37 protein-coding genes, 1 tRNA gene and 1 pseudogene (1 of these 39 only partly in view) are annotated in these 44,335 nt (G+C 39.4%); 13 read left to right on the plus strand and 26 right to left on the minus strand.

Annotation, left to right across the window (positions count from 1 at the left end):
• From glyA to pyrB, 5 genes are all read right to left on the minus strand, one after another.
• Positions 1 to 1,262: the 5' portion of a serine hydroxymethyltransferase gene (gene glyA / locus QX565_RS06010; RefSeq protein WP_221651088.1), read on the minus strand. 19 nt of this gene lie to the left of the window's left edge; only the first 1,262 of its 1,281 coding nucleotides appear in the window; its start codon is at positions 1,260 to 1,262; its stop codon lies beyond the left edge, outside the window.
• A 103-nt stretch (positions 1,263 to 1,365) separates the two neighbouring features.
• Complete coding sequence (locus QX565_RS06015) at positions 1,366 to 2,064, minus strand: porin family protein (protein WP_255586202.1); 699 nt, start codon at positions 2,062 to 2,064, stop codon at positions 1,366 to 1,368.
• 93 nt (positions 2,065 to 2,157) lie between these two features.
• Positions 2,158 to 2,730, minus strand: a complete 573-nt coding sequence (locus QX565_RS06020) for a flavin reductase family protein (RefSeq protein WP_289291877.1) — start codon at positions 2,728 to 2,730, stop codon at positions 2,158 to 2,160.
• Between the two features lie 135 nt (positions 2,731 to 2,865).
• Entirely contained in the window at positions 2,866 to 3,330 is a 465-nt protein-coding gene (pyrI, locus tag QX565_RS06025) for an aspartate carbamoyltransferase regulatory subunit (RefSeq protein ID WP_221651091.1), read from the minus strand.
• A gap of 17 nt (positions 3,331 to 3,347) precedes the next feature.
• Complete coding sequence (gene pyrB / locus QX565_RS06030) at positions 3,348 to 4,274, minus strand: aspartate carbamoyltransferase (RefSeq protein ID WP_221651092.1); 927 nt, start codon at positions 4,272 to 4,274, stop codon at positions 3,348 to 3,350.
• Positions 4,275 to 4,835: 561 nt separating this feature from the next.
• On the opposite strand from pyrB, the gene QX565_RS06035 reads away from it, so the two are divergent.
• From QX565_RS06035 to QX565_RS06055, 5 genes and pseudogenes are all read left to right on the plus strand, one after another.
• Complete coding sequence (locus QX565_RS06035) at positions 4,836 to 7,172, plus strand: transglycosylase domain-containing protein (protein ID WP_289291879.1); 2,337 nt, start codon at positions 4,836 to 4,838, stop codon at positions 7,170 to 7,172.
• Positions 7,156 to 7,533: pseudogene (locus tag QX565_RS06040) on the plus strand (2-amino-4-hydroxy-6-hydroxymethyldihydropteridine diphosphokinase); the annotation flags it as partial. The gene QX565_RS06035 and the pseudogene QX565_RS06040, both read left to right, overlap by 17 nt.
• A gap of 36 nt (positions 7,534 to 7,569) precedes the next feature.
• A complete protein-coding gene (gene kdsB, locus QX565_RS06045) occupies positions 7,570 to 8,322 on the plus strand; it encodes a 3-deoxy-manno-octulosonate cytidylyltransferase (RefSeq protein WP_255586203.1) in 753 nt (250 codons plus the stop codon).
• A 15-nt stretch (positions 8,323 to 8,337) separates the two neighbouring features.
• Positions 8,338 to 9,624, plus strand: coding sequence for a M16 family metallopeptidase (locus QX565_RS06050; RefSeq protein ID WP_221651095.1), 1,287 nt, complete (start codon positions 8,338 to 8,340; stop codon positions 9,622 to 9,624).
• Positions 9,625 to 9,713: 89 nt separating this feature from the next.
• Entirely contained in the window at positions 9,714 to 10,865 is a 1,152-nt protein-coding gene (locus tag QX565_RS06055; protein WP_221651096.1) for an MORN repeat-containing protein, read from the plus strand.
• Between the two features lie 202 nt (positions 10,866 to 11,067).
• Here QX565_RS06055 and QX565_RS06060 read toward each other — a convergent pair whose 3' ends face one another.
• Positions 11,068 to 12,006, minus strand: a complete 939-nt coding sequence (locus QX565_RS06060; protein WP_221651097.1) for a ribose-phosphate pyrophosphokinase — start codon at positions 12,004 to 12,006, stop codon at positions 11,068 to 11,070.
• A gap of 229 nt (positions 12,007 to 12,235) precedes the next feature.
• On the opposite strand from QX565_RS06060, the gene QX565_RS06065 reads away from it, so the two are divergent.
• The 5 genes from QX565_RS06065 (at position 12,236) to QX565_RS06085 (ending at position 20,385) form a co-directional block, all read left to right on the plus strand.
• Complete coding sequence (locus QX565_RS06065) at positions 12,236 to 16,549, plus strand: DUF5113 domain-containing protein (protein ID WP_289291882.1); 4,314 nt, start codon at positions 12,236 to 12,238, stop codon at positions 16,547 to 16,549.
• 67 nt (positions 16,550 to 16,616) lie between these two features.
• The gene (locus tag QX565_RS06070) at positions 16,617 to 17,345 is read left to right on the plus strand and encodes a DUF5932 domain-containing protein (protein ID WP_002560350.1); all 729 of its coding nucleotides are present in this window, start codon (positions 16,617 to 16,619) and stop codon (positions 17,343 to 17,345) included.
• On the plus strand, positions 17,335 to 18,792 hold the full coding sequence (locus tag QX565_RS06075) for an AbgT family transporter (protein WP_221651099.1): 1,458 nt from the start codon (positions 17,335 to 17,337) through the stop codon (positions 18,790 to 18,792). Before QX565_RS06070 ends, QX565_RS06075 begins: the two co-directional genes overlap by 11 nt.
• Before the next feature lie 89 nt (positions 18,793 to 18,881).
• Positions 18,882 to 18,955: transfer RNA gene (locus QX565_RS06080), tRNA-Arg, on the plus strand.
• 695 nt (positions 18,956 to 19,650) lie between these two features.
• On the plus strand, positions 19,651 to 20,385 hold the full coding sequence (locus tag QX565_RS06085) for a tetratricopeptide repeat protein (RefSeq protein WP_289291886.1): 735 nt from the start codon (positions 19,651 to 19,653) through the stop codon (positions 20,383 to 20,385).
• Between the two features lie 77 nt (positions 20,386 to 20,462).
• Here the strand turns inward: QX565_RS06085 and QX565_RS06090 are convergent, their stop codons facing one another.
• From QX565_RS06090 to QX565_RS06185, 20 genes are all read right to left on the minus strand, one after another.
• On the minus strand, positions 20,463 to 22,472 hold the full coding sequence (locus QX565_RS06090) for an alpha amylase C-terminal domain-containing protein (RefSeq protein WP_221651101.1): 2,010 nt from the start codon (positions 22,470 to 22,472) through the stop codon (positions 20,463 to 20,465).
• A gap of 16 nt (positions 22,473 to 22,488) precedes the next feature.
• Positions 22,489 to 22,935: a NanQ anomerase/TabA/YiaL family protein gene (locus QX565_RS06095; RefSeq protein ID WP_221651102.1), complete on the minus strand. Its 447-nt coding sequence runs from the start codon at positions 22,933 to 22,935 to the stop codon at positions 22,489 to 22,491.
• 35 nt (positions 22,936 to 22,970) lie between these two features.
• Positions 22,971 to 23,636, minus strand: coding sequence for a DUF2461 domain-containing protein (locus tag QX565_RS06100; RefSeq protein WP_289291920.1), 666 nt, complete (start codon positions 23,634 to 23,636; stop codon positions 22,971 to 22,973).
• A gap of 276 nt (positions 23,637 to 23,912) precedes the next feature.
• On the minus strand, positions 23,913 to 24,506 hold the full coding sequence (locus tag QX565_RS06105; RefSeq protein ID WP_221651103.1) for an aminotransferase class IV family protein: 594 nt from the start codon (positions 24,504 to 24,506) through the stop codon (positions 23,913 to 23,915).
• On the minus strand, positions 24,490 to 25,473 hold the full coding sequence (locus tag QX565_RS06110) for an aminodeoxychorismate synthase component I (RefSeq protein ID WP_221651104.1): 984 nt from the start codon (positions 25,471 to 25,473) through the stop codon (positions 24,490 to 24,492). Before QX565_RS06110 ends, QX565_RS06105 begins: the two co-directional genes overlap by 17 nt.
• A 135-nt stretch (positions 25,474 to 25,608) precedes the next feature.
• Entirely contained in the window at positions 25,609 to 27,306 is a 1,698-nt protein-coding gene (locus tag QX565_RS06115) for an alpha-amylase family protein (protein ID WP_289291890.1), read from the minus strand.
• A 12-nt stretch (positions 27,307 to 27,318) separates the two neighbouring features.
• Entirely contained in the window at positions 27,319 to 28,377 is a 1,059-nt protein-coding gene (locus tag QX565_RS06120) for a Gfo/Idh/MocA family oxidoreductase (RefSeq protein WP_289291892.1), read from the minus strand.
• Positions 28,368 to 29,177 carry a patatin-like phospholipase family protein gene (locus QX565_RS06125; RefSeq protein ID WP_002560317.1) on the minus strand — a complete coding sequence of 270 codons (810 nt, stop codon included), beginning with the start codon at positions 29,175 to 29,177 and terminating at the stop codon, positions 28,368 to 28,370. The genes QX565_RS06120 and QX565_RS06125 overlap by 10 nt, the downstream gene beginning before the upstream one ends.
• 160 nt (positions 29,178 to 29,337) lie before the next feature.
• Positions 29,338 to 30,867 carry a 4Fe-4S binding protein gene (locus tag QX565_RS06130; RefSeq protein ID WP_289291895.1) on the minus strand — a complete coding sequence of 510 codons (1,530 nt, stop codon included), beginning with the start codon at positions 30,865 to 30,867 and terminating at the stop codon, positions 29,338 to 29,340.
• 4 nt (positions 30,868 to 30,871) lie between these two features.
• Positions 30,872 to 31,801, minus strand: coding sequence for a DUF362 domain-containing protein (locus tag QX565_RS06135; RefSeq protein ID WP_221651108.1), 930 nt, complete (start codon positions 31,799 to 31,801; stop codon positions 30,872 to 30,874).
• An 85-nt stretch (positions 31,802 to 31,886) separates the two neighbouring features.
• Positions 31,887 to 32,282 carry a phosphoribosyltransferase gene (locus QX565_RS06140; RefSeq protein ID WP_289291898.1) on the minus strand — a complete coding sequence of 132 codons (396 nt, stop codon included), beginning with the start codon at positions 32,280 to 32,282 and terminating at the stop codon, positions 31,887 to 31,889.
• A 4-nt stretch (positions 32,283 to 32,286) separates the two neighbouring features.
• Positions 32,287 to 32,796, minus strand: a complete 510-nt coding sequence (locus QX565_RS06145; protein WP_221651110.1) for an ECF transporter S component — start codon at positions 32,794 to 32,796, stop codon at positions 32,287 to 32,289.
• 69 nt (positions 32,797 to 32,865) lie between these two features.
• Positions 32,866 to 33,987 carry a DUF362 domain-containing protein gene (locus QX565_RS06150; RefSeq protein WP_289291900.1) on the minus strand — a complete coding sequence of 374 codons (1,122 nt, stop codon included), beginning with the start codon at positions 33,985 to 33,987 and terminating at the stop codon, positions 32,866 to 32,868.
• A gap of 175 nt (positions 33,988 to 34,162) precedes the next feature.
• Positions 34,163 to 34,579 carry a DUF3788 family protein gene (locus QX565_RS06155; RefSeq protein ID WP_221651112.1) on the minus strand — a complete coding sequence of 139 codons (417 nt, stop codon included), beginning with the start codon at positions 34,577 to 34,579 and terminating at the stop codon, positions 34,163 to 34,165.
• A 439-nt stretch (positions 34,580 to 35,018) separates the two neighbouring features.
• Positions 35,019 to 36,554, minus strand: coding sequence for an ATP-binding protein (locus tag QX565_RS06160; protein ID WP_289291902.1), 1,536 nt, complete (start codon positions 36,552 to 36,554; stop codon positions 35,019 to 35,021).
• Between the two features lie 172 nt (positions 36,555 to 36,726).
• The gene (locus QX565_RS06165; RefSeq protein WP_289291903.1) at positions 36,727 to 37,398 is read right to left on the minus strand and encodes a SanA/YdcF family protein; all 672 of its coding nucleotides are present in this window, start codon (positions 37,396 to 37,398) and stop codon (positions 36,727 to 36,729) included.
• Positions 37,398 to 38,597, minus strand: a complete 1,200-nt coding sequence (locus tag QX565_RS06170; protein WP_289291905.1) for an MFS transporter — start codon at positions 38,595 to 38,597, stop codon at positions 37,398 to 37,400. Before QX565_RS06170 ends, QX565_RS06165 begins: the two co-directional genes overlap by 1 nt.
• A gap of 104 nt (positions 38,598 to 38,701) precedes the next feature.
• On the minus strand, positions 38,702 to 39,550 hold the full coding sequence (locus QX565_RS06175) for a 23S rRNA (adenine(2030)-N(6))-methyltransferase RlmJ (protein WP_289291908.1): 849 nt from the start codon (positions 39,548 to 39,550) through the stop codon (positions 38,702 to 38,704).
• Positions 39,551 to 39,566: 16 nt separating this feature from the next.
• Positions 39,567 to 40,016, minus strand: coding sequence for a GNAT family N-acetyltransferase (locus QX565_RS06180; RefSeq protein ID WP_221651117.1), 450 nt, complete (start codon positions 40,014 to 40,016; stop codon positions 39,567 to 39,569).
• Between the two features lie 15 nt (positions 40,017 to 40,031).
• Entirely contained in the window at positions 40,032 to 40,745 is a 714-nt protein-coding gene (locus tag QX565_RS06185; RefSeq protein ID WP_221651118.1) for a DUF169 domain-containing protein, read from the minus strand.
• A 248-nt stretch (positions 40,746 to 40,993) separates the two neighbouring features.
• Between QX565_RS06185 and QX565_RS06190 the strand changes: the two genes are divergently transcribed.
• The 3 genes from QX565_RS06190 to QX565_RS06200 all read left to right on the plus strand — a co-directional run bounded on the left by QX565_RS06190 (position 40,994) and on the right by QX565_RS06200 (position 43,996).
• Positions 40,994 to 42,496, plus strand: a complete 1,503-nt coding sequence (locus QX565_RS06190; protein WP_289291911.1) for a glutamine synthetase family protein — start codon at positions 40,994 to 40,996, stop codon at positions 42,494 to 42,496.
• A gap of 136 nt (positions 42,497 to 42,632) precedes the next feature.
• On the plus strand, positions 42,633 to 43,349 hold the full coding sequence (locus tag QX565_RS06195; protein ID WP_221651120.1) for a DUF4396 domain-containing protein: 717 nt from the start codon (positions 42,633 to 42,635) through the stop codon (positions 43,347 to 43,349).
• Between the two features lie 77 nt (positions 43,350 to 43,426).
• Positions 43,427 to 43,996: a Crp/Fnr family transcriptional regulator gene (locus QX565_RS06200; RefSeq protein ID WP_289291912.1), complete on the plus strand. Its 570-nt coding sequence runs from the start codon at positions 43,427 to 43,429 to the stop codon at positions 43,994 to 43,996.
• Positions 43,997 to 44,335: the final 339 nt, after the last annotated feature.

Below are 44,335 nucleotides of genomic sequence, written 5' to 3' on the forward strand. Positions count from 1 at the left end.
TATTTCTCCATCGTTTTGTTGACACGTGCACGAATCTGTGCTATTACTTCTTCATTATCAACATTAGAGAGTACTGTTTCAATCATTTCAGCAATTTCCAGCATTAAATCTTCCTTTGCGCCACGAGTAGTGATGGCAGGAGTACCCAAACGTATACCAGAGGTCTGGAATGCAGAACGGCTATCAAACGGTACCATGTTTTTATTTACTGTAATATCAGCAGCTACCAATGCTTTCTCTGCTACCTTACCTGTCAAATCAGGGTATTTTGAGCGCAGGTCTACTAGCATTGAGTGATTATCTGTACCGCCGGATACGATTGTAAAACCACGTTCAATCAGTGCCTGAGCCAGCACAGCTGCATTTTTCTGTACTTGTTTCTGATACTCTTTATATTCTGGTTGCAAGCATTCGCCAAAAGCAACGGCTTTGGCTGCAATAACATGTTCCAACGGACCACCCTGAATTCCGGGGAATACAGCTGAATCCAGTAACTGAGACATCATTTTGATTTCTCCCTTCGGAGTAGTCTTACCCCATGGATTAGGGAAGTCTTTACCCATCATGATAACGCCTCCGCGTGGACCACGCAATGTTTTATGTGTTGTTGATGTGACGATGTGTGCATATTTCAGAGGATTATCCAGCAGGCCGGCAGCAATAAGTCCGGCAGGGTGTGCCATATCTATCATAAGGATAGCACCCACCTTATCTGCTATTTCACGCATACGTTTGTAATCCCATTCACGAGAGTATGCCGAGCCACCACCGATAATCATTTTGGGACGTTCGCGCAAAGCTACTTCTTCCATTTGATCGTAATCAACGCGGCCTGTCTCTTTATTAAGATTGTATTCACATGGAGTATAGATAAGACCGGAAGTATTGACTAATGAACCGTGAGAAAGGTGTCCGCCATGTGCCAGATTTAATCCCATAAATTTATCTCCCGGATTTAATACGGCAAGGAATACAGCCGCATTTGCCTGAGCTCCTGAGTGAGGCTGTACATTCGCCCATTCAGCACCGAAGATTTCTTTCAAGCGGTCGATAGCTATTTGTTCGCTTTGGTCTACCACTTCACATCCCCCATAATAACGTTTACCGGGATACCCTTCCGCGTATTTATTGGTAAGGCAGGAACCCATTGCTTCCATCACCTGGTCACTCACGAAGTTTTCTGATGCTATCAGCTCAATACCTTTAAGCTGACGTTGATGCTCTTTTTCGATAATATCGAAAATTAAATCGTCTCTTTTCATTCTGTATTGTATAAAAATAAGTTTCTTATTGGAGATTCTTTATTAAGCGCACAAATTTATGGAAAAAGAATGATAATCCGACAAAAAAAAGCAGATTTATCTATTAAAATATCACTCCAAGTGAGAAACTGAGTACCTGATCGCGCCGATGAAAGGTAATATTACTTACTCCGGTACTTCCATCGGAATTGATATTGTCGTATGTTACCGATTTTGAAATGTTGTGTACGCCCTGTTCATACCGGAAATCGAAGAATATACGGGAAATATTGACACCAACACCGATAACGGCACTCAGGTTGAATGGGTACAAACGTTCATGTATTCCTTTCTGATCGAAATTCTCAAAAGTGATTTCATTTTTCTTTCCCCAGATATAACGAAGTTTGGGTCCAAAGAAAATAGACATACCATAGGGACCTTCTTTCACTACATTGTATCCATAGAGCATTGGGAAATCAATGCTATGGATCATAGAGGTGACCGAAGCATAATCCGGCTCAATGTCCGGATGATGTGATCCCAGCTTATCGAACGTTATTTCACATTTACTGACATTGTAGGATATTTCCGGTTGAATGAAATGCTTTTTCATGTTGATACGCATGAAAAGTGCACCAAAGTAACCAAGTTTATAGTTGTTCTGAATCTCATCAATGGTTACATCTTTAATCTTAAAATCTGATACCAGAAACATGGAAGCGTTAAAGCCTGCTTTTACCCCGATATTGAATCTTCTATGATTGGGACGGTCTGTTTTATTCTGTGTGTTTTCTTGCGCAAAGGCAGGCAATGTACCCATAAGGGCACATACCAGTATTACCACCACTTTGCGGTTCCAACATCCACGCCATAATCTATATCTAATCCCTTTCATAATTCATAAATCAATTCTTCAATCCTTCCTCTTCTTTTCTACACTCCAGCCGAACTTTCCTATTTTATTCCCCAGTTCGTAGTATCCACCGTGAACATACACCAGTGGATTGGCTTCTGCCAGTTCCAGTTTTCCGGTTTCCGGGTTTAGGTGACCTTCGTCAGCACGTACATTTACTACGTCGGCGATAAACATATCGTGTGATCCTAACGATACGATTTCTTTTACTCTGCATTCAATACAAAGTGGTGATTCCTCAATAAGCGGAGCATTGACTACGGTACATTTACCCGGTGTTAATTTCATCTCCTCAAACTTATGATACTCTTTCCCTGAACGTACTCCACACCAGTCTGTAGGGAATGCCATATCTGCCGTTGTGAGATTAATCACAAATTCCATGTTTCTCTTTATAATAGAATAGGAGTGACGTTCCGGACGTATGGATATATAACACATGGGCGGGTTCGTACAAATCGTTCCCGTCCATGCCACCGTAATTATATTATATTCGCTTTCATTGTTTCCGCAACTCACCATGACGGCTGGCAGCGGATAAATCATTGTTCCAGGTTTCCAGTCAACACGCATAAAATTAAACATTTACGGTTAGACAATTAAAGTAGATTTGCGATTAGATTATTTACGATTGAAGAATACCATTTACTGTCAATCTATACATAAAGAGTTATTTCAATCGTAAATAGTAAATTGTCTAATCGTAAATTATTTGGTTATTGTAAATTCTTCTCTCCGTTGTTCCTTTTCGCAATAATGGCATTTCACTACACAGTTGTCTTTATCCACTACATGAAAAAGTGTGGGCATTGGCTCATTATTTGTGATACATTTAGGGTTGGCGCATTTTATAATTCCCTTCAGGTCGTCCGGCATGCGTACCTCCTTCTTTTCTACAACTTCATAATCACGGATAATGTTCAACTTCACATGTGGAGCCACTACTGAAATGCGGTTAATTTCTTCATCACAAAAAAACTTATCAGCTATTTTGATAATACCTTTTCGTCCCAGTTTTTGACTTTCAAGGTTAAAGCCGATAGTAATGTTATTCTTCATGTGTTCCAGTCCAAGTAACCGCACGATGGTAAACAGTTTTTCGCTGGGTATATGGTCGATGACAGTCCCGTTCCGAAGGGCGGCCACTTGCAGGGCTTGTTTATTTTCGTTCATATTTTTGGTCATTAACTCTATTTTATATCTTCCAATGTTATTCCTAATACATCACACAGAATGGCTTCACGAGCATACAAACCGTTTTGTGCCTGTTGAAAGTAATAGGCCTTCGGGCTTTCGTCCACATCATAAGCTATTTCATTGACACGAGGTAGCGGATGAAGAATACGCAGATTAGGCCGTGTGTTCTCCAGCATCTGGGCGCGTAAGATATATACGTTTTTCACACGTTCGTATTCCATCAAATCGGTGAAGCGTTCGCGTTGTACCCGAGTCATATAAAGGATATCGGCTTCAGCAATCGTTTCTTCGGTAAAATCAGTATGTTCTACATATTTTATATTATGCTCTTTACAATATATTTTATATTCTTCCGGCATTTTCAGTTCATCGGGAGCTATGAAATGGAAAGTTGGGTTGAAGTGGCGCATGGCCATAAGTAGTGAGTGAACGGTACGGCCGTATTTAAGATCGCCTACAAGATAGATATTTAGATTCTCGAGTGTACCTTGCGTTTTGTAGATTGAGTAAAGATCGAGCATTGTCTGCGATGGATGCTGATTGGCTCCGTCTCCGGCATTCACGATAGGTACCGTTGTTATCTCGCTTGCATAACGGGCAGCTCCTTCCAAATAATGACGCATTACGATAATATCGGCATAATTACTTACCATTTTAATCGTATCTTTCAGCGTTTCGCCTTTGGATGAGCTGGTCGCTTTCGGATCACTAAACCCAATAACACGTGCGCCAAGGCGATTGGCAGCTGTTTCAAAACTAAGTCGGGTACGGGTAGATGGTTCAAAGAACAGGGTGGCTACCACTTTATTTTCAAGTAGCCGGCGGTTGGGATTTTGTTCAAACTGCTTCGCCATTTCAAGCATATAAAGTATTTTTTCTTTTGAATGCTCGGCAATGGTTACTAAACTTCTGTTTTCCATTCTGTTATCTTTAATATTGATAGAACTTGTTTTCAGACTGTAAAGGTAGTGAGAAAATGCGGTATCTGCAATTATAAAATGGAAAATTGAAAGCTGAAAATTACCATGCGGCGTGATAGTACAGCTGATTTTCAATTTTGAACCTTTAATTTTAGTACCCACCCCGGCTACAGTCGCATTTAAACCGAGTGAGTCTGTCCAGAAACGATCTAAACCAAGAATGACTAAAAACGGTGTTTACGGTATCACAGTGGCCTACGCAGTTCATAGACCTTCTGTTGTGATTTGCAAAAAGTGCGCTGTAAATAAGTCAAATAGATTAAAGAAACTACTATTATAGAAAAGGAAATTGAAATAACATCTGATTACCGGACAGCAAAATGCCAGTTATAGTTTGTCGATTTTATAGTTACAATAAGTCCACATTTCTTAGGAGAACCATGCAGGCTATTAGTTATTTTTTGCTTTTCAATAACTTTGATTTGAATTGAAATTTGTACGTTCTCTGAATAATAACTATCTTTGCAACTTAATAAACTGATAATTTCGTAACAGAACGCAATGATAAAAAAAATAATAAAAGCCCTCTGGATATTCCTCGTTGTAGTAGTACTGTTTTGTGTGGGTATTTTTGCTTCCATATCGTATGGTTGGATAGGTTATATGCCTCCGGTGGAAGAGCTCGAAAATCCGGAATATAAATTTGCAGCCGAGATATTTTCCGAAGACGGAAAAGTACTCGGAACTTTTTCATTAAACCAGAATAATCGTGTTTACAGCAGTTATGCTGATTTATCTCCCAATATCATTAATGCTTTGATTGCCACCGAAGATGTCCGCTTTGCTCAACATTCGGGTATTGACGTAAAAGCTCTCTCCAGAGCCATCGTAAAACGTGGTATCCTGATGCAGAAAAGTGCAGGTGGGGGAAGTACACTTTCTCAGCAACTTGCTAAACAGTTGTTTACTGAAAATGTAGCAAGTAATACACTTCAGCGCCTTCTTCAAAAACCGATTGAATGGGTAATTGCTGTGAAGCTGGAACGCTACTATACAAAAGAAGAAATTCTGACGATGTATCTTAATAAATTTGACTTCTTGAATAATGCAGTAGGTATAAAAACTGCAGCTCACACTTATTTCGGTTGCGAACCCAAAGATCTGAAAACAGAAGAAGCCGCCATGTTGGTAGGTATGTGCCAGAATCCTTCACTCTACAATCCGGTATCCCGCAATTCCAAGATAAGGACAAACGCTTTGGGACGTCGCAATGTAGTTCTTGGTCAAATGGAAAAAGCAGGATACATTACCGAAGCAGAACGTGATTCCTTGCAGGCGCTTCCGTTAACGCTGACTTACAATCGCGTAGGGCATAATGAAGGTCTTGCAACTTATTTCCGTGAATATCTGCGTGGAGTACTGACTGCCAAAAAACCGGATAAAAGCGATTATCGTGGTTGGCAAATGCAGAAATTTTATGAGGATTCACTTTCATGGGAAACCGATCCTCTTTATGGGTGGTGTGCAAAGAATAAAAAGAAGGATGGTTCAAATTACAATGTCTATACCGATGGTTTAAAAATTTATACGACCATCGATTCGCGCATGCAACGTTATGCCGAAGAATCTGTAGAAGAACATATGAAAGATTTACAGGCACAATTCTTCAAAGAAAAAAAAGGTCGTAAAAAAGCACCATACAGCAATATGCTGACTCAACAGCAGATTGACGAAATCCTTGAAAGAGCTGTGAAGCAAACAGATCGTTACCGGGCAATGAAAAAAGACGGGGCTTCGGAGGCTGAAATCAAGAAGGCATTCAATACACCGGAGGAAATGTCTGTATTCAGTTGGGCAGGTGAAAAAGATACCATCATGACACCGATGGATTCTATTAAATACTATAAGCATTTTCTACGTACAGGGTTTATGTCAATGAATCCGTTCAACGGACATGTAAAAGCATATGTGGGAGGACCCAACTATAACTATTTCAAGTATGACATGGCTATGGTAGGACGCCGCCAGGTGGGATCTACAATAAAGCCCTATCTCTATACGCTCGCCATGGAAAACGGGTACTCTCCTTGTGACGAAACCCGGCACGTAGAGCAGACGCTAATGGATGAAAACGGTATCCCCTGGACTCCCCGTAATAGTACCAAAAAACGTTATGGAGAACTTGTAACTTTGAAATGGGGATTGGCTAATTCAAGCAATTGGGTATCGGCATATCTGATGGGAAAACTGAATCCGTATGCGTTGGTGCGGTTGATACATAGTTTCGGAGTTCGTAACAAAGACATAATGCCAACTGTATCGCTTTGCCTCGGTCCGTGTGAAATTTCGGTAGGAGAGATGGTGAGTGCTTATACGGCATTTGCCAATAAGGGTATCCGTGTGGCACCTCTGTTTGTTACCCGCATCGAAGATAATGAAGGTAACGTACTTGCAACGTTTGCTCCGCAAATGGATGAAGTGATCAGTGCGTCGAGCGCCTATAAAATGTTGGTCATGCTCCGTGCGGTAATCAACGAGGGTACCGGTGGACGTGTTCGCAGCCGATATGGTATTACAGCCGATATGGGTGGTAAAACAGGTACTACAAATGCTAATTCTGATGGTTGGTTTATGGGCTTTATTCCTTCACTTGTATCCGGTTGTTGGGTCGGAGGCGAAGAACGTGATATTCATTTTGATACGATGACCTACGGACAAGGAGCTTCTTTGGCATTGCCTATCTGGGGAAAATATATGAAAAAGGTATTTGACGATAAGACACTGGGATATGATCCGTCAGAGCATTTCCAGTTGCCCGAAGGATTTGATCCTTGTGCCGGATCGGAGGTTAGCTCAGAAGACTCTGGAGAGCTTGGACTGGATGATCTTTTTAATTAAAAATTCTGCATTGAAAAGTTGTCTTATCTGTATTGGAAGTAACTATGACCGGAAGGAGAACCTCCTTCTGGCACGCCAAAGACTACAGGCTCTGTTTCCTACTGTTCGTTTTGCAACAGAGGAGGAAACAGAGCCGTTGCATTTGAGGAGTTCCGCATTGTTTTCCAATCAAGTGGCGGAGTTTATTACCGGACTTGAGGAGGTGTGTGTAGTAGATAAATTGAAAGCCATTGAACATGAAGCTGGTCGCCGTCCGGGTGATAAAGCAAAAGAGAAAATCTGTCTGGATATAGACTTATTGATGTACAACGGCAAGATACTGAAGCCAGAAGATATGGAACGAGAATATGTTCGGAAGGGATTAAAAGAGTTAGATTACTGTTTAGATTTAAATGATATGAAATTTATAGGAATAATACCTGCCCGCTATGCTTCTACGCGTTTTCCTGCAAAGCCATTGGCTATCCTTGGAGGGAAAACCGTGATACAGCGTGTATACGAACAAGTGGCAGGAATTCTTGACGATGCCTACGTGGCAACAGACGATGTACGTATTGAAGCTGCGGTAAAAGCTTTCGGTGGTAAAGTTGTCATGACATCTGTAGAACATAAAAGTGGCACGGATCGCTGTTATGAAGCTGCGACTAAAATTGGTGGTAACTTTGATGTCGTAGTCAATATACAAGGTGACGAACCATTTATTCAGCCATCACAATTGCAGGCTATAAAAGCTTGTTTTGAGGATATAACGACTCAAATTGCTACATTAGTCAAACCATTTGATACCAATGATGCTTTTGAAACACTGGAAAATGCAAATTCGCCTAAAGTAGTAGTAAACAAGAACTGGAATGCATTGTATTTCAGTCGTTCTATAATTCCATATCTACGTGGTGTGGAAAAATCCGAATGGCTCCAAAGTCATACCTATTATAAACATATCGGACTTTATGCCTATCGCACCGAAGTATTGAAAGAGATTACTTCGCTTCCGCAGTCTTCTCTAGAGCTAGCCGAATCGTTGGAACAACTCCGTTGGCTGGAGAATGGTTATACAATCAAGGTAGGAGTCAGTGAAGTAGAAACAATTGGTATTGATACTCCTCAGGATCTCGTACGGGCAGAGGAATTTCTGAAAAATAGAAAATGATTTTATATCGCAGCCATGGATAGAACGATACAACCCGAGATCCGGGACTTGGAAAATTTAATTGTTACCCTCCCGATGCGGACTACGTTGTCCAATGGTATTCCTCTGGCGGTAATCAAGGCAGGGGAACAGGAAGTAGTGCGTATGGATATCCTCTTTGCCGGAGGACGATGGCAACAGACTCAGAAATTACAGGCTCTTTTCACGAATCGGATGCTTCGTGAAGGATCATGTAAATATACCGCTTCGGATATTGCAGAGAAACTGGATTATTATGGTGCGTGGCTGGAACTCTCCAGTTCATCAGAATATGCATATATTACGCTGTATTCATTAAACAAGTATTTTGCTGAAACAATTGAGGTTCTGGAATCTATAATAAAAGAACCTCTTTTTCCCGAAAAAGAACTAAACACAGTACTCGATGTAAACATACAGCAATATCTTGTTAATTCTTCCAAAGTTGATTTTCTGGCTCAGCGAAGTTTGCTCACTGCGCTTTATGGAAGCGAACATCCCTGTGGCCGTTTGACAGAAGAGGAAGATTACCGCCTGATTACTCCTGATGTACTTCGTGAATTTTATAATGAATATTATCATTCCGGTAATTGCTCTATTTTCCTGTCCGGTAAAGTAACAGACGACGTTATTCGCAAGGTAGAGTCTGCTTTCGGTAATACTCCTTTTGGTAACTATCGGTATCCTTTGGTGAAAAAAGAATATACTTTTACCACTATGGCCGATAAAAGAATATTTGTAGAACGAGATGACGCATTGCAGAGTGCCATAAAACTGGGTACTACAACCATTGAACGTACGCATCCTGACTATCTGAAACTACGTGTATTGATGACCCTTTTCGGAGGTTATTTTGGCAGCAGGTTGATGTCTAATATACGCGAGGATAAGGGATATACTTATGGTATTTCAGCAGGTACCCTGTTTTATCCCGGAAGCGGCATGATTCTGATTAGTACGGAAGCCGATAACGAATATGTAGAACCTTTAATCAGAGAGGTCTATCATGAGATCGACAGACTTCGGGTTGAACCTGTTCCTGTGAGCGAACTGACAATGGTACGCAACTATATGCTGGGAGAAATGTGCCGTAATTATGAGTCTCCTTTCTCGCTGGCAGATGCATGGATGTTCATCTATACTTCAAAGTTGGATGATGCTTATTTTGCCCGCTCATTGCAGGCTGTAAAAGAAGTTACACCGGAAGAAATTAAAGAATTGGCTAATCGTTATTTGTGCAAAGAGACATTAAAAGAGGTCATCGCAGGTAAAAAGTTGTCATAAAAAGGCGATGATAACTGTGTGTTTTGCCTGAGAAATTGTATCTTTGTCACATCGCTAATCGTAATTCGTAACTTGTAATTTGTAAATTAATGAAATATCTATATACTGCACTCATATTGGTTTTTCTTTCCCAGGAAGGAGCCGTAGCACAAAATAAAGGTGGCTTTTTCGGAAAAATCAAGGATACTTTTTCCACTGAAATCAAAATAGGAAACTATACATTTAAAGACGGATCCGTGTATACCGGAGAAATGAAAGGTCGTAAACCAAATGGTAAAGGAAAGACTGTTTTTAAGAATGGAGACACATACGAAGGGGAATATGTAAAAGGAAAACGTGAAGGCTTCGGAATATATACTTTTCCGGATGGAGAAAAATATGAAGGGCAGTGGTTCCAAGATCAGCAGCACGGAAAAGGCATTTTCTACTTTATGAATAACAACCGTTATGACGGTATGTGGTTTCAGGACTATCAGCATGGGCAGGGTACAATGTATTACCATAATGGAGATATCTATGAAGGTAACTGGGCTAATGATAAACGTGAGGGCCAGGGTACATATACATGGAGAGACGGTTCGAAATATGTAGGTAACTGGAAGAATGACAAAAAAGACGGTAAAGGTGTGCTGGCATGGAACAATGGCTGCAAATATGATGGTGAATGGAAAAATGATGTCCGAGAGGGTAAAGGAACTTTTGAATATACCAACGGAGAAAAATATGTAGGTGACTGGATGGATGATCTGCAACATGGACAAGGTATTTTCTATCTGGGAGAAGATCGCTATGAAGGTTCATATGTACAAGGTGAACGTACTGGAGCAGGTATCTATTACCATGCAAATGGTGATAAGTATGTAGGAAATTTCAAGAATGGTATGCAGGATGGTGAGGGTACATTTACATGGGCAAACGGAGCCGTATACAAAGGGCATTGGAAAGAAAACAAAAGAAACGGACGTGGTAAGTATACTTGGAGTAATGGTGATACATACGATGGAGAGTGGAAGAATAATCAACCCAATGGAGAAGGAATATTAATTCTGACCAATGGTACAAAGTATAAAGGCGGATTTGTAAATGGTCTTGAAGAAGGTAAAGGTATCCAGGAAGATAAAGACGGACACCGTTACGAAGGATTCTTCAAGCAAGGAAAGAAGCACGGGCCGTTTGTTGAAACAGATGGTAATGGCAAAGTTATTCGTAAAGGGAGCTATAAATTCGGAAGATTGGAGTAGGGAGCTCCCGTACGGAAAAGATACTTTTTTTAGTTGAAACGCAGATTAACGCAAATTTTCGCAAAGAATTAATTCAAATGGTAGAACTCTTGATCTACAAAAATCTACGTTAATTTGCACTTTAAAATGGGCTTTACAAAAAGTGGCGACACAATCTTTATTATTTGTGCCGCCACTTTTTTATTTATCAGGATCGTTTGTCTTAGATAATGTATTGTGAACTGATTGATTCGTTACTAACGACACGTCTGATCGTTTCAGCAAACATGTCTGCAATACTTAACTGTTTAACTTTAGCGCACTTCTTCGAATAAGGGATACTATCGGTAAATACCATTTCAGTGAGATTTGATTCCTGCACACGGAAAGAAGCAGGATCTGACATAACACAATGGCTTGCAATAGCACGAACAGATTTTGCACCGGCTTCTACCATGATGTTGGCAGCCTTAGTGATCGTACCTGCTGTATCTACGATATCATCAATTAAAACAACATTTTTATCTTTCACATCACCAATAATCTGCATAGAGGCAACCTCATTAGCTTTTTCACGTGATTTATTGCAAAGTACCAAAGGTACACCGAGGTATTTTGAAAATGTACTTGCACGTTTTGAGCCGCCTACGTCAGGAGTAGCGATAACCAGATTCTCCAGATGTAGTGACTGAATGTAGGGAAGGAATACTGCCGAAGCATACAAATGGTCAACCGGAATGTTAAAGAATCCCTGAATCTGGTCAGCATGAAGGTCCATTGTGATCAGACGGTCAATACCTGCTACTGCAAGTAAATCGGCTACCAGTTTTGCACCGATAGAAACACGAGGTTTGTCTTTTCTGTCCTGACGTGCCCAGCCAAAATATGGAACAACAGCAACCACGCTCTTCGCAGATGCTCGTTTTGCTGCATCAATCATCAGCAGAAGTTCCATTAAATTGTCAGAGTTTGGGAAAGTGGATTGAACCAAGAATACATGTGAACCACGGATTGACTCTTCATAAGAAACAGCAAATTCACCATCTGCAAAATGGGTGATATTCATGTTTCCCAGAGGACAATTGAGGCTAGCGCAGATTTTCTCTGCCAGGTATCTCGAATTGGTTCCCGAGAATACCATAAAGGGTGCTTTTTCGCTCATTTTATAATAGTTGTTACCTATTTGTTAATTTGCCCGCAAAGGTATGAAATCTCCCGACAATCTAAAAGACTTATTGTAGAAAAAATATTTTTTCATTCCTATTCACGGGAAATATTTGTAGATTTGCGAGATTAAATAATGTACCCATTAAATAATATGCCAATCGGCTGCACTATTTAACATACCGCAGGTAATTGGCATATCGGTACATTGAACAATTATTGAAACGATGAACCGTCACCTGCCTTTGTATATACTGTGCATGCTGTTGCTTACAGCACTCTTTTCGTGTGTCGGTACAGCACCGACTAAAGAGGTACGATTTATCGACTCTTTGAATCGAAGAGCGTATGCTTATCGTTACAAAAATCTGGATTCTTCCTATCATCCTGCATTAGAAGCCTATCAAAAATCCCGCCTTTATAATCAGGGGAAAGCAGAGGCCTGCAATAATTTGGGATTTTGTGCATTCATGAAAATGGATTTTGAACGTGCCGAAGGGTTACACAAAGAAGTATACGGACTTACCAAAAATGAATTGGAATTACTTATTGCAGATGTAGGGCTGATGAAGATCTATCAGCGGGCGGGTATGAATAAAGAATATTACGATTATCGTAACAGCGCTATCCGGCGAATGAAACGTATTCGTGAAGACAGCAATGTTTTTGCAGACAAGCATGAGACACTACGGTTGAATTATGCCTTCACAGAGTTCTTTATAGTATCTGCCGTTTATTACTATTATCTTCAGCAACGTCCCGAAGCAATGGAAGCACTGGATAAGATTCCGCAAGACGAAGCTTTGAATGAGGATACCAATCAATATCTTTACTTTCATTATATCAAAGGATCGGCTTCTTTGTGTGAAGGTGATACACCGGACGAACGGAAATTACATGAATATGACGAACTCTATACTACCTGGAGACTGGCTTCCCGCGAAGGTTATCTTTATTTTGTCGGGAACAGTATGCAGGGATTGGCTAACCTGCTGATACCTAAAGGAGATTTTGACTTGATTGTTTCAAGACGTTCACATTCATTGAAGCAATTGGGCATACCAATTGACTCTTTGCTACCTTTAAGATTGGGAGAAAAAGCATTGCAAACCTTCAGAGAATACGATGACCTGTATCAAATTGCCGGTGCTTATGTCTCTATCGGAAAATATCTCAATGCTCATGGTTTGTATTCTGACGCACTCGATTCTCTGGGCAAAGCATTGGAATGCGTAAATTATCACCATCTTTTGTATTATCATCATGCAGCCGATACATTAGACAAATTACAGTCTTTTGTCGGTGCTGATACCATTTTTACCGAAATGACGTGGATAGGACAAGAGAGGGTCAAAACTGTACCCGAATGGATATCCCGTATTCGTGAGCAGTTGAGTGTTTCTTATGCAGGTTTGGGCATGAAGTCGGAATCTGACTATAACCGCAATATCTATCTGGATATATTAAATGATACCCGTCAGGACAAAGAGCTGGAAAGTCGTTATGCCTATCTGGAAGCAGAGTCCAAACAGCTGAATATCGTACTTTTCTTTGTTACAGTAGGTTTGTTGCTGGTAATCGTTTTATTCTGGATTTTCAATAAACGTTCCAAAATAAAAAATCGCATTTACACAGAACGGTTGCAACAGACGCTGGTTCTTTGCCGGGATATTACGGCTTCTATTCCGATGAATATACCTCTTATCCAGCAAGGCATTGACCGGCTATTCGGATCGGACCGGATCACTTTGGAAGTTACTGAAGAGGGAAAGACAAACTTCGTCCACAATCATCGGCTGAGTCGTGATGAGCAGGCATTAGTACATATATTGATACCCTACGTTGAGTGGGCTATGGATAATGAGCAGGCCATTGCTTTACTCAGTGACGAGCGTAACCAGCTGGAAAAACAACGTTATGTCTATGAACAGCATATTGCTGCCAACAAACGTCAGAATCTGATAAAAAAGTCGTGTCTTGCTATTGTGAATGGTATCAATCCTTATATAGACCGCATACTCAACGAGGTGCACAAACTCACGGAAAAAGGTTTCATGAAAGACCCGCGAATCAAAAAAGAAAAATACCAATATATTGACGAATTAGTAACCACGATCAATGAATATAATGATATTCTTGCCTTGTGGATTAAGATGAAACAGGGTACATTGAGTCTGAATATAGAAATTTTCAGTTTAAATGAGCTTTTTGAACTTTTGGGAAAAGGACGCAGAGCCTTCGAAATGAAGGATCAAACACTCGAAATAGAACCCACCCAAGCATTGGTAAAGGCGGACAGGGCGTTGACCTTGTTTATGATAAATACACTGGCCGAAAATGCCCGTAAATATACTCCCGAAGGGGGGAAGATACATATTTATGCCTGCCAGACCGAAGAATACGTTGAAATATCGGTGGAAGATAACGGACGCGGACTTTCTGCCGAAGATGTGGCGCGTATTATTGGCGAAAAAGTATATGATTCACGTGCTATCGGAATGAAAGATACGGAGGATACGGAAGTGCTGCGACAGAATAAGGGAAGTGGTTTCGGACTGATGAACTGCAAAGGCATTATTGAGAAGTATCGTAAAACGAATGATTTGTTCCGGGTATGTCTGTTCAGCGTTGAAAGCGAACCGGGAAAGGGGAGTCGTTTCTATTTCCGCCTTCCGCCAGGAGTACGAAAGGTAATGGGAATTTTGTTCTGTTTGCTATTGCCTTCGTGTCTGTTCTCTTCTTGTATGAAAGAGGCCGAACTGGCATATGTTGTTTCTCCGATGGATTCTTTAACTTTGGCAGCAGATTCCAATTATGACCAATTGCTTGACGAAGCATCAGACTATGCCAACGCAGCCTATTTTGCTAATGTAGATGGCTATTATGAAGCAGCCCTGCAATATGCAGACTCCGCTATTATGGTACTGAACAGGCATTATAAGAAATATGCCCGCCGGCCGTACCGGTATATGAAACTGATTGGTGAAGGTACTCCGGCAGAACTGACCTGGTGGAATGAAATGTTCGATTCGGATTTTCATGCAATACTGGATATAAGAAACGAAGCAGCCGTTGCTTTTCTTGCGTTAAAACAGTTGGATGGATATAACTATAATAATGCAGCATTTACAGCCCTTTATAAGTTGCAAAGTGAGGATCAGTCATTAGAGGGCTACTGTCGCCAATTGGAACGTTCTACAACGAACAAAATAGTAGGTATTATTCTTTGCATCCTTTTACTGGTAATTTCTCTGGCAGGCTATTATCTTATATATATACGCAAACGCCTACTCAACCGTTTGAATTTGGAACAGGTGCTTGAGATAAACAAAAAAGTTTTTGCATCTTCACTTATACGTTCACAGGAGTCGACCGAAGCTTTGCAGCGCGAAGAGGATACGTTGAAAGAGATTCCACAACGACTCGTTGACGAAGCATTTGATTCTATTAACGAACTACTGACAATTGACCGGCTCAGCCTTGCCGTGTATAATGAGACTACACATCATCTGGAGTTTGCTTCCAATCCCCGGCTTGATATAATGCCTGAGTTGATGCAATGTTGTTTCAACGAGCAAACTTATCAGTCTGATGGGCTTGCACAGGCTATCCCATTAGTAGTGGATGCTGGAGGAGAGCATCAGTGCGTAGGTGTACTTTACCTGGAACGCCGTGAGGGAACTGAATTAGAAACAGATCGGCTACTGTTTGAATTGGTGGCCCGTTACGTAGCAATCGTAGTGTTCAATGCTGTAGTGAAACTGGCAATGAAATACCGGGATATTGAATCTGCACATGAAGAGGCACAACGTGCTTCCTGGGAAGACAGTATGCTGCATGTTCAGAATATGGTACTCGACAATTGCCTTTCTACCATCAAACACGAGACTGTTTATTATCCCAATAAAATAAAACAGATCGTTGGTAAGTTGAATACACAAAATCTTTCGGAAACAGAAGAACGGGAGAATGTGGAAGCTATCAGTGAATTGATAGAGTACTATAAAGGCATCTTTACCATCCTTAGTTCCTGTGCTTCCCGGCAATTGGAAGAGGTTACATTCCGGCGGAGTACGATTCAGGTTTCCGATCTTTTTGAATACGCAGCTAAGTATTTCCGAAGGGTTAGTAAGGGAAAAAGAACCGGAGTTGAGTTAATGATCGAACCAATGGAGGGCCGGGTTATCGGAGATATCAATCAACTTCGTTTTCTTCTTGAAAATCTGATAGACGAAGCGCTCGATAGGTCTGAAAACGGAATATTGAAATTAAGTGCCAAAGAAGAGGATGAATATGTACGCTTTCTTTTTACTGATACCCGTCGAGAAAAGAGCGTAGAAGAGCTGAACCAATTGTTTTATCCCAATCTGGCACGCATGACTGCTGGTGAAAAAGGAGAACTCCGCGGTACGGAATATTTGATATGTAAGCAAATTATTCGCGATCATGATGAATTTGCCGGACGACGTGGATGCCGTATCAATGCCGAGCCTGCTGTGGGTGGAGGGTTTACTGTTTACTTTACCATACCCAGGCGATGATAACAATAGATGTAAAGCAGCATAATAATATGTGTAACGAGTCATAACAATATATGTAACGAAACGTATGGAAGACAGAAAATTTAAAGTAATTATCGTAGAAGATGTAAAGTTAGAACTGAAAGGTACAGAAGAGATTTTTCGGCATGAAATACCCAATGCAGAAGTTATAGGGACCGCTATGACTGAAGCTGAATTCTGGCCGTTAATGGAAGCTCAATTACCCGATCTGGTACTGCTCGATCTTGGTTTGGGTGGTTCTACCACTATTGGAGTAGATATCTGCCGCAATATATTCAAACGTTACAAAGGAGTACGGGTGCTTATTTTCACAGGTGAAATATTGAATGAAAAACTATGGGTAGATGTACTGAATGCAGGAGCCGACGGCATTATCCTGAAGACAGGTGAACTGCTGACTAAGACCGATGTACAAGCAGTGATGGACGGCAAGAAACTTGTATTCAACTATCCCATACTTGAGAAGATAGTAGATCGGTTTAAAGCCTCTGTAGGTAACGATGCCAAACGTCAGGAAGCTGTCATCAATTACGATATCGATGAATATGACGAACGTTTTTTACGCCATCTCGCCTTGGGATATACCAAAGAGATGATAGCCAATCTCAAGGGTATGCCTTTTGGAGTGAAGTCGCTCGAAAAACGGCAGAATGATCTTGTCGGACGACTCTTTCCTAATGGAGAACGGGTAGGGGTGAATGCTACCCGTCTGGTAGTACGTGCATTTGAACTTCGTATCCTCGATCTTGATAATCTGGAAGCCGATGAAGAATAGCAAATGGCGTATGCCACATCCGGCCACAATGTTCCTTGTGCTGACAATGTTCGTTGTGCTTCTTTCGTGGATATTTGACATCTACGGACTAAGCGTTACATTGCCACAAACAGGTGAGGAAATTCGTGTGCAAAGCTTGTTAAGTCCGGAAGGTATTCGCTGGTTGCTTCGTCATATAGTTACCAATTTCACCGGATTTGCTCCTTTGGGAATGGTAATTGTAGCTATGTTTGGTATAGGAGTAGCGCAACACTCCGGCTTTATAGATGCTTGTATCCGGCAGGGAATTCGTGGAAAGCAGGAGAAAGAGAAAATTATTCTTTGGGTTATTTTCCTGGGATTGCTTTCAAACGTAGTAGGTGATGCTGGTTATATTATATTGCTGCCTATTGCTGCTACTTTGTTTCATTCCGTGGGGTTACATCCGGTAGCTGGAATTATCACAGCTTATGCATCTGTAGCTTGCGGTTATAGTGCTAATGTTGTACTAAGCACGATGGATCCTTTGCTGGCCCGCACCACAGAAGAAGCCGCAGTGGCAGGCGGTATAGAACACGGTGATACGGGGCCGTTATGCAATTATTATTTCATGTTTGTTTCTACTTTTCTCATTGCTGCCGTCGTTTATTGGGTAACGCGCCGTAAATTACTTCCGGCTATGGGCAATTATGGTGGAAGTACACTCTTTGAAGGTTATAAACCGCTTTCTCGTAAGGAACGCCGTGCTTTAACAATGGCCATCATTGTAGGCGTGGCCTATGTCGCTGTAGTACTTTGGCTAACTTTCTCTTCCTATGGTATTTTGCGTGGTGTAAGTGGTAATCTGATGCGTTCTCCTTTTATTATGGGGATATTGTTTCTTATTTCCTTGGGAGCCGGACTTATGGGAATGATCTACGGATTCAGTTCAGGGCGGTATCGTACGGATGCAGATGTGATAGAAGGTTTGGCACAACCTATGAAGTTACTGGGAGTATATTTTGTTATCGCCTTTTTTGCAGCACAGATGTTTGCTTGTTTTGAGTATTCACACCTCGACAAGTGCCTGGCTATTATGGGAGCAAATCTACTCTCTTCTATTGAGTTTGGTAACTTGTCGACTCTTATCCTTTTTATCTTATTCAGTGCGCTGATCAATCTCATCATGGTATCTGCAACCTCCAAATGGACATTTATGGCATTCATTTTCATTCCGATATTCGATAAAATGGGTGTTTCCCCGGATGTAGTGCAGTGTGCTTTTCGTATAGGAGACAGTGCAACCAATGCCATTACTCCTTTTCTTTTTTATATGCCTTTAGTATTGACTTATATGCAGCAATATGACAAGAACTCCTCTTATCTTTCCCTATTAAGATATACATGGCGTTATTCTGTTTACATTTTAATAGCCTGGACTTTGTTATTTATTTTGTGGTATTTAACAGGCTTACCTTTAGGATTATAGCCTTTTCTGCACAGAGAAAGACGCAAAAAAACACAGAAATGTTTTTGAAGTTTCAGAAAAAGCATTACCTTTGCACCGCAATTAAGGATGGTCCCGTAGCTCAGCTGGATAGAGCAACGCCCTTCTAAGGCGTGGGTCAAGCGTTCGAATCGCTTCGGGATCACAAAAAGGAGATTACAATAGTAGTCTCCTTTTTTGTTGTATATCATTGAGCATACGCCAAACACCTGACTGTTAGTTGTATGATTTTGCATTTGATCGGGATCACAAAAAGAGTGATTGAAATAGTTTTTTGGGGGTTGTGCAGGCAATTACATTTTTCTTATCGTCACAAACTATTTTTTACTCCTTTCTTTCCCATCTATAAAAAGTTTGTAATCGAAGTATATGAACATTTGTATTCAAGGAAGATTGCTCAACTTTCTCCATTTATCAGTAATAATCAAGTTTTAAAAATGATAAATATTTGTACTAAATTTCCGAATGTAGATACTGAATTTCCAGACATAATAACAACTATTATTTTTTCAATATACATTTGCATCACTGTTCTACAGATATCTGAGAAGAAAAATGTAGAGTATTGTTTGTTTTGTTTGTGTGTGATGGATTCTTCTCAAGCGTGAGAAGAATCCATCTTTTTATTTTATATCTATTTATTAATATAAATCAACTGATAACAGGCTGTATGTACTTTCTAAACAATCAGAAAGAAGTATGTTTATCGCCATCATATATGAATAAAATGTATGTTTCGTAGTGTGAAAGAGCCTATAAAAAACAAAATAGCTTTGTTATTCTATTCATTTCTTGTTACATTTGAACGATAAACAATTAAAAAGACACATTTTAAGAACCATGAGAAAATTTATTTTGCTTGCTGCTTTGTGCTGTGCCACAGGCAGTATCTTTGGTCAAACAGACCCTAATCAGTTAAAAAAAGAAGGAAATGACGCTTTAAATGCTAAGAATTACCAGGTTGCTTTTACTAAATACGATGCGTATTTGAAGCAAACGAATAATTCTGACTCCGTAATGGCTTATAATTGTGGCGTATGTGCTGATCAGATAAAAAAATATGCTGATGCAGTGAAATACTTCGATGTGGCCATTCAAAAGAATTATAATGTAGCCAATGCATATGCCCGTAAAGCTGGTGCATTAAAAGATTTGAAAAAGGATGCGGAAATGGTGGAAACATTGGAAGCCGGCCTTAAAGTTGCCCCGGGCAATAAAACAATGGAGAAACTATATGCTATCTATTATTTGAAGGAAGGACAAAAATTCCAGAAAGCCAATGATATTAATAAGGCAGAAGAAAGTTACAAACAAGTAACTACGTTGAGCAATAAAAAATGGAAAACAGATGCTCTTTACAGTCTGGGAGTGTTGTTCTACAATAATGGAGCTAATGTCTTGAAAAAAGCCGCTCCACTGGCTACTTCTGATGCAGACAAATATGCAACGGAAAAAGCTGCTGCCGATGCCGATTTCAAGAAAGCTTCAGATTATTTAAAAGAAGCTGTAGCTTTGTCTCCGGATAGAGCTGAAATTAAGAAAATGTTGGGGCAGGTAGAAGAGAGCCTGAAATAATAAAAGCTTATCATAATAAAGAAGAGAGCCACTTTTTATATGGAAGTGGCTCTCTTCTTTATTATTAGAGTAGTATTTTACTTTTTACGCAATACCATCGCTGTACGAGCCGGAATATAAAGTTTCAACCATTCTTTCTTTTCCTTTTTGTATAAAGGATCGGATATAGTGAAATGTGTAATGGTATCGTCAGAGAGTCCATTACCTCCAAACTGTACACTATCTGTGTTCAAAATTACTTCATATGCACCCGGAGCAACCAGGAAACCATAATCTGTAAACGACTGTTTAGGATTGAAGTTGAATACAAATATGAGATCTCTACGTTGATATACGAGTACCTGATCGCCGTCATTATGCCAGATTTCTTGTATTGGCGTAGCCTGAAAATCTTTTATGCTTTTAATTACCTTCAGCATATCTTCGTCAAAATCTGCCATATAATGATAGGTCAGATTCTTATTATCTACCAGATCCCATTGACGACGGGCGTACTTGCACGACCAGCCATTTCCCTCGCGTGGGAAATCAATCCATTCGGGATGTCCGAATTCATTTCCCATGAAATTCAGATAACCGCCATTAATTGTAGTAGCAGTAAGCAGACGAATCATTTTGTGAAGAGCAATACCACGATTTACTGTGTAATTTTCATCTCCCTTTTGCATATGCCAGTACATATCGGCATCAATCAGACGGAAAATAATAGTCTTGTCACCTACTAATGCCTGGTCATGACTCTCAGCATAGGATATTGTCTTTTCATCCTGACGGCGATTGGTAACTTCCCAAAACATACTGGAAGGTTTCCAGTCTTCATCAATTTTCTCTTTGATTGTTTTTATCCAATAGTCCGGAATATTCATAGCCATACGATAGTTAAAGCCATAGCCACCATCTTCTACTTTGGCTGCTAATCCCGGCATACCCGAAACTTCTTCTGCAATAGTAATTGCTTTGGGGTTCACCATATGAATTAACTCGTTGGCAAGCGTCAGATAACACATTGCATTGTCATCTTCGTGTCCATTGAAATAATCACCATAATTAGAGAAACTTTCTCCCAATCCGTGGCTATAATACAACATTGAGGTTACACCGTCAAAACGGAAACCGTCAAACTGATACTCTTCCAACCAATATTTGCAATTGGACAGTAAAAAATGTATTACTTCGTTTTTGCCATAATCAAAACAGAGAGAATCCCATGCCGGATGTTCACGACGTGCTCCCGGATAGAAATATTGATTAGGATCACCGGCAAAATTGCCCAGACCTTCTACCTCGTTCTTCACAGCATGAGAGTGAACAATATCCATTATTACAGCAATACCCAATCCGTGAGCAGTATCAATCAGTTCTTTGAGCTCTTCAGGAGTACCGAAACGCGAAGAAGCCGCAAAGAAACTCGATACATGATAGCCAAAGCTACCATAATATGGATGTTCCTGAATGGCCATAATCTGAATACAGTTGTAACCAGCTTTTGCTATACGGGGAAGAATCTTTTCACGGAACTCACTGTAAGTCCCTACCTTCTCCTCTTGCTGAGCCATACCGATATGGCATTCATAAATAAGTAATGGATCAGTAGAAGGTTTAAATGTTTTTTTGCGAAATTTGAAGGGTTTCTCGGGATTCCAAACCTGTGCACTGAAGATTTTTGTATTCTCATCCTGTACCACTCGCGTAGCCCAGGCCGGAATACGTTCTCCTTGTCCTCCGTCCCAATAAACGATCAGTTTGTAAAGATCGCCATGTTGCATTGCATTCGCGGGCAGATTGATTTCCCAATTACCATTCTGCAAACGCTTCAGGCTATATTCTTCTTTCTCTTCCCAATTGTTGAATGTACCTACCATGTAAATATGGGTTGCATTGGGCGCCCATTCACGGAAAGTCCATCCTTTGTCTGTACGATGCAAACCGAAGTATAAGTATCCCGAAGCAAAGTCCGACAGGGTTTGTTTTCCTCCGTTTGTCAGTTCGGCTTCCTTATCCATAGCATATTGATGCCGTCCGGTAATAGCTGCAGCATACGGTTCCAGCCAAGGGTCACTTTTAATAAGATTCAATGTTTTCTCCATATCAGGATGAGTTTGATTATGCTTTCACTTTTACAATAACTTTCTTTACACCATCCGGAGTAATGCCTGGAGCATGTCCGTCCTGCGGAAAGAAAATAGCAAACATACCTGGCTTAACAGCCACATATGTCTCTGCTAAACCTTCAAAGAAAGTAATGTCTTTTTCGGCATTATAAGGAGCATCGGCAGGTACACAGTCTTTACCGGGAGTGTATCCCATTATTTCTGTTCCAGAAAGAGGAATTTGAATATCGATGAATTTGTTATGAGTTTCAAGTTTGGCTTGCTCTCTAGCCTTTGGAGTAGTCTGAGCGATGTTTACTACCAGATCCGCACCTTTCAATTCGGTCTTGCCTACTTCCATAGCATAGAGGTCATGAGACTTCAAGAACTCAATAGCTTGTGCGAACAAAGGATTCAGTGACGCGTATTTTTCCAGGTTTTCTAATGTATCTACTACCATAGTTATAAAAGTTTTTAAGTTATTATTAGGTATTATTATTCGAAATCATCAATTGTGTAGTTAATAAAATCAGCAAAGCGTTTAAACTGTCGAAAAGCGTCTTCTGTTTTATCCAAAAAGTCGGGAGCAAGAAAGAACTCGTCAGGTACATTGTAAGCACAGGTATACTCCTTACATTTCAGATAATCAATGTATTTAAAATCTTTCGGAAAACCTTTGGGGGTAGTTTTCAGGAAGTCTTCTCCTATCACCGGAAAGTATTTTTTAAACTCAGGATCTTCTACTATGGCAATATATTCATCTATATTGTCGTAAATAGACTGACGGACTGCTTTCAAAATATTAGGAGGTAAACAAAGACTTCCTCCTGCCAACATACAGGACCCATTCTGGATATGCACATAATAGCCACAATGATCGGATTTTTTTCCTTTGGCATTGATATATCCGCCAAAATGAATTTTGTATGGCGTTTTATCTGATGAAAAACGGGTATCCCGATAGATACGATAGGTACAATCTTTGACTTGTACACCTCTGATACTCTCATCAAAGAGGCCGATACGGGAAATTACAGCTGCCAAAAGATTTTCGAACTCTGTACGGGCGGTTTCATACTCATCACGGTGCTCGTTAAACCACTCACGGTTATTATTTGCAGCGAGATTTTTTAAAAATTGAAAGATAACAGGCATGTTCATTGTCATTCTTTTCTATATCTTTATTCTACAAACGTACGAATTTTATTTGTAACAAACTAAAAAATGCAATAAAAAAGCATCGACTTAAAGAAAGCCGATGCTTTAACACATTTATCAAAAAAACAGACGCTTCTGTTTCTGACGTACTTACTTATCACAAGCTGGTACAATCTCTTTTAATTAATCTTATATCTAATACTATGAAAAACACATCTATATAACACACCCCAAAAGGGTTTTGTTCGTAGGTATAATCTTTTTTGCTGTTAATAATAGTTATACAATAATATGATCACCAACCGGGAACTCTATCTTTCTGAAAGTAATCATTGCATTAAATAAAGTGATGCGGGAGTAGGTAAAAAGTTGTTTCAAAGTTATTTCTTCTTCTTTTATAATTTGTTGATCCAACAGAAATGCTCTTTGTGTACCTTTCAGTAAAGGAGCTTTAGGAGTATGCCATTCTGTACCATTATAAAGGGCTATGTTAGCAATGGAAGTGTCAGTAATCAGTTCATTTTTAACAATGAGTATATCATCGGCTGTTTCCCGTAAAGCATAAAGTTGATTCAAGTATTCACGGTCAATACTTTTATAAGTATAATCTATTTCGTCGGAACGGACCACACGAAGTGTATTAATGTTACGAATAGAATAGGGGGCATACGTGATTTCTCTGATTTCTTTATCGTATACCACTCTGCACTTTATTACCCCTTCACCTTGTATAGGCTGGATGTAATCAGCGAGGTCCAAAGTAGCACAGTTTTTCCAGAACCAATTTCTGGTCCGATTTAACCTCTTATTGTGATAGGCCAAATTGTGTATTACCCCATTCTCTATTCGTATGGTTTCAATAAATAGGCACATAGACTTTTTGTTTCATTTCATTGTATTCACTTTCCAGATCGCTTTTACAGGTGATTCCTCCCCCGCTTTTGAAATAAAGTTTATCTCTCTGTTGCTCAATAAAGCGTATCATTACAGCACTGTCGAGGTTCTCACCATCGAAATACCCGGTAATACCAGTATAGAAACCTCTTTCATATGTTTCCGCACGGGCTATAATATCCATTGTCTTTTGTTTGGGAGCACCTGTAATAGAGCCTGCAGGTAATAGTTTAAAAAGAATGTCTCCCAACTGTGAGCGATAATTATCAGGCAAAATACCACTAATTTCCGAACTTGTCTGTAAAATAGGACCGGAATTTGTCTGCAGTGTATCGACATAACGATAACGGTTCACAAACACTTTTTCTGCAACCAGACTCAGATCATTACGTATCAGATCTACAATTGTAGCGTGTTCTGCCGCTTCCTTCGGGTCATTCATTAGTTGTTGACATGCAGATGGGAGAGTAGCATCTATCGTTCCTTTCATGGGGTATGAACTAATCTTCTTTCCATTGATCCGAATAAATATTTCAGGAGAGAATACTACAAAGGCATCTTTTACCCATAGCTTATACATTGCTTTGGAATGAAGGAAAATATCTTTTAACCCAAAGTTGGTCGTAATTGGAGTATTACAAGTCAGATTCGTTAGAAAACTATTACCATTATGGATATTCTGCATAACGTAGTCAAAAGATTCCTTGTATTGGCTTAGTGGCTGGGGAGCAATTTGCCACTGTATTACTTTATTACAAAGCTGAGTCGGTGGTTGGTTAGTAAAACCGTTAAAATTATACAATACGAGTGAAGAGTCAAGCCTGTCTGCTTCTTCTATATACGAACAACTTTGCAGATAATTAATGATAAAAATAAAAGGTTTGCCTTGTTTGGACAGATAGTTAATCCTCCGAATGGCTTGTTCTTTATTGTATGATTGTAACATATAATTTCCGGATTAGAACATGGATGAGATATGGAAAAACAATATACTATAACCTGTAACACAAAAGTACGTATTTAACATCCTGTTAAATACGTATTTAAGTCACTATTAAATACGTACTTTTTAAAAGCCTGATTAGATGGTTATTTTCAATATCTTTCCGCTATGTCTGCTCAGTGAAACCTCTGTTGCCTTATAAGGGAGCAGACAAATATTTTCTTTCTTTCCAGTCAGTAAATCCGTAGCCTCGTAAGAATCCATCTGAGGAATTTGCAAGAAGTCAAAAGCATGAGACGGTACATTTATGGCAATGTCTACCGGCTGACCATCAAAATTGACAATAATGAAAAGTAATTCATTTTTAGACTTACGCAAAAATGTATATTGCTTGTGCTCATTGAATCTCCATCCGTTTTGGTTGGCGTACATCAAGTCGAAGAAAGCTCCTTGTACAATAGCCTGTTCTTCGTTGCAAAGAGTCAGAATCTTCTGGTAGACAGCGTACAGGGATTTTTGCTCCTCCGTTAGCATCTTGCCATCAAACTTACCTTCATTCCGCCAACGGCGTATGGTATCTACACTCCAATAATCAAAAATAGTAGTACGCCCGTCGCGGCCGCTAAAACCTTCACTATCCATACCCAGTTCGCCAAACTCCTGTCCGAAATAAATCATCATCGGGTTTGTATTCATACAGGCTGACACAATCAGAGCCGGAATACCTTTACGAGGATCACTTGCAAAAAAATCCGAAGCAATACGCTGTTCATCATGATTTTCAAGGAAGTTGAGCATACGCTTCTCAATTCCTCCCAGGCTTTGCCAACTGCGGGTTATAGCTGTAGCAGAATCATAGCCGCATGCTACATTACGTAGTGTATCATACAATCCCACTTTATCATACAAATAATCAAATTTACCACGGAACAGATAATTCTGGTATTCTGCCGGATTGTAAACTTCTGCAATGAATAACAGTTTGGGATGTTTCTCTTTTACTTGAGGGATTGCCCATTCCCAAAACTCTACCGGTACCATTTCTGCCATATCACAGCGGAATCCATCTATGTTCTTTGAAGCCCAAAAAAGAAGGATATCAAGCATCTTTATCCATGTATCCGGAATAGGGGAGAAGTTACAGGTGCCTCCGTTAGGATAATCTACGCCATAATTCAACTTCACCGTCTCATACCAGTCGTTGATATTGGGATATGCATCAAAACGGTTGTTGCCGGTTGCTTTGGCGGGATATTCCCGATAAGGTTCCGCAGCGCTTCCCTTCATATCGAACTGTCCGTGAAGTTCTGATTGTGGAATATAATAAAAGTTGTTGTACGGACTGAAAGCATACGTCGGGTCATCGTTTGCTCCCAGTTCTACTGTCCCATCGGGCTGTGCATCAGAATGATACTGACGGGCCACATGATTAGGTACAAAATCAATGATCACTTTTAGTCCGGCACGGTGTGTACGGTTCACAAGGTTCTCAAACTCTTTCATCCTACCGGGAACGTCTGTTGCAATATCCGGGTCTACATCATAATAATCCTTGATAGCGTAGGGAGAACCTGCTTTACCTTTCACAATAGCGGGATGATCCGGACGGATATTATACCGACGGTAATCAGTTTGTGTAGCATGTTCAATAATACCCGTATACCAGATATGTGTTACACCTAACTTTTGTATCTCACCCAATGCTTTTACTGTAAAGTCTGCCATCTTTCCACAGCCATTTTGGGTAATATCACCGTTATTGATGCAATGATTATTGTTATTTCCAAACAAGCGGGTAAGCACCTGATAGATAATTATTTTCTTTTCGTCACTCATGTTATATAAGATTTATTTTAAGCTGATAACTTTACCTTCCTGTTGGCTTTGATAAGCTGCCTCAATAACACGAATTACATTCAGAATATCACGCGCTCCTGTCTGTAATGATTCTCCAAGGCGAAGGTGTTCATATATGTTCTGATAAAACCCACCGTAATTTCCGGAAATACCCGGATATTTCCGGCAGATCTCTTTTCCATCAATCTCTGTATGTATTAATCCCCATTCTTCTTCTGTTTCTTCTCCCCATTGAGGTTGATCGGGCATTTCACCACGCAGTAAAGCAGCTTCTTGTTTGTCGACTCCATGTTTTACAAATGAGCCTAAAGTTCCGTGAAGAACAAACCGGGGCTCAGCTTCCCGCATTAAATAACTGGCTTTTAACGTAACTTTTACATCCGGAGCCAATGAAGGACGAAGAAAACGAATCATAAAATAATCATCAACCTTTCCATTGGCGCGCATTGTAGCTATATCGGCAAAAACAGCCTCCGGCATACCAAACAATCGGATGGCTTGATCGATGAGATGGGAGCCAAGATTATAAGTTAATCCGCCACCTGATTCTCCTGTCTCTTTCCATGTGTTAGGTTTGATAAAGTTACGATAGCGGGCAAAAGTAGATTCATATTCTACCAGTCGTCCCAGCAGCCCTTTGGCAATGATTTCCTGTACAGTCCGGAAATCTGCATCCCATCTCCGGTTTTGATATACACTAAGCATGAGGCCTTTTTCGGCAGCCAATGCTATCAATTCTTCTCCCTCTTCCGTAGTTGAAGTAAAAGGTTTCTCAACAATGACATGCTTTCCCGCTTCAAGAGCCAAACGGGTATATTCATAATGCGTACTATCCGGAGTATTAACTACAATCAACTCTATTGCAGGATCTTTTATCAACTCTTCGAAACTGCGTACAATTGTAGCATCAGGATAGCGTTCCTTTGAAAGCTCCTTACTACGCTCTACTATTTTGCAAAGTTCAAAATGAGGATTGGTACTGATAAACGGAGCATGAAAAACTTGTCCTGACATTCCGTAAGCAGCCAGACCTACTTTTATTATCTCCATATTCTTCCTTTCTCCTGAAACAGATTTTCCAATATTTCATTGGCCGTTTTATATCCCTGATCAAATATCTCTTCTGCCTTTTCCAACTCCCGGTTGCTATATCCATTCAGGTTGTACGGTTCTATCAACAGATCGCAGAGTTCGCGTTCCGGAAATGTATTGGCACGAAACATGAAATGATAGGATCGCATCGCAATGCTGACAATATTCATTTTATATTTCTCTGCTTCTAAAGGGCTGACATTGATGGCAACTACTTTTTCACATTCTTTGCGGAGGGTAGATACCGGCAGATTCATCAACAGCCCACCATCCACGTAATGTGTACCGTTTATTCTGACTGGCGTAAACATTACCGGCATACAACATGAAGCAGCAACCCGCTCAGCGATGCTGCCTTTCCGGAAATGCATGCTTCGTCCGTGATCCAGGTCTGTAGCAGTTATAATAAGGGGGATTTGTAACTCTTCCAGCTTCTGAGCTTTCAGATTACTTTTGAGGAAATCTATAAATTCTCCCAGTTCGAAGAGCCCTACTTTGGGAATCACCATTTTTGTAAGATCTTGAAATTTATGTCCGGAAAAGTAATCCAGGACTTTGTGAGGTTCGTTACCATCAGCATAAAATACACCTGCCAATGCACCTGCACTTACACCCGAAATTATATCCGGCCTGATATCATGCTCCAAAAGGGCCTGCATCACTCCTAAGTGGGCAAAACCTTTAATAAACCCACCACTAAGTGCATATCCTATCTGAAATTTTCTGTGTTCCCAATCGGTAGTTACTACATCCTCCATTTGCTTCATTTTATATTGTTCGCCACGAAATTAGTAAAATTCTGCAAAGAAGAACTTGATATAGAGAAAAAAGTTCACCACTGATAACACAGATTAGTACTGACTGTCTCTCCGGAAAGAAAAAATCAGTACTAATCTGTGTCGCCAGTGGTGAATATAATCAGAATCCGAATCCGTCTATCTCGACCTCTTCCTTTTCTGTTTCTTTAAATGGTTTAGCTGCTTTCTGTATCGGATTACCTTCTATATAAACTGCACGGAACGGACGAGAGGGGCATACATATTCACAACCGCCACATCCTACACAGATATCTGTATTCACATGAGGAATTGTCAGTCCACCTTTGTACGGCACCATCGCTATAGCTTGTGTCGGGCAGTGTTCTGAGCAGGCACCACAACTGGTACCATCTGTATACACAATACAGTTTTCTTCAATAAAGACTACATACCCCATTTGAGTCAGATGTTTCTCTTCCACAGTCAATGGTTTTATGGCTCCATTGGGACATACATCTCCACAAACAGTACAGTCAAAGTTACAAAACCCTTTTTCAAAATTCACCGTAGGTTGCATGATTCCTCCTAATCCATATTCTGTGAATGCAGGTTTCAACACATGCGAGGGACATTTACTAACACAAAGATGGCAAGATGTACAGTGATTCTGGAAGTACTCACGACTAACAGATCCCGGAGGCGTTATTGGGTTCTTTTTTTGATATACTTTTTGACCTCCCAACAGGGTTGCCGCCGTTTCTTTAACTTGTGCCAATACTTTGGGTGCAGTAGCTGCTGTTATTGCCCCTGCCATTAAAAAACGACGTTTAGAACTATCTGCGCTCTCTTTTTTTGTAGATCCTGAAGACGGAGCATAAACCAACGCATGCTTATTGCATACTTCCAGACAGTCAAAGCAGTCTACGCAGCGGCTATAATCAACAGCATGGTTTTTACTGTCTATGCAAGCAGCTTTACACTTGGTTGCACACAAACCACAACCATTACACTTATTCTGATCAATCCGGATTTTGAATAGGGAAAAACGACTTAGGAATCCTAAGACAGTCCCTACCGGGCAGATTGTATTACACCATGTACGCCCATGTTTCCAGGCAAGAAATAGGATAATGATAAAAGTGAGTAATGCTATCACAAGTGAAGCCACACTCAAAACAGAAGCATCTACCTGATAGAAGGTATAATTTTTAAATTGAGAAAATACAGACTCCAATAAATTATTGCCCAACATATACACCGGCTTAAACACATTGACTGCTATCCGGCCGTATGCACTATAAGGATCAAGCAGCCCAAGTATCGCAGTAAAACCACAGAAAAAGGAAATAGCTGTGATCCCTACAACAATCCAACGTAGAATATTCTTTGCCGGACTATAACTATATCTTTTCTTTTTCTTTTTCTTTCCAACAAACTTTGAGCCCCGTGCCACTACATCCTGAAAAACACCCATGGGACAAATAGTAGAACAGTAAATCCGCCCGAACAGTAATGTCAATACAATTAGAAAAATCAGTATACCAATACTAAAGGACAAAAGCGCCGGAATGAACTGAATGTGTGCCAGTCTATGAAAACTATTGGGCAATATACCCGCAAAATCCAGGAAATAAAATGTAATCAGCGTAAACAGAACCACTGATATACCTATACGTATTTTTCTCAACATGTGTTTATAACTTAATTCGCTTCACGTTCAGTTTGTCCAGATTCATTGTACCTATTTTCAAGGCTTCCCCTTTGGCAAGATGCCCTACGGTATCCAAAGGCATTTCGCGTACTTGATTGAAAAATTTAGCGGCTGCTGTATCTACGGCTACGATATCAGGTGAGATAAAAAGCCCTTTAGCCAGTACAACATCTGAGGCTGAACGTCCACGCGGACCATTGGTTTTCATAATACGGTAAGCATCTACCACATTCAATACTGCCTTTTTTTGCATAGTGCAGATATCAGCTATGCATTGTTGCAAATCATTCTTATGAAAATAACCTCTATCCCATACTATTCCCATATGATTTTTCATCGAAATAGTAAGGTTTGCACCACCATGATTTTTTAAGACAGGCACATTGATCCATACATCACTATTCAATATAGCTTCGTGTATTTTGGCTTTCTTCAGATTTTTTCCTTTTGGCAAATCCACAGAACGGTAATATGATTCCAGATGGGCAGGCATTACTTTGGCTCCGGCAGCTTTAGCAGCAGCTTCAATTCCGCTGTTCTTATAGCATTTTTGCCAATCGTCACAAGTATGGTCAAATACAGTAACTTCTTTGGCTCCGGCGGCAAAACACTGTTTTACAATTTCAGCAACCAATTTAGGATTGGTATTGCCAGCTAATTCCGGAACTTTATCCCATCCTATATTGGGTTTTACCACAACTTTCTGTCCCGGTTTCACAAACTGTTTCATACCTCCCAATTCAGCAATTGCACGCTGGAACATCACTTCCGGTTCGCCACCCATTACAGCTACGAGATCAGGTTTACCAGTATTATTTACGGCTTGTGTCAGTACTTCCATTGCTTCTGAGCGCTGTATAGTCATTGCCGCACCCGCTATCGCTACTGTTTTCAGAAAATCTCTTCTGTCCATCTTTTATTTTCAATTTATTCCCTACAGTCATGACCATTATCCGATCTGTATCACATAGGTACGTTATCTATTTACAATCTACTATTCAGACAATCCACGGAAATTTAAAACAAGCTTCATCAAAAAGAGCATAGTCCGCATTTCCGTTAACGGCGAAAGTTTTTATCATTCTGGCTTCTTGCATCAGTTCTTTGGCTAATTTTATAGTAGAACCGGTTTTTATACGGTCATCCACCAAAAGAATACGTTTATCTCTGAAATCGAAGTCAATTGGTGCCAGAAGTTTGGGCTGATCATACTTTGGATGTTGATATTCGTCTCTCAAATTGATTTTCAACAAATGAATCTCTTTTTGTAAACGCTGATTGATGATACCCGCCGGAACAATTCCACCATTGGCAATGGCTACAATCATATCAAATTCATCCTCGAATGTGATGGAACGAAAACGTTCCATCACCTCATCAAATGTTTTTGCCATATTGTCAGATTCTTGCAATAGCTTTGAGCAGTGCATAGCCACCAAACCATTGAATAAGCATTCCCGGAACACCTATACGGAAATCTTGTACAGCAGCAAAGAAATTTCCTAAATAAGCCCATTCAAGGGCTGTACCTACAACCTGATAAGACAGTACTGCAAGCAAGATAGCTAATAACGAAACTTTTTTTGCATAACGGGCAGCCAATGCAGAAGCTCCCGCAAGTAAAGCAGATTTAGTAAGAATAACAGGTAGTACAGCTGCCGAAGGCATTGCAAATAGTAAATGATTGATAACTGGTGATAAAATAGCAGTCAGCAAGCCTACACGAAAGCCATATTTATACGATGCGATTAGTGTGAAAAAGTAAATAGGCAATAGGGTAGGACCACCGGCAGGTACCAAATGACACAATTGAGGTAATGCAATATTGCCTGCTACAAATAGCAAAGCGAACAAATACGTTTTCACATTACTGTAATTCAAAGAATAAAGTTTAACTGTTGTTTCCATTTCTATTCTGTTTTTGATTGATAACATTGTATTTAAAATTAGATTGTATATTCAAAGAATGGTTTAATTTCACACACGAATTAATTCATAATCCATTGTTCCTAATCCTATTTTCTCTGCATGTTTTAATCCAGCCAACCAATCCGTATCAGGATGCATCAGATGGAATTTATCACAACCGCATAAATCATCCTGTTCATGTTTGTCAGATAAGCGGTTTCCACTATGCAGAATAGGTACTTGTATCACTAAGTCGGCACAAGCTTTATCCAGAGCTACCGGATCGAAAGATGCCAGAATCCCTAAATCGGGTACAATAGCAGCATCATTATGATTCCAGCAATCGCATTCCGGAGATACATTCATAATAAAACTCACATGAAAGTGCGGTTTACCTTTAACTACAGCAAGTGAGTATTCGGCTATTTTGTAATTCAAGCGTTCAGAGGTATCTTCGTCACCCATTACAGCTGCATCATACTGACACAGGGCAACACACTGCCCGCATCCGATGCATTTTTTGTAATCGATTTCTGCTTTACGATTTACATTCAAATGTACAGCATCATGTGCGCAATGTTTTACACAGATATTACAGCTTTTACAATTATTGATATCAATTCGGGGTTGAGAAGCGCTATGCAACTCCAACTTTCCACCTACACTGGCACATCCCATTCCGAGATTCTTCAAAGCACCACCAAATCCAGTTTGTTCATGGCCTTTGAAGTGATTCATGCTAATAATAACATCAGCATCGGCAATAGCCGTTCCTATTTTGGGAGCTTTGCAATACTCTCCGTTTAGTGAGATTTCCTTGCAGTCAGTGCCTTTCAGCCCATCGGCTATAATAACCTGACATTGTGCCGAAATGGGGTTAAAACCGTTTTCCATTGCACTCTGTAAATGGTCAACGGCATTGGCACGCCGCCCGGAATACAGTGTATTACAATCTGTCAAAAAAGGTTTTGCGCCAAAGCTACGTAGTAGGTTGGCCATTCGTGCTGCATAATTCGGACGTATATATGCCAGGTTTCCCGGTTCCCCGAAGTGAATTTTAATAGCCACAAAGTTATCTTTAAGAGGTATGGTTCCAACACCAGCTTGCTTTACCAGCCGCTCCATTTTGTCAAGTAGATTGGAGGTAGGGGTAGTCCGCAGATTTGTAAAATAAACTTTTGAAGTGTTCATAATTTTATTCTTGTAGCGTATATACTATCAAAGGTTAATTAAAAAGATATTTGAATAGCATATTGCAAATATATCATTTATCCTTTATTTATTCTTCTATAGAAAATAGATCGAATAGCTATTGATACATTTTCTATAAAGATTGAGAGAATATTAATAAAGAGCCTCTCTCTTTTTATTTCAAACTCTTTTTAAAGCGTAAAACGGTTAAAACATCTTCCAGCTTTTCTTTATCACTAACTGCTATTGACATCGGCAATAATTTGCCAATGGATTTCATTTTATAAAAATCTTCTTTTATATAATCCGATATATTCAGATCCGCAATAGCGGTTAAATGTCTTTCCATAAAAAAAAATGATACTCTGAAGAATCCACCGTAAATATGTAACCAACCCATATTCTTCTTCTTGAACATCATTTTACACAACCAGGCCTTACCATCTTTGTAATAATTCCATTCCGGCCTTATCTCCATAGTAATCAATAAAGCATTCAATTCTTCAAATGTCGGGTAACTACCACACAAAACAGCTTCTAAGACCTTTTGTGTTGGAAGTATGTTTTCATCTCTCAGTGCCAATGTTTCCATTCTTGCGTATTTTTTGATTATTCATTGGAAAAATCATGTTATTGTGCTGATACCCATAGCTCAGTAATCTTTAATGCTGATGCAAAAATAAGAGTTTTTTCTTTGCTTGCCCTATAGAACTTCACAAATCAGTAATAAAGGTACATATATCAGTAATCGGTATAGCAATCTATTAATAAAATCGGAATAATTTTGTATCGTAGATAGCCTGCAGTATTGAAAAAAACTATTAATAAAGAAATATTAATCTCTGTTATTACCAATACTTGCCATACATTGGTTTTCCCCGTACATTGAATGCACTATCAGGTATCAATGAGATAATTCCTGAAAATTAGTAATTCTGGGGTTACAAAAAAGAGTGGGTAAACAAATGATTTGTTGCCCACTCTTTTTCTATGATTATAAAAGAGTTATCTTTTCTTAGAATATCAGATATTTACTTTTCACTCATAGAAACGATACTTTTGGGTGGTAAAGTAAACCAGAAAGTAGAACCTTTACCTTCCTGTGAGAAAACTCCTATATTACCACCCAAATGAGAAACAATGGTTTTACTAATAGAAAGTCCCAAACCTGTTCCTTGTATAAAACTGTTTAATTTAACGAAACGTTCAAATACCTCATTCACCTTATCAGCTTGTATGCCATATCCTGTATCTTCTACATAAAAATAGAGTTCACCTGACGGACTCAACTTATAACCTATGTGAATATGTCCCTGAGGAGTAAATTTAATAGCATTATTTACAAAATTGTGTATCACTTGTAGCAAACGATTGCGATCACTATTCACTATGCATTCCGGCAGATGGTCAGTAAAGGCAATCTTCAGCTCCGGATTGTTTGCTTTCATTTGGGCGGTCTGTGCTACCTCGGCCAGTAGATTATTTAAATCAATATCAGAATAAACAAACTCCAAAGTACCTGCTTCGATCTTAGACAAATCCAGAATATCACTGATCAGCTGCAGAAGAAGAGCATTATTATTCAAAATAATTCCTGCATACTCTTTTTTTTCTTCCGGATTATCTGTTTCCGTCAATAACTCTGAGAATCCGACAATAGCATTAAGCGGTGTTCTTATTTCATGGCTCATATTTGCCAGAAAAGCAGATTTCAGTGTATTGCTTTGTTCTGCTTGTTCTTTGGCAAGTCTTAGAGACTCTTCCATGTTTTTCTGTTTCGTAATGACCATACCGGAACCGATTACACTAATAGGACGTCCTTTTACATCATACCTGAAAACTGTTCCTTGCTTATTTACCCATTCATATTCACGGTCATTATACCAATGTATTTGATACACTTCATGAAATTCGGTTCGCTTTCCTTCACGTAACTCTTTGAATACAGTTGAAATGTGTTCACGAAAGTCAGGATGAACTTTTTCCAGATATTCATCAATAGAAATGTTGTATTTCCCATTATTATCAGGTCCCGAAGCACTCTCATGGTGATAGAGATTGTAATCGGTAGAGAAGGTATGCGTCACCAGGTCAGCACTCCATGGCAATACTTCGGCAATGCTCAAAGCAGATGAAAGTATTGAATTGCTGGTCTCAAGTTCTTCTTTAGCCCGGCTAAGAGAAAGTTGTGTACGTTCTAATTCCAATTGCGAGGCATACGCTTGAGGAATATCGTGCGCGGTCATTATTACTCTATTTCTGTCAATCGGAGAAATTTGGATTTCATAACAATGTTTATTTCCGTTTTCTTCCAGATCAAGTTCAAAAAACTCAGACTTTCCGGTAGCAATAGCTTTCCGGAAATGTTTCATACAAATTCGTCCCGTTTCCCAATCCAGAAAGGTTTCTATTTTTTTGCCAATCATTCCCTCCGGATTAAATGGTAAGTTACGACTGGGATTAATAATATTCAAAAGTGTAGCTTGTTCATTATATACAAATATCATATCTGGCACAGTTTCTATAGTATGCTCATGTGCTCCTGTAAAAATTATATTATCCATCATTTTTATCTCTGGTTTTGTATCAATCTAATCTGTTTCAATATAGTAGGCTACCAAAGTCCTTCTCTTTTTCCTATAAAAGAATAACAAATTATTGATTAAAAAGTTTTTAGGAGTATTATTTTATGTAAACCACTCCCTCATAAAACCATAGATGGAAAAATAGATGCATATATTATTTAATAATAATTTTTTCTCCCAGATATTTAGGACTCTTATTTGTATATAAGTCCAGGAATAATTTAACTCTTGCAAATTTTTCACGAAGCTGTGTTTTAAAACCACTGTAGGCATTCACATCTTCTGCATTAAAACCCACTACCTGTAAATCTTTGGCTTGCGCTATATAAATGGCCCGGCGATTATGAAATTCTTGAGATATGATGGTAAAACTGGATTGACCGAAAATCTTTTCCATACGCACTACAGAATCAAGTGTTCTAAAACCTGCATAATCCAGATAAATTTTATTTTCAGGAATACCTTCTTTCAACAATTCAGTTTTCATGTCTTCGGGTTCATTATAACCCTCACGACTGTTGTCACCGCTAATAACAATAGCATCTATTTTCCGTGCTTTAAAGAGAGCAACAGTTGCCTGTATTCTGTTCCGGAAATACTGATTAGGATTACCCGAACGCAGAGTTTTGGAAGTTCCCAGTAATAGTCCGACTTTGTTATAGGGAATGGAAACCGGATCCTTATAGACCAATGAGTCAGTAGTATATTCAACAATGTAATTAGCAGCCATCGTCATTGCAACAATCAAAAGTATTCCGATTGGAACAGCCCATTTGAGTCTTCTTTTCCACCTGCCAGTTTTCTTTGTTTTTATCTTACTCATCATTATTTTATTTTTTTCAAATCTGGTAGAAACCAAGTAACCAACCCAAGCAAAGGCATGAAAGCACAAACATTATAAACAGCTTCAATGCCGAATTTGTCTGCCATATTCCCCAGCACTGCAGAAGCAATACCAGCAACTCCGAAAGCAAAACCAAAGAACAAACCGGAAATCAATCCAAGTTTATTAGGAAGTAATTCTTGTGCATATAACAGGATAGCCGGGAATGCCGACGAGAGCATCAGACCAACACAAAAACTAAGTACTACTGTCCATACAAGACCTACATGAGGCATCAACATGCTGAAAGGAGCCGTACCAAGAATTGATACCCAAATAACATATTTCCGCCCAATGCGATCTCCAATAGGACCTCCAACCAGTGTTCCGATAGCTGTAGCAATCAAAAAGACAAAAAGGAAAAGCTGTGATAGCTGAACACTGACTCCAAACTTATGAATCAGATAGAACGTGTAATAGCTGTTCAAACTTGCCATATAGATGTATTTGGAGAAAATCAGAATAAGCAGAAGTGTAATAGAAAAAACAGTCTTGTTCATTGGCAATGGCATAGCAAAATGTGCCTTCATAGTGACAGATTCACATTTTATCCGGTTTAAATATTTTTTATACCATCTGCAAACGGGAATCATTACCAGAATAGCCAGAAATGCCAAGATAGCGAACAAAGCTATGTGATGACGCCCATAAGGAGCAACCAATAATGCCACCAACAGAGGACCTAATGAACCACCCAAATTGCCACCTACCTGAAACAAAGATTGTGCAAGACCTCTTCTTCCTCCGGAAGCAAGTGAAGTGATGCGTGATGCCTCCGGGTGAAGAACAGAAGAACCGATACCAATCAGAAATACAGAAAGAAGTATCCAATGCAGATTGGAAGCAAAAGCAAGATTCAACATCCCTGTCATTGTGAAAAGCATTCCTGCGGGAAGCGTCCATGCTACCGGACGTTTATCAAAAAAAAGCCCGAATACTGGTTGGAATACCGATGCTGACATTTGATAAACCAATGTAATCAACCCGATTTGAGCAAAACTTAAAGCTAAATCGTCTTTGAATAGGGGATAGGTTGCTGTTATGACAGATTGCAATAAGTCATTCAGACAATGAGAAATACTTAGTGCTATCAATATAGGAAAAGCAATTGAACTGACTGGACGTTGTGGATTTTGTATCATTTTGTGACCTCCTGTTATCTCTATATTCGTGAAATTGGCTGCAAATGTACAAAAACACAGCAGGTCTACACTAAATGAAATACTAAATAATTATTTTTTTCAGGCTATAAAATGACTTCTTTGTATAAAGTTCCGTTAGTTCCGTTGTAAATTGCTCCCTGATACATATTGACTAACAGGTTACTATAATCCTGTAGAATAGTGTTACTATCCTTCGATAAATTGGCTGTTAATATTCCGCTTCCAAGTATCCCCGGATTACAAGGAATGGTATTTCGTTCTATTATTTCAAGAATTAACTCTACACAAGCACATCCCTTTATTTTATTGTTTCGGAGGCCATTAAGAATATATGCATTCAATTGCTCTTTCACACTCAAAGTCATAAAGCCATACCATAAATAACACTTTATACCTGCCTGTGCCGCTTCAAGAAACACATCAAAATAAGTAAAACCTCCCGGTTCTCCGGATTTATTTATTTCATACGGATCAATGTGTATAAAAGAAGAGACAGGAAGAGACGGTAATAGCTCCATCGTTCCTCCGATAGAATCCTGATTGAATGTTCTTATTCGGTTTCTAAATCCGTCTCGTAGGGCAAATGCTTCAATGTTTTTCAAAGGTTCCTTTTCGATATCAAAGAAAAGTAATTCATTCGAAGGAGAATTCAGAATATTCATGGCCAATCCGGGAGAACCTAAATACAAATGATCCCGGTATGCCTTTCTTTCCAAATTCAGATAAATTGAATCGGTAAATTCATTATATTCTGATACGTTATTCAAAAAATGGCAGATACCATATTGTTGCTCCAAACTATTACTTAGCATATATTCTGCACAGGCAGAATTCGTCTCTACATATAGGTCCGGTTTTTCTCTCTTTAGTACTTCACACAAAATGACATGTTTGAATACATCTGCTTGTTTTCCAAAATGCGTATAGGGCATAACGTTATTATCTTTTTTATTTTTGTCGTATGTATTTCATTGGAGTATACCGGATTCCATCTGTCAACTGCTCTTTTTCAACATCTGTAAATCCCAACTTGTGATAGAATCCCACTGCATAGCGAGAGGAATTGACTGTCATTTCTTTTGCTTTACTATTTTCTAAGACTAAATTGAACAAACTACGACCTACTCCCCGGTAGTGAAACTCCTTGTTTATAAAAAATAATGAGATGTGACTTCCTGTACTTCTTGTTGCAATAATGCCCACAAGTTTATTGGCATCAAAAGCGCCATAAGCATCAAGACTGTCCACCATTTCTTTATCATCAATGAAATTACGGAAGTTTTTCAATCCTTCTTCACTACAATCCGTATTATCAAATTCTACAAAAACATCCCATGACAACTGCATTGCAGTAACTTTTTCATGTTCTGCCAATTTTCTAACTATAATAGAATCCATATTAGTTTTGTTTTTTTATTGAGGTTGCATACGCTCTCTGATTTTTCCCCAGGCATGAGTATCGAACAGGCAACTACTACGCATGGTTTGATACATTTCTCTAAAACGGGACATAGGAATTGTATAACTTAATACATCCGGTTCAAAGTAAGGGCGCACGGATGGATCAAAGAATCCCACAAAAGTTCTCCTTCCACCTTTCCGGTTTTCAAGGATTGTTTGAGTCACTACAGTACTACAGCCGGAACCGAATTGTGATGTAACTGCATCCTCTGAGTTATTATCGAAACAAGCCCATGTCGTAAGTCCGGAAAGCATATCAGGTGTTGCGAGAAATAAAATTCCTTCAATTTGATCGAAAGTATCTACCTTATTTATAGGTGCAAAGTGGAGATAATTCTTTGCAGTCCTTGGTACCCCCAAACGTTCAATAAACTCTGTTACCATCTCTGGGGTCTGTTTGTATTTCTCTTTCAGGGAAACAAAAGTCGGCACATGTTCCGGCATATCGGTAAAACCTGTATAAAACTTTCCACCACCACATCCGATAACATCTGCATTTAAGCTGATAATATGTCCGTCTCTTACCTTTTTCATGTTCTTGAAGAAACAACCATTGATCTTTTCTGTCTGGCTTTCAGGAGTATCAGAGTACCAAAATACGATTGGTAATTCTGCCACCTCTCCAAAAGCTTCCCGGTAGTTTGCTATAAATGTTTTTATTTCCATTTTCTGAGTTTTTTTAAGAGTTTTACTAAGTAGAAGGGCAATATTCGCAAATTTAAGATAAAGAATGGTATTTATCAATGAACAAGCGTTAAATAGCTGGAAAAAGAAGATAATAGCCGAATCGCTAACATTTGTTAAGCAAAGGTGTTTTATTATCAACATATATAACTCAACTAACTAACTTTTTGTTATCTTTGGTTCAAAATATAACTGTTAACCATGTAACAATAAAAAACAACCGACGTATTATGAACCAAGAACTATCAATGAGCCCCCATTCGCTGGTGGCCTTTCTTCAGAAACCAGCATCCGAATTTACAAAAGCTGACATCATCACTTATATTCAGAAGAATGACATCCGGATGATCAATTTCATGTATCCTGCAGCAGACGGACGATTGAAGACTTTGAATTTTGTCATCAACAATGCTGCCTATTTAGATGCAATCCTGACATGTGGCGAACGTGTGGATGGCTCCAGTCTGTTCCCATTTATAGAAGCAGGTAGTAGTGATTTATATGTAATTCCCCGGTTCCGTACAGCTTTTGTTGATCCTTTTGCAGAATTGCCAACAGTTTCCATGCTTTGTTCTTTCTTTAATAAAGATGGTGAACCCCTGGAAAGTTCTCCCGAATATACATTACATAAAGCTTGTAAGGCTTTTAAAGATGTAACTGGTATGGAATTTCAAGCAATGGGAGAATTGGAATATTATGTGATCTCAGAAGATGAGGATATGTTTCCGGCAACTGATCAGCGTGGCTATCATGAGTCGACTCCTTATGCCAAGTTTAACGATTTCCGTACAGAATGTATGGCATATATTGCACAAACGGGAGGACAGATCAAATATGGTCATTCAGAAGTTGGCAACTTTGCGCTGGATGGCATGATATATGAACAAAATGAGATAGAATTCCTTCCGGTACGTGCAGAAGATGCAGCAGATCAGTTGATGATCGCCAAATGGGTGATTCGTAACCTGGCCTTTTCTTATGGGTACAACATTACGTTTGCTCCCAAAATTACTATTGGAAAAGCAGGATCAGGCCTGCATATCCACATGCGTATTATGAAAGACGGACAAAACCAGATGTTAAAAGAGGGCATACTGTCCGAAACTGCCCGTAAAGCAATTGCCGGTATGATGGTACTTGCACCTTCTATCACTGCTTTTGGAAATACGAATCCAACTTCTTACTTCCGTCTGGTACCGCATCAGGAGGCACCTACCAATATTTGTTGGGGAGATCGTAACCGTTCGGTATTAGTGCGTGTACCATTAGGCTGGTCGGCTAAAACTGATATGTGTATGTTGGCCAATCCATTGGAGAAACCTGCCAATTATGACACTACTCAGAAGCAAACTGTAGAAATGCGTTCTCCGGATGGTTCGGCAGATATCTATCAATTGATAGCCGGACTTGCAGTAGCCTGCCGTTATGGTTTTGAAATGGAAAATGCATTGGATGTAGCCGAAAAGACCTATGTCAATGTGAATATCCATAAACAAGAGAATGCAGATAAGCTGAAAACGCTGGAACAACTTCCGGACAGTTGTGCGGCATCTGCAGGTTGCCTTGAGAAACAACGTGCTTTCTTTGAAAAATATAATGTATTCAGCCCGGCTATGATTGACGGTATTATCACTAAGCTGCGTGCATACAATGACAGCACATTGCGTAGTGATATAAAGGATAAACCCATAGAGATGATGGAATTAGTGGAAGAGTTTTTCCACTGTGGATAACGCATTACCAAATTTTATAAACAAAGGGTCCCGGTATTCTGCAAATGCCGGGACCCTTTGTTTATTTACTACCGGTACAGTGAACCATTTAAAAAAGCGACTGTTGTACTTACAATTATTTTAAAACTATAAAAGTATGTTCAATCTGATTGCTGTATTTTTTGTTTGTTCCGGAATTGGTATTGCCGTTCATATCGCATATGATCTTACCTGCCATAAACAATCTATGAAAATAATGAATGTAGTGTGGATATTAACTGCATTATGGGGAAGTTATCTTGCACTATGGGCTTACAATAAATTTGGGCAAAGTATAACCGCTAAAATGATAATGCCTGAACAGAATATGACTGGTGAAAGCATGAAGATGGACATGAATATGGAAATGGATATGAGTAAAACTCATCCACAATGGCAGTCTGTTGCTCTTTCTACTTTACACTGCGGAGCGGGATGTACGTTAGCAGATATTGTCGGGGAGTGGATTACGCATTATATTCCCATAAGCATTGGTGGCAGTATGATTCTGGGTAATTGGATACTTGATTTTATTTTGGCTTTGATAATAGGAGTTTATTTTCAGTTCTATGCTATTCGGGAGATGGAAAATCTCTCAGTTTCAAAAGGTATAGTCCGTGCTTTTAAAGCAGATTTCTTCTCATTGACCTCCTGGCAGGTAGGTATGTATGGTTGGATGGCCATTGTTTATTTCATACTATTTGTAAATTTCCCGTTAGCAAAAGATTCATGGCAATTTTGGTTTATGATGCAGATTGCTATGCTCTTCGGTTTTATTTGTGCTTTCCCTATGAATGTTCTGCTCCTAAAGCTGGGGATTAAAAAGGGAATGTAACGGATAATGGAATGCACTTCTGTTATTTTTCAATATATTCTGTAACTTTGTACAATAAATAGTAGTATAAAGTAGCAGTGAGTGATTTTAATAAATATACGTCCAAAATTGATTATTCTGCAATAATAGAATTCGTACTTCAGAACGGAGAACTGATGCATTATAAAAAAAGAGAGTACTTCAACCGCCAAGGCGAAGTTTGCTATAAAATGGGGTATGTTGTTTCCGGTTCTTTTCGTTATTGTTGTATCAACAGTGCAGGAGAAAGCAAAGTAGTAGGATACACATTTGAAAATTCCTTTGTTGGCAATTATCCGGCTTGTCGTCTTGAAGACCGTTCAAATGTTGAGATACAAGCACTATGTGATTGTTCCGTATACGTTATTTCAAACAAGCAGATCACTCAATTCTATGAACAGAATATTGAGAATCAACGGTTGAGCAGAAGTATTGCAGAAACATTGCTGTGGGAAGTATACGACCGTATGATTGCTATGTATAGCATGACGCCCGAAGAACGTTATATAGAAATCCTTGACCGTTGTCCTGCGTTACTCAATCTTATCTCTCTCAAAGAACTGGCATCTTATCTTATGATCTGTCCCGAAACATTAAGTAGGCTCCGAAGAAAATTAGTACAAAAGTAAGAACCTATCTAAATTTGCTGAGCTTTCTCTATCATTGCCTGATTCACAAGCAATAACCTTATGACAGGGATTATTTATAAAAAGGCTAAGTCATGTTGTGATTTCAGATACATATAAATGCTAAATAAACAGATAAAGAGATCGTTTGAGTGTTGAAAATACACAACATTTCAACCTCTTGTCAAGACATTGATAATCAAGACATTGTCTCTCTTACTTTTTCCTCTACGAAGATCGACTCGTTCCTCTACCATTATCTTTGCCATGGAAAACATAGTTCTTTATGAACGTTAATAAGAATAAATTTCTTAATATTGTCTCGTAAACAAGAAAGCCTCC

This window comes from Bacteroides sp. 41_26, assembly GCF_949740115.1.
Classification (GTDB): Bacteria; Bacteroidota; Bacteroidia; order Bacteroidales; family Bacteroidaceae; genus Bacteroides; species Bacteroides nordii.

Excerpts from the sequence above, each read along its gene's own strand:
- QX565_RS06015 (WP_255586202.1), bottom strand. The coding sequence starts at position 2,064 with ATGGGTACATTGCCTGCCTTTGCGCAAGAAAACACACAGAATAAAACA.
- QX565_RS06020 (WP_289291877.1), bottom strand. The coding sequence starts at position 2,730 with ATGCGTGTTGACTGGAAACCTGGAACAATGATTTATCCGCTGCCAGCC.
- pyrI (WP_221651091.1), bottom strand. The coding sequence starts at position 3,330 with ATGAACGAAAATAAACAAGCCCTGCAAGTGGCCGCCCTTCGGAACGGG.
- pyrB (WP_221651092.1), bottom strand. The coding sequence starts at position 4,274 with ATGGAAAACAGAAGTTTAGTAACCATTGCCGAGCATTCAAAAGAAAAA.
- QX565_RS06035 (WP_289291879.1), top strand. The coding sequence starts at position 4,836 with ATGATAAAAAAAATAATAAAAGCCCTCTGGATATTCCTCGTTGTAGTA.
- kdsB (WP_255586203.1), top strand. The coding sequence starts at position 7,570 with ATGAAATTTATAGGAATAATACCTGCCCGCTATGCTTCTACGCGTTTT.
- QX565_RS06050 (WP_221651095.1), top strand. The coding sequence starts at position 8,338 with ATGGATAGAACGATACAACCCGAGATCCGGGACTTGGAAAATTTAATT.
- QX565_RS06055 (WP_221651096.1), top strand. The coding sequence starts at position 9,714 with ATGAAATATCTATATACTGCACTCATATTGGTTTTTCTTTCCCAGGAA.
- QX565_RS06060 (WP_221651097.1), bottom strand. The coding sequence starts at position 12,006 with ATGAGCGAAAAAGCACCCTTTATGGTATTCTCGGGAACCAATTCGAGA.
- QX565_RS06065 (WP_289291882.1), top strand. The coding sequence starts at position 12,236 with ATGAACCGTCACCTGCCTTTGTATATACTGTGCATGCTGTTGCTTACA.
- QX565_RS06070 (WP_002560350.1), top strand. The coding sequence starts at position 16,617 with ATGGAAGACAGAAAATTTAAAGTAATTATCGTAGAAGATGTAAAGTTA.
- QX565_RS06075 (WP_221651099.1), top strand. The coding sequence starts at position 17,335 with ATGAAGAATAGCAAATGGCGTATGCCACATCCGGCCACAATGTTCCTT.
- QX565_RS06085 (WP_289291886.1), top strand. The coding sequence starts at position 19,651 with ATGAGAAAATTTATTTTGCTTGCTGCTTTGTGCTGTGCCACAGGCAGT.
- QX565_RS06090 (WP_221651101.1), bottom strand. The coding sequence starts at position 22,472 with ATGGAGAAAACATTGAATCTTATTAAAAGTGACCCTTGGCTGGAACCG.
- QX565_RS06095 (WP_221651102.1), bottom strand. The coding sequence starts at position 22,935 with ATGGTAGTAGATACATTAGAAAACCTGGAAAAATACGCGTCACTGAAT.
- QX565_RS06100 (WP_289291920.1), bottom strand. The coding sequence starts at position 23,636 with ATGAACATGCCTGTTATCTTTCAATTTTTAAAAAATCTCGCTGCAAAT.
- QX565_RS06105 (WP_221651103.1), bottom strand. The coding sequence starts at position 24,506 with ATGTGCCTATTTATTGAAACCATACGAATAGAGAATGGGGTAATACAC.
- QX565_RS06110 (WP_221651104.1), bottom strand. The coding sequence starts at position 25,473 with ATGTTACAATCATACAATAAAGAACAAGCCATTCGGAGGATTAACTAT.
- QX565_RS06115 (WP_289291890.1), bottom strand. The coding sequence starts at position 27,306 with ATGAGTGACGAAAAGAAAATAATTATCTATCAGGTGCTTACCCGCTTG.
- QX565_RS06120 (WP_289291892.1), bottom strand. The coding sequence starts at position 28,377 with ATGGAGATAATAAAAGTAGGTCTGGCTGCTTACGGAATGTCAGGACAA.
- QX565_RS06125 (WP_002560317.1), bottom strand. The coding sequence starts at position 29,177 with ATGGAGGATGTAGTAACTACCGATTGGGAACACAGAAAATTTCAGATA.
- QX565_RS06130 (WP_289291895.1), bottom strand. The coding sequence starts at position 30,867 with ATGTTGAGAAAAATACGTATAGGTATATCAGTGGTTCTGTTTACGCTG.
- QX565_RS06135 (WP_221651108.1), bottom strand. The coding sequence starts at position 31,801 with ATGGACAGAAGAGATTTTCTGAAAACAGTAGCGATAGCGGGTGCGGCA.
- QX565_RS06140 (WP_289291898.1), bottom strand. The coding sequence starts at position 32,282 with ATGGCAAAAACATTTGATGAGGTGATGGAACGTTTTCGTTCCATCACA.
- QX565_RS06145 (WP_221651110.1), bottom strand. The coding sequence starts at position 32,796 with ATGGAAACAACAGTTAAACTTTATTCTTTGAATTACAGTAATGTGAAA.
- QX565_RS06150 (WP_289291900.1), bottom strand. The coding sequence starts at position 33,987 with ATGAACACTTCAAAAGTTTATTTTACAAATCTGCGGACTACCCCTACC.
- QX565_RS06155 (WP_221651112.1), bottom strand. The coding sequence starts at position 34,579 with ATGGAAACATTGGCACTGAGAGATGAAAACATACTTCCAACACAAAAG.
- QX565_RS06160 (WP_289291902.1), bottom strand. The coding sequence starts at position 36,554 with ATGATGGATAATATAATTTTTACAGGAGCACATGAGCATACTATAGAA.
- QX565_RS06165 (WP_289291903.1), bottom strand. The coding sequence starts at position 37,398 with ATGATGAGTAAGATAAAAACAAAGAAAACTGGCAGGTGGAAAAGAAGA.
- QX565_RS06170 (WP_289291905.1), bottom strand. The coding sequence starts at position 38,597 with ATGATACAAAATCCACAACGTCCAGTCAGTTCAATTGCTTTTCCTATA.
- QX565_RS06175 (WP_289291908.1), bottom strand. The coding sequence starts at position 39,550 with ATGCCCTATACGCATTTTGGAAAACAAGCAGATGTATTCAAACATGTC.
- QX565_RS06180 (WP_221651117.1), bottom strand. The coding sequence starts at position 40,016 with ATGGATTCTATTATAGTTAGAAAATTGGCAGAACATGAAAAAGTTACT.
- QX565_RS06185 (WP_221651118.1), bottom strand. The coding sequence starts at position 40,745 with ATGGAAATAAAAACATTTATAGCAAACTACCGGGAAGCTTTTGGAGAG.
- QX565_RS06190 (WP_289291911.1), top strand. The coding sequence starts at position 40,994 with ATGAACCAAGAACTATCAATGAGCCCCCATTCGCTGGTGGCCTTTCTT.
- QX565_RS06195 (WP_221651120.1), top strand. The coding sequence starts at position 42,633 with ATGTTCAATCTGATTGCTGTATTTTTTGTTTGTTCCGGAATTGGTATT.